The sequence below is a fragment of the Arthrobacter sp. RAF14 genome, from assembly GCF_052114185.1.
Lineage (GTDB): Bacteria > Actinomycetota > Actinomycetes > Actinomycetales > Micrococcaceae > Arthrobacter_E.
Genome location: NZ_JBFREG010000010.1, coordinates 57,672 through 113,751, shown reverse-complemented (window position 1 = coordinate 113,751; position 56,080 = coordinate 57,672). Strand labels below are relative to the sequence as shown.

Annotated in this window: 48 protein-coding genes and 1 pseudogene (1 of these 49 running past the window's edge); 23 read left to right on the top strand and 26 right to left on the bottom strand. The window is 69.3% G+C overall.

What is annotated here, in order from left to right:
* A protein-coding gene (locus tag AB4Y75_RS16085) for a MarR family winged helix-turn-helix transcriptional regulator (protein ID WP_441436886.1) crosses the window boundary here: on the bottom strand, positions 1 to 215 show its 5' portion. The gene continues 199 nt to the left of window position 1, outside the view; 215 of the gene's 414 nt are visible here — the first part of the coding sequence; its start codon is at positions 213 to 215; its stop codon lies beyond the left edge, outside the window.
* A 206-nt stretch (positions 216 to 421) separates the two neighbouring features.
* Between AB4Y75_RS16085 and AB4Y75_RS16080 the strand changes: the two genes are divergently transcribed.
* The gene (locus AB4Y75_RS16080; protein ID WP_441436885.1) at positions 422 to 2,326 is read left to right on the top strand and encodes an ABC transporter ATP-binding protein; all 1,905 of its coding nucleotides are present in this window, start codon (positions 422 to 424) and stop codon (positions 2,324 to 2,326) included.
* A gap of 124 nt (positions 2,327 to 2,450) precedes the next feature.
* On the opposite strand, the gene AB4Y75_RS16075 is transcribed toward AB4Y75_RS16080, so the two are convergent.
* Positions 2,451 to 3,854 (bottom strand): class II 3-deoxy-7-phosphoheptulonate synthase, encoded by a 1,404-nt coding sequence (locus AB4Y75_RS16075; protein WP_441436884.1) that lies wholly within the window; start codon positions 3,852 to 3,854, stop codon positions 2,451 to 2,453.
* A 75-nt stretch (positions 3,855 to 3,929) separates the two neighbouring features.
* Entirely contained in the window at positions 3,930 to 4,658 is a 729-nt protein-coding gene (locus AB4Y75_RS16070) for a lysophospholipid acyltransferase family protein (RefSeq protein ID WP_441436883.1), read from the bottom strand.
* 122 nt (positions 4,659 to 4,780) lie between these two features.
* Here AB4Y75_RS16070 and AB4Y75_RS16065 point away from each other — a divergent pair, with 122 nt between their 5' ends.
* Positions 4,781 to 5,563, top strand: a complete 783-nt coding sequence (locus AB4Y75_RS16065; RefSeq protein ID WP_441436882.1) for an alpha/beta hydrolase — start codon at positions 4,781 to 4,783, stop codon at positions 5,561 to 5,563.
* Positions 5,560 to 6,099 (top strand): hypothetical protein, encoded by a 540-nt coding sequence (locus tag AB4Y75_RS16060; protein WP_441436881.1) that lies wholly within the window; start codon positions 5,560 to 5,562, stop codon positions 6,097 to 6,099. Before AB4Y75_RS16065 ends, AB4Y75_RS16060 begins: the two co-directional genes overlap by 4 nt.
* Positions 6,100 to 6,108: 9 nt before the next feature.
* Here AB4Y75_RS16060 and AB4Y75_RS16055 read toward each other — a convergent pair whose 3' ends face one another.
* Complete coding sequence (locus AB4Y75_RS16055) at positions 6,109 to 7,173, bottom strand: ROK family glucokinase (RefSeq protein ID WP_441436880.1); 1,065 nt, start codon at positions 7,171 to 7,173, stop codon at positions 6,109 to 6,111.
* A gap of 177 nt (positions 7,174 to 7,350) precedes the next feature.
* On the opposite strand from AB4Y75_RS16055, the gene AB4Y75_RS16050 reads away from it, so the two are divergent.
* Positions 7,351 to 9,207: an AMP-dependent synthetase/ligase gene (locus AB4Y75_RS16050; protein ID WP_441436879.1), complete on the top strand. Its 1,857-nt coding sequence runs from the start codon at positions 7,351 to 7,353 to the stop codon at positions 9,205 to 9,207.
* On the opposite strand, the gene AB4Y75_RS16045 is transcribed toward AB4Y75_RS16050, so the two are convergent.
* Entirely contained in the window at positions 9,208 to 12,603 is a 3,396-nt protein-coding gene (locus AB4Y75_RS16045) for a pyruvate carboxylase (RefSeq protein WP_441436878.1), read from the bottom strand.
* Positions 12,604 to 13,020: 417 nt separating this feature from the next.
* On the opposite strand from AB4Y75_RS16045, the gene AB4Y75_RS16040 reads away from it, so the two are divergent.
* Entirely contained in the window at positions 13,021 to 13,791 is a 771-nt protein-coding gene (locus AB4Y75_RS16040; RefSeq protein ID WP_441436877.1) for a ParA family protein, read from the top strand.
* A 136-nt stretch (positions 13,792 to 13,927) separates the two neighbouring features.
* Here AB4Y75_RS16040 and AB4Y75_RS16035 read toward each other — a convergent pair whose 3' ends face one another.
* The 5 genes from AB4Y75_RS16035 to gcvH all read right to left on the bottom strand — a co-directional run bounded on the left by AB4Y75_RS16035 (position 13,928) and on the right by gcvH (position 17,064).
* Complete coding sequence (locus AB4Y75_RS16035) at positions 13,928 to 14,518, bottom strand: MerR family transcriptional regulator (protein ID WP_066215540.1); 591 nt, start codon at positions 14,516 to 14,518, stop codon at positions 13,928 to 13,930.
* A gap of 262 nt (positions 14,519 to 14,780) precedes the next feature.
* The gene (locus tag AB4Y75_RS16030) at positions 14,781 to 15,335 is read right to left on the bottom strand and encodes a bifunctional nuclease family protein (RefSeq protein WP_441436876.1); all 555 of its coding nucleotides are present in this window, start codon (positions 15,333 to 15,335) and stop codon (positions 14,781 to 14,783) included.
* A complete protein-coding gene (gene ftsR / locus AB4Y75_RS16025; protein WP_441436875.1) occupies positions 15,335 to 16,063 on the bottom strand; it encodes a transcriptional regulator FtsR in 729 nt (242 codons plus the stop codon). The genes AB4Y75_RS16030 and ftsR overlap by 1 nt, the downstream gene beginning before the upstream one ends.
* A gap of 13 nt (positions 16,064 to 16,076) precedes the next feature.
* The gene (locus AB4Y75_RS16020) at positions 16,077 to 16,556 is read right to left on the bottom strand and encodes an FHA domain-containing protein (protein ID WP_441436874.1); all 480 of its coding nucleotides are present in this window, start codon (positions 16,554 to 16,556) and stop codon (positions 16,077 to 16,079) included.
* Positions 16,557 to 16,677: 121 nt separating this feature from the next.
* Positions 16,678 to 17,064: a glycine cleavage system protein GcvH gene (gene gcvH, locus AB4Y75_RS16015; RefSeq protein WP_441436873.1), complete on the bottom strand. Its 387-nt coding sequence runs from the start codon at positions 17,062 to 17,064 to the stop codon at positions 16,678 to 16,680.
* Between the two features lie 108 nt (positions 17,065 to 17,172).
* On the opposite strand from gcvH, the gene AB4Y75_RS16010 reads away from it, so the two are divergent.
* Positions 17,173 to 17,838, top strand: coding sequence for a hypothetical protein (locus AB4Y75_RS16010; RefSeq protein WP_441436872.1), 666 nt, complete (start codon positions 17,173 to 17,175; stop codon positions 17,836 to 17,838).
* A gap of 104 nt (positions 17,839 to 17,942) precedes the next feature.
* On the opposite strand, the gene AB4Y75_RS16005 is transcribed toward AB4Y75_RS16010, so the two are convergent.
* The 4 genes from AB4Y75_RS16005 to AB4Y75_RS15990 form a co-directional block, all read right to left on the bottom strand.
* Complete coding sequence (locus AB4Y75_RS16005; RefSeq protein ID WP_441436871.1) at positions 17,943 to 19,169, bottom strand: amidohydrolase family protein; 1,227 nt, start codon at positions 19,167 to 19,169, stop codon at positions 17,943 to 17,945.
* A 120-nt stretch (positions 19,170 to 19,289) separates the two neighbouring features.
* Positions 19,290 to 19,949 carry a GntR family transcriptional regulator gene (locus AB4Y75_RS16000; RefSeq protein ID WP_441436870.1) on the bottom strand — a complete coding sequence of 220 codons (660 nt, stop codon included), beginning with the start codon at positions 19,947 to 19,949 and terminating at the stop codon, positions 19,290 to 19,292.
* Positions 19,950 to 20,007: 58 nt separating this feature from the next.
* The gene (locus tag AB4Y75_RS15995; RefSeq protein ID WP_441436869.1) at positions 20,008 to 21,177 is read right to left on the bottom strand and encodes a serine hydrolase domain-containing protein; all 1,170 of its coding nucleotides are present in this window, start codon (positions 21,175 to 21,177) and stop codon (positions 20,008 to 20,010) included.
* Positions 21,178 to 21,184: 7 nt separating this feature from the next.
* Positions 21,185 to 22,816, bottom strand: a complete 1,632-nt coding sequence (locus AB4Y75_RS15990) for an amidohydrolase (protein ID WP_441436868.1) — start codon at positions 22,814 to 22,816, stop codon at positions 21,185 to 21,187.
* Positions 22,817 to 23,069: 253 nt separating this feature from the next.
* On the opposite strand from AB4Y75_RS15990, the gene AB4Y75_RS15985 reads away from it, so the two are divergent.
* On the top strand, positions 23,070 to 23,702 hold the full coding sequence (locus AB4Y75_RS15985) for a TetR/AcrR family transcriptional regulator (protein ID WP_441436867.1): 633 nt from the start codon (positions 23,070 to 23,072) through the stop codon (positions 23,700 to 23,702).
* On the opposite strand, the gene AB4Y75_RS15980 is transcribed toward AB4Y75_RS15985, so the two are convergent.
* A complete protein-coding gene (locus tag AB4Y75_RS15980) occupies positions 23,684 to 24,307 on the bottom strand; it encodes an isochorismatase family protein (protein ID WP_441436866.1) in 624 nt (207 codons plus the stop codon). The genes AB4Y75_RS15985 and AB4Y75_RS15980 overlap by 19 nt on opposite strands.
* 131 nt (positions 24,308 to 24,438) lie before the next feature.
* Here AB4Y75_RS15980 and AB4Y75_RS15975 point away from each other — a divergent pair, with 131 nt between their 5' ends.
* Both AB4Y75_RS15975 and AB4Y75_RS15970 read left to right on the top strand, forming a co-directional pair.
* Entirely contained in the window at positions 24,439 to 25,413 is a 975-nt protein-coding gene (locus tag AB4Y75_RS15975; RefSeq protein WP_441436865.1) for a GlxA family transcriptional regulator, read from the top strand.
* 157 nt (positions 25,414 to 25,570) lie between these two features.
* Positions 25,571 to 27,040 carry an amino acid permease gene (locus tag AB4Y75_RS15970; protein ID WP_441436864.1) on the top strand — a complete coding sequence of 490 codons (1,470 nt, stop codon included), beginning with the start codon at positions 25,571 to 25,573 and terminating at the stop codon, positions 27,038 to 27,040.
* A 119-nt stretch (positions 27,041 to 27,159) separates the two neighbouring features.
* Here AB4Y75_RS15970 and AB4Y75_RS15965 read toward each other — a convergent pair whose 3' ends face one another.
* Complete coding sequence (locus AB4Y75_RS15965; RefSeq protein WP_441436863.1) at positions 27,160 to 28,272, bottom strand: PQQ-dependent sugar dehydrogenase; 1,113 nt, start codon at positions 28,270 to 28,272, stop codon at positions 27,160 to 27,162.
* 168 nt (positions 28,273 to 28,440) lie between these two features.
* Between AB4Y75_RS15965 and AB4Y75_RS15960 the strand changes: the two are divergent.
* Positions 28,441 to 31,008 (top strand): annotated as a pseudogene (locus AB4Y75_RS15960) (GNAT family N-acetyltransferase); the annotation flags it as partial.
* A gap of 144 nt (positions 31,009 to 31,152) precedes the next feature.
* Here AB4Y75_RS15960 and AB4Y75_RS15955 read toward each other — a convergent pair.
* From AB4Y75_RS15955 to fdhD, 4 genes are all read right to left on the bottom strand, one after another.
* Positions 31,153 to 33,453: an FdhF/YdeP family oxidoreductase gene (locus AB4Y75_RS15955; protein ID WP_441436862.1), complete on the bottom strand. Its 2,301-nt coding sequence runs from the start codon at positions 33,451 to 33,453 to the stop codon at positions 31,153 to 31,155.
* Between the two features lie 187 nt (positions 33,454 to 33,640).
* Positions 33,641 to 36,070: an FdhF/YdeP family oxidoreductase gene (locus tag AB4Y75_RS15950; protein ID WP_441436861.1), complete on the bottom strand. Its 2,430-nt coding sequence runs from the start codon at positions 36,068 to 36,070 to the stop codon at positions 33,641 to 33,643.
* Positions 36,071 to 36,165: 95 nt separating this feature from the next.
* Positions 36,166 to 37,671 (bottom strand): OFA family MFS transporter, encoded by a 1,506-nt coding sequence (locus AB4Y75_RS15945; RefSeq protein WP_441436860.1) that lies wholly within the window; start codon positions 37,669 to 37,671, stop codon positions 36,166 to 36,168.
* A 121-nt stretch (positions 37,672 to 37,792) separates the two neighbouring features.
* Positions 37,793 to 38,662: a formate dehydrogenase accessory sulfurtransferase FdhD gene (gene fdhD, locus AB4Y75_RS15940; protein WP_441436859.1), complete on the bottom strand. Its 870-nt coding sequence runs from the start codon at positions 38,660 to 38,662 to the stop codon at positions 37,793 to 37,795.
* A gap of 167 nt (positions 38,663 to 38,829) precedes the next feature.
* Here fdhD and AB4Y75_RS15935 point away from each other — a divergent pair, with 167 nt between their 5' ends.
* The 3 genes from AB4Y75_RS15935 (at position 38,830) to AB4Y75_RS15925 (ending at position 41,882) form a co-directional block, all read left to right on the top strand.
* On the top strand, positions 38,830 to 40,047 hold the full coding sequence (locus AB4Y75_RS15935) for a molybdopterin molybdotransferase MoeA (RefSeq protein WP_441436858.1): 1,218 nt from the start codon (positions 38,830 to 38,832) through the stop codon (positions 40,045 to 40,047).
* The gene (locus tag AB4Y75_RS15930) at positions 40,044 to 40,952 is read left to right on the top strand and encodes an NTP transferase domain-containing protein (protein WP_441436857.1); all 909 of its coding nucleotides are present in this window, start codon (positions 40,044 to 40,046) and stop codon (positions 40,950 to 40,952) included. Before AB4Y75_RS15935 ends, AB4Y75_RS15930 begins: the two co-directional genes overlap by 4 nt.
* Positions 40,953 to 41,051: 99 nt before the next feature.
* Positions 41,052 to 41,882 (top strand): class I SAM-dependent methyltransferase, encoded by an 831-nt coding sequence (locus tag AB4Y75_RS15925; protein ID WP_441436856.1) that lies wholly within the window; start codon positions 41,052 to 41,054, stop codon positions 41,880 to 41,882.
* Here AB4Y75_RS15925 and AB4Y75_RS15920 read toward each other — a convergent pair.
* From AB4Y75_RS15920 to AB4Y75_RS15910, 3 genes are read right to left on the bottom strand one after another with little or no spacing between them, the layout of a single operon-like run.
* Positions 41,854 to 43,446: an FAD-dependent monooxygenase gene (locus AB4Y75_RS15920; RefSeq protein ID WP_441436855.1), complete on the bottom strand. Its 1,593-nt coding sequence runs from the start codon at positions 43,444 to 43,446 to the stop codon at positions 41,854 to 41,856. The genes AB4Y75_RS15925 and AB4Y75_RS15920 overlap by 29 nt on opposite strands.
* A gap of 22 nt (positions 43,447 to 43,468) precedes the next feature.
* A complete protein-coding gene (locus AB4Y75_RS15915) occupies positions 43,469 to 44,077 on the bottom strand; it encodes a DUF1349 domain-containing protein (protein WP_441436854.1) in 609 nt (202 codons plus the stop codon).
* Positions 44,078 to 44,129: 52 nt separating this feature from the next.
* Positions 44,130 to 44,885: a class I SAM-dependent methyltransferase gene (locus AB4Y75_RS15910; RefSeq protein WP_441436853.1), complete on the bottom strand. Its 756-nt coding sequence runs from the start codon at positions 44,883 to 44,885 to the stop codon at positions 44,130 to 44,132.
* 147 nt (positions 44,886 to 45,032) lie between these two features.
* On the opposite strand from AB4Y75_RS15910, the gene AB4Y75_RS15905 reads away from it, so the two are divergent.
* The 5 genes from AB4Y75_RS15905 to AB4Y75_RS15885 all read left to right on the top strand — a co-directional run bounded on the left by AB4Y75_RS15905 (position 45,033) and on the right by AB4Y75_RS15885 (position 48,585).
* A complete protein-coding gene (locus AB4Y75_RS15905; protein ID WP_441436852.1) occupies positions 45,033 to 45,560 on the top strand; it encodes a hypothetical protein in 528 nt (175 codons plus the stop codon).
* Between the two features lie 19 nt (positions 45,561 to 45,579).
* On the top strand, positions 45,580 to 46,731 hold the full coding sequence (locus AB4Y75_RS15900) for a sensor histidine kinase (RefSeq protein ID WP_441436851.1): 1,152 nt from the start codon (positions 45,580 to 45,582) through the stop codon (positions 46,729 to 46,731).
* Positions 46,731 to 47,411 carry a response regulator gene (locus AB4Y75_RS15895; RefSeq protein WP_441436850.1) on the top strand — a complete coding sequence of 227 codons (681 nt, stop codon included), beginning with the start codon at positions 46,731 to 46,733 and terminating at the stop codon, positions 47,409 to 47,411. Before AB4Y75_RS15900 ends, AB4Y75_RS15895 begins: the two co-directional genes overlap by 1 nt.
* Before the next feature lie 48 nt (positions 47,412 to 47,459).
* The gene (locus tag AB4Y75_RS15890; protein WP_441436849.1) at positions 47,460 to 48,026 is read left to right on the top strand and encodes a GNAT family N-acetyltransferase; all 567 of its coding nucleotides are present in this window, start codon (positions 47,460 to 47,462) and stop codon (positions 48,024 to 48,026) included.
* Positions 48,027 to 48,135: 109 nt separating this feature from the next.
* On the top strand, positions 48,136 to 48,585 hold the full coding sequence (locus AB4Y75_RS15885) for an iron chaperone (RefSeq protein WP_441436848.1): 450 nt from the start codon (positions 48,136 to 48,138) through the stop codon (positions 48,583 to 48,585).
* Positions 48,586 to 48,725: 140 nt separating this feature from the next.
* Here the strand turns inward: AB4Y75_RS15885 and cspE are convergent, their stop codons facing one another.
* The gene (gene cspE, locus AB4Y75_RS15880) at positions 48,726 to 48,929 is read right to left on the bottom strand and encodes a transcription antiterminator/RNA stability regulator CspE (protein ID WP_441436847.1); all 204 of its coding nucleotides are present in this window, start codon (positions 48,927 to 48,929) and stop codon (positions 48,726 to 48,728) included.
* 138 nt (positions 48,930 to 49,067) lie between these two features.
* The gene (locus AB4Y75_RS15875) at positions 49,068 to 50,690 is read right to left on the bottom strand and encodes a PucR family transcriptional regulator (protein WP_441436846.1); all 1,623 of its coding nucleotides are present in this window, start codon (positions 50,688 to 50,690) and stop codon (positions 49,068 to 49,070) included.
* 101 nt (positions 50,691 to 50,791) lie between these two features.
* Between AB4Y75_RS15875 and AB4Y75_RS15870 the strand changes: the two genes are divergently transcribed.
* From AB4Y75_RS15870 to AB4Y75_RS15860, 3 genes are read left to right on the top strand one after another with little or no spacing between them, the layout of a single operon-like run.
* Positions 50,792 to 51,721 (top strand): GNAT family N-acetyltransferase, encoded by a 930-nt coding sequence (locus AB4Y75_RS15870; protein WP_441436845.1) that lies wholly within the window; start codon positions 50,792 to 50,794, stop codon positions 51,719 to 51,721.
* Positions 51,718 to 52,845: a mandelate racemase/muconate lactonizing enzyme family protein gene (locus AB4Y75_RS15865; RefSeq protein ID WP_441436844.1), complete on the top strand. Its 1,128-nt coding sequence runs from the start codon at positions 51,718 to 51,720 to the stop codon at positions 52,843 to 52,845. Before AB4Y75_RS15870 ends, AB4Y75_RS15865 begins: the two co-directional genes overlap by 4 nt.
* A gap of 28 nt (positions 52,846 to 52,873) precedes the next feature.
* On the top strand, positions 52,874 to 53,824 hold the full coding sequence (locus tag AB4Y75_RS15860; protein WP_441436843.1) for a diacylglycerol/lipid kinase family protein: 951 nt from the start codon (positions 52,874 to 52,876) through the stop codon (positions 53,822 to 53,824).
* Positions 53,825 to 53,892: 68 nt separating this feature from the next.
* Here AB4Y75_RS15860 and AB4Y75_RS15855 read toward each other — a convergent pair whose 3' ends face one another.
* Positions 53,893 to 54,132 (bottom strand): hypothetical protein, encoded by a 240-nt coding sequence (locus AB4Y75_RS15855; RefSeq protein ID WP_441436842.1) that lies wholly within the window; start codon positions 54,130 to 54,132, stop codon positions 53,893 to 53,895.
* A gap of 252 nt (positions 54,133 to 54,384) precedes the next feature.
* Here AB4Y75_RS15855 and AB4Y75_RS15850 point away from each other — a divergent pair, with 252 nt between their 5' ends.
* Positions 54,385 to 54,762, top strand: a complete 378-nt coding sequence (locus AB4Y75_RS15850) for a YciI family protein (RefSeq protein ID WP_441436841.1) — start codon at positions 54,385 to 54,387, stop codon at positions 54,760 to 54,762.
* On the top strand, positions 54,744 to 56,069 hold the full coding sequence (locus AB4Y75_RS15845; protein ID WP_441436840.1) for an RNA polymerase sigma factor: 1,326 nt from the start codon (positions 54,744 to 54,746) through the stop codon (positions 56,067 to 56,069). Before AB4Y75_RS15850 ends, AB4Y75_RS15845 begins: the two co-directional genes overlap by 19 nt.
* Positions 56,070 to 56,080: the final 11 nt, after the last annotated feature.

Here is a 56,080-nt window from a genome sequence, read left to right as displayed (position 1 = left end):
GACAGCAGCACGGCCCGCTTGTCGCTGGGGTCCGGCGTGCGTGCGATCAGGCCCTCCGTTTCGAGCTGGCTCAGCACCTCCGCTGCGGAACGGGGGGCGATCCGCAGCGCGGCCGCGACGTCGCGCTGACGCTGAGGCTCGCCGTCGTGCGACGCGATCACATGCAGCGCCCTCCACTGATGGGGCGAGAGCCCGAACGGGGACAGATCGGCCATCCAGCTCCTCCTCAGTCCGTGCGAGACGGAATGAACCAGGTCAGGGAGCTCCATGCGGTCGGGGGTCATGTTCACACTGTAGGCATTCGCGCGCCCGGAGGAAAGATGAGGAGGTTACCTCTTTACATTTCCAAACTACGGAGGTAACCTCCTTATCGAGGCGCGCGTCACCCGCCGCCTGCTCCCGAACCTTTAGGAGGCCTCGGATGACCCTTGGCACCGTTCCTCATACTCCCGCCCCTGGCGGCGGACGCCCGGGCGGCCCCGGGCGCGTCAGCAAGGCCGATCTCACACAGCTGGACCAGCATCCGGTCAGCAAACGGCGCATCGCAGCCCTCTTCTCCGGCTACCGCCGGCCACTGCTCCTGGTGGTCGTCCTGATCACCGGCAGCTCGATCGTCTCCCTCTTCCAGCCCTTCCTGGTGCGCAGCGTGATCGACGACGCACTGCCGCATGGGCGCACCGGCCTGCTCGGCGTCCTGGTGCTGTCCATGATCGGCGTCGCCGCCGTGACGGCTGTGATCGGCGTGTGGCAGACCTGGATCTCCACCCGCATCGGCCAGGGCGTCATGCACGATCTGCGGACCCGGCTGTTCAGCCATCTGCAGGCGCAGTCACTCGGCTTCTTCACCCGCACCCACGGTGGCGAGGTCCAGTCGCGCATGACCAACGACATCAACGGGATGCAGAACCTCGTCACCAACACGGCGACCGCGGTGGCCTCCAATGTCACCACCGCCATCGGCACGGTGATCGCCATGGTGGCCCTCTCCCCCTGGCTCAGCATCGTCTCGCTCATCGTCCTGCCGCCGTCCATCTGGGTGGCCCGCCGGGTCGCCCTGCAACGCCGGGACATCACCGTGAAGCAGCAGGCCAAGATGGCCCAGCTGCAGACCTATGTGGACGAAGGTCTCTCCGTCTCCGGCATCCGCCTCGCCAAGACCATCGGCTCCACCTCCCGCGATGCCGCACGTTTCAGCACGGCAAGCCGTGAACTGGCCGAACTGGAGATGCACTCCCAGCTGGCGGGGCGGTGGCGGATGGCCGCCATGCAGATCGTCTTCGCCGCCATCCCGGCCGTCATCTACCTCGCGGCCGGCCTCCCCGTGGGCGGCATGGACCTCTCCATCGGGACGATCGTGGCCTTCACAGCCTTGCAATCAGGGCTGTTCCGCCCGGTCATGGGCCTCATGAGCGTGGGTGTCCAGTGGGTGACCGCCATGGCGTTCTTCTCCCGCATCTTCGAATGGCTGGACCTGGTGCCGGAGATCCGCGAACCGGAGAACCCCGTGGACATCGACCCGGCCACCGTGCGCGGGGAGGTCCGCTTCGAGCACGTCGATTTCGCCTACCCGGGCAGCGGGAGAAACGTCCTGAGCGATGTGGACCTCACCATTCCCGCGGGGACGACGGCGGCCGTCGTCGGTCCGACGGGTTCCGGGAAGTCGACCCTGGCGTCGCTGCTCCCCCGCCTCAATGAGCCGGGCGCCGGACGCGTGACGATCGACGGCATCGACGTGCGCGACCTCCGCTTCCGGGACCTGTCCGCGATCGTGGGCGTGGTCTCCCAGGAGACCTATCTGGCGCACGCGAGCGTCCGTGACAATCTGAGGATCGCCGCACCCGAGGCCACGGACGATGTCCTGTGGGAGGCGCTCGAGGCGGCCCATGTCGCCGAGTTGATCCGCAGCCTGCCCGCTGGTCTCGACACCATGGTCGGAGCCCGAGGCCACCGCTTCTCCGGCGGAGAACAGCAGCGGCTGGCGATCGCACGGACCCTGCTGCGCAATCCCCGCGTCCTGGTGCTGGACGAGGCCACGAGCGCGCTGGACAACACCACGGAGGCCCAGGTCCAGGCGGCCCTGGATCACCTGGCCTCCACCCGTACGACCCTGACGATCGCCCACCGGCTCTCCACGGTGGAGGACGCGGAGCAGATCGTGGTGCTCGACGGCGGCCACGTGGTGGAGCACGGCACGGCGCCGGAGCTGCGTGCCGCAGGCGGCGCCTTCGCAGAGCTTTCGGCGCGCCAGCTCAGTGAAATCGATCCTGATCCCGAGGAACGCGATCCCAGCGATCCCGCAGTCCGGGCCGAGGAGCCCGTCGGCTGACCTTCTCCGGAAGACGCCTGAGGCCGGTCCGTGCATCACGGACCGGCCTCAGTGCTGTCGCGGGGACCCCTGGGTCCCCGGGACGCAGGGTCAGCGCCTGGACATGCTCAGCGCTTGGAAAGAGTCAGCGCTTGGAAAGCGCGCCGGCCACCAGGAACGCGAGTTCCAGGGACTGCATGTGGTTCAGGCGGGGGTCGCAGACCGACTCGTAGCGATCCTCGAAAGCCGCCTCGTCGATGGGGTCCGCGCCGCCGAGGCACTCCGCGACGTCGTCGCCCGTCATCTCGACGTGCAGACCGCCCGGGAAGGTGCCCAGAGCCTCGTGCACCTCGAAGAAGCCGCGCACCTCGTCCATGACGTCGTCGAAGCGCCGGGTCTTGTAGCCGTTCTTGCTGGTCACGGTGTTCCCGTGCATGGGGTCGGTCACCCAGAGCACCTGCGCCCCGGAGGCGGTGACCTTCTCCACGATGGGCGGGAGGTTCTCGCGGATCTTCCCTGCGCCCATGCGGGTGATGAAGGTGAGGCGGCCGGGCTCGCGGTTCGGGTCCAGCTTGTCGATGAGCCGCAGCGCGTCGTCGCCCGTGGTGGTCGGGCCGAGCTTGACGCCGATGGGGTTGCGGACGCGGGAGAGGAAATCGACGTGTGCGTGGTCCAGCTCGCGGGTGCGCTCCCCGATCCACAGGAAGTGGGAGGACGTGTCGTACGGGAATCCGGTCCGGGAGTCGATGCGGGTCAGCGCACGCTCGTAGTCCAGCAGCAGCGCCTCGTGGCTGGCGAAGAACTCCACCCGCTTGAGGGCTTCGAAGTCAGCGCCGCAGGACTGCATGAAGGTGATGGCGCGGTCGATGTCCTTGGCGAGGGACTCGTAACGGGCATGAGCGGGGTTGGCCGTGAAGCCCTTGTTCCACTGGTGCACCAGGCGGAGATCCGCGAAACCACCGGTGGTGAAGGCGCGGATGAGGTTCAGCGTGGAGGCCGAGGTGTGGTAAGCCCGCAGCATCCGGTTGGCATCGTGGGCGCGGGATTCGGGGGTGAACTCGTACCCGTTGACGATGTCGCCGCGGTAAGCCGGAAGGGTCACGCCGTCCCGGGTCTCGTCATTGGACGAGCGCGGCTTGGCGAACTGACCGGCCATGCGTCCCATCTTGATGACGGGGAGCGAGGCGCCGTAGGTGAGGACGACGGCCATCTGGAGGATCGTCTTGACCCGCGAGGAGATCCGGTCGGCCGTGGCCGCTTCGAAGGTCTCCGCGCAGTCGCCGCCCTGCAGGAGGAAGGCGCGGCCCTGGGCCGCGGCGGCGAGACGCTCGCGCAGGACATCCACTTCGCCGGCGAAGACCAGCGGCGGGAGAATGGACAGTTCCTTGACCGAGGCCTGGAAGACGTCGGGATCAGACCAGGTGGGCTGCTGGTTGATCGGCAGCGAACGCCACTCGTCAAGACCCGGATAGTCGGCCGCTCCGCTCTGGGATGCGGCCGCGAAGGCGGCGGAGGAGTGGGGGGCCGCTGTGGTGGAAAGCTCAGTCACGCCTTAGATTCTAGACGCCCCGGACGGGATCGCCGCTTCGGGTCCATAGGACGGACGCTCCGGGGTCCGGGAACGTCAGGAGGCGGCCTCGCCGTCCTGGTCGTCCGGCCTGATCCCGGCGGCGGCAGCGGCCGCTTCGGCCTTGACGGTCGCGGCGTATTTGTCCACGTATTCCTGGCCGGAGAGCCGCATGAGCCGCTCCATCACGGCGTCGACCACCTGACGCTGAACCTCATACTCGTCGGCGCGGTCGGCCAGATGGCTGAAGTCCAGGGGCTCACCGAAGATGACCCCGATCCTCCGGATGGTCGGGACCTTGCGGCCGATGGGCTGCACCTTGTCCGTGCCGATCATGGCCACGGGGATGATCGGGACCCGACACTCCAGGGCCAGGCGTGCCACACCCACTTTGCCGCGGTACAGGCGGCCGTCCGGGCTTCGAGTGCCTTCGGGGTAGATGCCGAGGAGTTCCCCGTTCCTGAGGACGTCCGCACCTGCGCCGAGCGAGAGACTGGAGGCGCTCCCGCCCGAACGGTCCATGGGGAGCTGATTGGTCATCCGGAAGAAGGCCGCCGTGAGCCGGCCCTTCAGCCCCCGCCCCGTGAAGTACTCGCTCTTGGCGAGGAACACCACGGGTCGCGGCACCTCGAGCGGCATGAAGACGGAGTCGGAGAAGGAGAGGTGGTTCGACGCCAGGATCGCGCCACCCTCCTGAGGAATGTTGTCCAGACCCTTGACCCAGGGGCGGAAGACCAGCTTGACCAGTGGCCCGATGATGACGTTCTTCATCAGCCAGTAGAACATGGCCGTCCTCCTTGGAAGTGGCGTTGTCAGGTGGGCCCTGACGGTGCCCGGAACCTGCGCCCAGACTACATGGACCGGGTGGCCGGGTCCCATGTCGCGCCACTTTGGGGAATGATGGAGTCATGAGCAATGAGGCACTGCGACCTGAGCAATCGGCCATCTCTCACGAGCCCTTCAGCAGCGACGGGCACGGCCCGCGGGCACGGGTGGGCGTGGTCATGTCCCACGGCTTCACGGGAAGCCCCCACGGGCTGCGCGACTGGGCCACGCACCTGGCGGAGGCCGGCTTCACCGTCCGGATGCCTCTGCTCCCCGGGCATGGCACCACCTGGCAGGACATGGCCTCCCGGAGCTGGCAGGAGTGGTACCAGGCCTACGAGCGCAGCTACCAGGACCTGGTGCCGCTGTGCGACACGATCGTCACGGCCGGCCTGTCCATGGGTGGCTGTCTCGCCCTGCGGCTCGCGGCGCTCAAACCGGTGGCGGGAACCGTGGTGGTCAATCCGGGCCTGGTCATCGACGACTGGCGCGCGCCCCTCTCCGGGCTGCTCAAGCATCTGGTGAAGTCCACGCCGTCCATTGCGAACGACATCCTCAAGCCCGGCGTCGACGAGGGCGCCTACACGAGGACACCGACCGCTTCGGTGCATGAACTGCACAAGCTGTTCGCCAACACCCGGGAACTGCTCCCCCGCATCAGCACCCCGGTGCAGCTGTTCCGGTCCCGCACGGACCACATCGTGGGTGATTCGAGTGTGCGGGCCCTGCAGAACGGGCTGCGGGAAGGCCTGCTGGACATCGAATGGCTGGAGAACAGCCTGCACGTGGCCACCGTGGACAACGACGCCCCGCTCATCTTCGACGGGAGCGTGCGCTTCATCGACTCCCTGGTGGCCAGGCCATGACCCCCGGCGAGGACAACGTGCCGGGCAGCCGCTCCTCCGAGGATCAGCCGCCGGAGGAACCGCAGGACGCGGACGCGTCGGGACAGGATGACGACGCCGTCTGGGAGGACCTCGTGGCGCGTCTCAAGGCCACGGACAGCGGGGACGCCTCGCCCGGCGCCGGCGCGGGCAGTCCTGGCTCAGGGTCCGGGTTCTCCGCCTTCGATCCACTCGGGCTCAGCAGCCCGGCCGCGCCGCCCCCGGTGGGCAGCGGCCCGCGGGACTACGAGACCGATCCCGAGGTCGAAGAGGAACTCGACAGCTTCGTGCCGGAGGACCCGGGTCCCCTGAGCGAAGCGGACCCCCGGTTCGCCCTCGCCTGGGCGGGCGCGGCCGGTTCGCCCTTGCTGATCGTGCTGCTCCTGATCTTCTGGCGCTCCGCACCCCAGCCCGCGTGGTGGGTCCTCATCGCGGGCTTCGCGGCCGGCGTCGGCTATCTCCTGTGGCAGCTCCCGCAGCGCGGCGATGACGACCACGACGACGGCGCGCGCCTCTAGCCGCCGCGCCTAGGCGCCGGGACGCGGCCTCAGCCCGTCGCCCCGCCCGCGGACGGCGCCCCTGAGCGGCAGCGCACCGCGCAAGGGCGCACGCCGGGCCGCGTTCCGCGCGAGGTCCGCGGCACCCACGAGTCCGGCGTCGGGACCGAGCTTCGCCATGGCGACCCGCGCCACCGGGCGGAAGCCGCGGCCCGTCAGATTCCGGTGGAAGGTCCGCTCCGCGGGGTCGAGCAGCAGGTTCCCCGCCGTGGACAGTCCCCCACCGATCACGAAGGTCCCGGGATCCAGTGCGGCGGCGAGATTCGCGAGCCCCAGTCCCAGCCACTCCCCCACGTCAGCCACGAGTTCCCGGCTCTGCGCCTCGCCTTCCAGGGCCAGCCGCGTGATGAGCGCCCCGGTGATCCGCTGCGGATCACCGCCCGCCGCGGCCAGGATCTCCTGGGCCATGGGCGAGTTGGCCGCCGCGAGCTCCCGGGCGTCCCGTCCCAGCGCGTTCCCGGACGCGTACTGCTCCCAGCAGCCGCGATTGCCGCATTCGCAGCGGTGCCCGCCCGGCACCATGATCGCGTGCCCGAACTCCCCCGCCACGCCGTGGCGTCCACGTTCCAGGCGCCCGTCGTTCACCATGGCGCCGCCGATCCCGGTGCCGAGGGTGATGCAGACCAGCCGCGACTCCCCCTGGCCCGCGCCGAAGCGCCACTCGGCCCAGGCCGCGGCGTCGGCGTCGTTGACCACGTGCACCCGGCGGCGGAGCTTCTCCTCCAGCCGCGCACGCAGGGGTTCGTTGCGCCAGGCGAGATGCGGGCTGAACAGGACCGTGCCGCCGTCGAGGTCCATCCAGCCGGCGGCTCCGATGCCCACCGGGGCGCCACGGCGTCCTCCGCTGAGCTCTTCGACGAGTTCGGCGATGACCTCCTCCACCCGGGCGGCGTCCTGCCCCGGGGTGTCCCGTCGCTCCGAGCGGAGAATCCTGCCCTGATGATCCACCAGACCGGCTGCCACCTTGGTGCCGCCGATGTCGATGCCGATGGCCGGCGACGACCTGCGGCCGGAGGGTGGGATGGTGTGCTGCATGTGCCCATCTTAGGGAGCCGGACGCTAAGTTACTGGCGAGTAGATATAATGTGGATCACATCCCCCGTGCGCGGCCGCCCGCGTGGGACCCGGACTTCGCGGCCCTCGGCACGGGGAACGCCCGGGTACTAGGCTTGGTGCAAGCCCTCAGGGGGAAGGGATATCGAAGGAGCTATCGTGCGAGAATTCAGCATGCCTGCCAAGGTTCACCTGGACCCTGCCAGCAACATCACCGATCTCCTGCTGCGGCACGCCCGTGGCGGCAAGGATCCGGCACTCTTCGCCACCCGGGACGCGTCAGGGACCTGGCAGGACATCTCGGCCACGGAGTTCCTCGCCGACGTCTCGGCACTCGCCAAGGGCTTGATCGCCTCGGGCGTGCAGCTGGGCGACCGGGTCGGCATCATGTCCCGCACCCGTTATGAATGGACCCTGGTGGACTTCGCCATCTGGTTCGCCGGCGCAATCTCCGTCCCGATCTACGAGACCTCCTCCCCCAGCCAGGTCGCCTGGAACCTCGGGGACTCGGGCGCCGTGGCGGCCTTCGCGGAGCAGGCCCATCATGAGCACGCCATCCGCGCAGCCGTCCGTGCCGAGAACCTGGACGCGATGCGGAACGTCTGGCAGATCGAGTCCGGCGGGCTCGACGAGCTCCGCGACGCCGGCTCCGGGGTCAGCGACGCCGAACTGGAGGAGCGGCGCCGCAGCGCCGGTCTCGGCAGCATCGCCACCATCATCTACACCTCCGGCACCACCGGACGCCCCAAGGGCTGCGAACTCACGCACGGGAACTTCGCGGAGCTCTCCGACAACGCCCTCGCCCAGCTGGGCGTGATCGTGAACCAGGGCGCCTCCACCATCATGTTCCTGCCGCTGGCCCACGTGTTCGCCCGGTTCATCTCGGTGCTCGCCGTGGCCGCCGGGTCCCGGGTCGGCCACACCCCGGATGTGAAGAACCTCCTGCCGGATCTGCAGAGCTTCCAGCCGACCTTCATCCTGGCCGTGCCCCGCGTCTTCGAGAAGGTCTACAACTCCGCGCTCTCCAAGGCCGAGGACGGCGGCAAGGGCGGGATCTTCCACAAGGCCGCGGAGACCGCGATCGCCTACTCCCGTGCGCGCCAGGACGGCAAGGTGGGGCTGGGTCTGAAGCTCAAGCACACCCTGTTCGACGCGCTCGTCTACAAGAAGCTCCGCGAGGCCATGGGCGGCCGGGTCAGCCACGCGGTCTCCGGTGGTGGTCCCCTCGGCGAACGCCTGGGCCACTTCTTCAACGGCATCGGACTGCTGGTGCTCGAAGGCTACGGCCTGACCGAGACCACCGCGCCCATCACGGTCAACACCCTGGATCTCAACCGCATCGGCACGGTCGGCCCGCCGCTGCCCGGCAACGCCGTCCGGATCGCGGAGGACGGTGAGATCCTGGCCAAGGGCGTCTGCGTCATGCGTGGCTACTACCACCGCCCGGAGCTCCAGGAGGAGGCCTTCACCGACGGCTGGTTCCACACCGGGGACATCGGCGAACTGGACGCGCAGGGCTTCCTGCGGATCACGGGCCGCAAGAAGGAGATCATCGTCACCGCGGGCGGCAAGAACGTGGTGCCGGCCCTGCTGGAGGACCAGATCCGCGCCGACGCATTGGTGTCCCAGGTCCTGGTGGTCGGCGACAACCGGCCGTTCATCGGGGCGCTCGTCACGCTGGACGAGGAGGCCCTGCCGGGCTGGCTCGAACGCCACGGCCTCTCCTCCAAGCTGACCCTGGCTGACGCCGCCCGTGAGGACAAGGTGAAGGAGGCGGTCCAGCGGCTCATCTCCAAGGCCAACGAATCCGTCTCCCACGCCGAAGCCATCAAGTCGTTCCGGATCGTCACCGAGGACTTCACGGAGGCCTCCGGCCACCTGACCCCGTCCCTGAAGGTCAAGCGCGCCCAGGTGGTCAAGGACTACTCGGACGTCATCGAGGAGATGCCCGGCACCTTGAAGGTGCCGGGCCGCCGTCGTCGTGGGTGCCCGGGACAGCCCGGGCACCCACGGTGATCAGCCGATCACGAGCAGCAGATCGCCGCCCTGGACCTGCTCGATGGCGGAGATCGCCAGCCGCTGCACGGTCCCGGCCACGGGAGAGGTGATGGAGGCCTCCATCTTCATGGCCTCGATGGTGGCCACGACGTCGCCCGCGGCGATGGTGTCCCCCACCGCCGCCTTCAGGGAGACCGCACCCGCGAACGGGGCGGCCACCTGACCCGGCACGGCCGGATCGGCCTTCTCCGCGGCCTTCACATTGCTCGTCACGGAGTGGTCCCGCACCACGACCGGGCGCGACTGCCCGTTGAGCTTGCAGAGCACGGTGCGCATGCCCTTCTCATCCGGCTCGGAGATGGCTTCCAGGCTCGCGATCAGACGGACGCCGCGCTCCAGCTCGATCACGTGCTCCTCGCCTCGCTGGAGGCCATAGAGGTAGTCGCGGGTGTCGAGCACCGAGAGGTTGCCGTAGCTCTCCTGGCTCCGCAGGTAGTCCTTGGTGGGGCCGGCGAAGAGCAGACGGTTGAGGGTGTCCCGGCGGGTCTGCGAGTCGGCCTGGAGGGCCGCCGAGTCCTCGGCGCTCAGTTCCAGGTCACGGGGCTTCACGGCCCGGCCCTGGAGCGCCTTGGTGCGGAACGGCTCGGGCCAGCCACCGGGCGGGTTGCCCAGTTCACCGTTGAGGAACCCGATCACGGAGTCTGGGATGTCGAAGTTCTGGGGGTTCTCCCGGAACTCCTCCGGATCCGCTCCGAGGCCCACGAGGTGCAGCGCCAGATCGCCCACCACCTTGGAGGACGGCGTGACCTTGACCAGGCGGCCGAGGATGCGGTCCGCGGCCATGTACATGTCCTCGATGGCCTCGAAGCGCTCACCGAGCCCCAGCGCGATGGCCTGCTGCCGGAGGTTGGAGAGCTGGCCCCCGGGGATCTCGTGCTGGTACACGCGGCCCGTGGGAGCCGCGAGTCCCGATTCGAATGGTGCGTAGACCCGCCGGACGGCCTCCCAGTAAGGCTCCAGGGCATCGACGGACGACAGATCCAGGGCCGTCTCCCGCGGCGTGTGCGCCAGGGCCGCGACGAGGGCGGACATGGCCGGCTGGCTGGTGGTCCCGGCCAGAGCCGCGGAGGCGACGTCCACGGCGTCCACCCCGGCGTCGACGGCGGAGAGCAGCGTGGCCAGCTGACCGCCGGCCGTGTCATGGGTGTGGAGGTGGACCGGCAGATCGAAGCGTTCCCGGAGCGCCTTGACCAGCACGGCCGCGGCAGCCGGACGCAGCAGACCCGCCATGTCCTTGATCGCCAGGATGTGCGCCCCGGCGTCCACGATCCGCTGTGCCAGGTCCAGGTAGTAGTCGAGGGTGTAAAGGTCCTCGTCCGGGTTGAGAAGATCGCCCGTGTAACAGAGGACCACCTCCGCCACGGCGGTGCCGGTCTCCCGGACCGCGCGGATCGCGGGCTCCATCTGGTCCACGTCGTTGAGCGCGTCGAAGATCCGGAAGATGTCGATGCCGGTCGCCGCGGCCTCATGCACGAACGCCCGGGTCACCTCCTCCGGGTACGGTGTGTACCCGACCGTGTTGCGGCCGCGCAGCAGCATCTGCAGGCAGATGTTCGGGATGGCCTCGCGCAGGGCTGCCAGACGCTGCCAGGGATCCTCGCCCAGGAAGCGGAGCGCGACGTCGTACGTCGCACCGCCCCACGCCTCCACGGAGAACAGGCAGGGCAGCAGGCGGGACACCGCCGGCCCGGCGGCCACCAGATCACGGGTGCGCACGCGAGTGGCGAGCAGGGACTGGTGCGCGTCGCGGAACGTGGTGTCCGTGACGGCGACGGCGGTCTGCTCCCGGAGCGCACGGGCGAACCCTTCCGGGCCCAGCTCGAGCAGCTGCTGGCGGGAACCCGCGGGAGCCTCACCTTCCGGGAGGACCGGGAGCTTCACGCCCGGTCCGGTGCTGACGCGCGGCTCGCCGTGCGGCTTGTTGACCGTGGTCTCGGCGAGCCAGGTCAGCAGCTTGGTGCCGCGGTCGGCCGACGTGCGGGCCTTGAGCAGCTCCGGGCGCTCCTCGATGAACGACGTGGCGACTTTGCCGGCCACGAAGTCCGGGTCGTCCAGGACGGCCTGCAGGAAGGGGATGTTGGTGGAGACGCCGCGGATGCGGAATTCGGCCAGCGCACGCCGTGCCCGGGCGACCGCCGCAGGGTAGTCGCGGCCGCGGCAGGTGAGCTTGACGAGCATCGAGTCGAAGTGCGGGCTGATCTCGGCGCCCGAGTACACGGTGCCGCCGTCGAGGCGCACGCCCGCACCACCGGCGGAGCGGTAGCCGGTGATCTTCCCGACGTCCGGCCGGAACCCGTTGGCGGGATCCTCGGTGGTGATGCGGCACTGGAGGGCGGCGCCCTTGAGCGTCACGGTCTCCTGGGACAGTCCCAGATCGGCCAGCGTGGCCCCGGCGGCGATGAGCATCTGGGCCTGGACCAGGTCCACATCCGTGACCTCCTCGGTCACCGTGTGCTCCACCTGGATCCGGGGGTTCATCTCGATGAAGACGTGCTGCCCGGCGCGTTCGCCCGCGGTGTCCACCAGGAACTCCACGGTACCGGCGTTGACGTACCCCAGAGCCTTGGCGAAGGCGACGGCGTCGCGGTAGAGCGCCTGGCGGATCCCCTCGTCCAGGTCGGGGGCCGGGGCGATCTCGATGACCTTCTGGTGACGGCGCTGCAGCGAGCAGTCACGTTCGAAGAGGTGCATGACGTTGCCCTCGGCGTCGGCCAGGATCTGCACTTCGATGTGGCGGGGCCGCAGGACGGCCTGCTCCAGGAACATGGTGGGGTCGCCGAACGCGGCGTCGGCCTCGCGCATGGCCGCTTCCAGCGCTTCGCGGAGGTCCTCGGGCTTCTCCACGCGGCGCATGCCACGGCCACCGCCGCCGGCCACGGCCTTGGCGAAGATGGGGAACCCGATCTCCTCCGCCGCGGCCAGGAGCTCTTCGATGTCGCGGGACGGCTCCGAGGACTTCAGCACCGGCACTCCGGCCTTGCGGGCCGCGGCCAGAGCCGCCACCTTGTTGCCGGCCAGCTCCAGCACCTCGGCCGGCGGTCCGACGAACGTGATCCCGGCTTCGGCGGCCGCACGGGCCAGTCCGGGGTTCTCGGAGAGGAATCCGTAGCCGGGGTAGATCGCGTCCGCGCCGGACTCCTTCGCGACCCGGACGATCTCCTCGACGTCGAGATACGCCCGGACGGGATGGCCTTCCTCTCCGATGAGGTACGCCTCGTCCGCCTTCTGGCGATGGATGGAGTTCCGGTCCTCCTGAGGGAAGACCGCGACTGTCTTGGCGCCCAGCTCATAGCCGGCGCGGAAGGCCCTGATCGCGATTTCGCCGCGGTTGGCCACCAGTATCTTGGAAAACATGCTTCTCCGTACGTCACAAGCCGGGTTGTTCCCGTGCCCCAAGTCTGACCATGTGTCACTCACCACACAAGGAGTGGTGACAGCTATCACAGTAGCGGCCCTGGGCTGACCTTCCCGCGTCCGCGGACCGTCTGTGACACGGGAAGTCCGAGCCTCCGCGGTCCCGCGCCCGGGCGGTCGGGGACGCCGCGGCGGCGCGTCTCGACAGCTGACGCCGCGGCGCCCGGGAAGTGTGCACGGATGCCGCGCCGCGGGCCGGCCACGACACACGGGCCCGGCCCGGACGTCGCAATCCGACGGAGCCGGCCATGCCCGCCCCTATGATGGAAGGTGATGCCACCCGGTGAAGACGGTCCGCAAACCGCGGGGTCAGGCAGAGAACACCAGGTGTCGAGCTACAGGGGTGTGGATTCAGAAGTGCGAGTCGTAAGCGTCAGCAGTCTCAAGGGTGGAGTGGGCAAGACCTCTGTCACCACGGGATTGGCATCCGCTGCACTGGCCGCAGGTGTCCCCACCCTCGTGGTGGATCTCGATCCCCATGCCGATGCCTCCACCGCCCTGGGAACCAGCGCGGGTCGCGTGACGGACATCGGCAGGCTCCTGAAGACCGCGCGCCGCGCGCGCCTGGCGGACCACCTCACCCCGAGCTCCTGGGCCGGCGACGGCGGCACTCTGGACGTGGCGATCGGCTCCGCGTATTCGGGGATCTACGACCGTCCGGATCTGGGACGCCGTGACCTCCGACGCCTCCGGCAGCTGCTGGAACCCGTCACCGGTTACGATCTGGTGCTGATCGACTGCCCGCCGTCCCTCAACGGCCTCACCCGGATGGCCTGGAACGCGAGTGACGACGTCGTCCTGGTGGCCGAGCCCGGACTGTTCTCGGTGGCCGGCACGGAGCGCACCCTGCGCGCCATCGACATGTTCCGCCGGGAGTTCTCCCCCCGCCTCAATCCCGCCGGCATCGTGGCCAACCGCGTCCGCCTGGGATCGAGCGAACACATGTACCGTCTCGACGAGATGCGCTCGATGTTCGGCCCGCTGCTCCTGGAGCCCGTGGTGCCGGAACTGGCGAACTGGCAGCAGATCCAGGGCGCTGCGCATGCCGTGCACCAGTGGCCCGGCGACTCGGCGAAGGGAGTGTCCGCGGTCTACGATCAGCTCCTCGCCGCGATCCGCAAGGCCTGAACAAGACCTTCCGGCGCCGGAGGTCAGCCAACGACGACGAAGGCCGGTCCGTCTGAGACGGACCGGCCTTTCGCGTGCGTGATGGGTGTCAGCTGATCTTCTTCTGCGCTGACTCTCTTCTCAGCTGATCTTCTTCTCAGCTGATCTTCTTCTGGGCCCGGCGACGGCTGAGCTCGTCCTCCGGGAAGTCCTGCGAAAGGGCGTGTTCGCTCGGAAGCTCCGCCAGGGTGCCTTCCACTTCGCGCCAGACACGGCCCACGGCGATGCCGAACACTCCCTGGCCGCCCTGGACCAGGTCGATGACCTCATCCGCGGAGGTGCACTCGTAGACGCTCGCGCCGTCGCTCATGAGGGTGATCTGGGCGAGGTCCTCCACGCCGCGTTCGCGCAGGTGTTCCACGGCGGAACGGATCTGCTGCAGGGAGACGCCGGTGTCCAGGAGCCGCTTGACCACCTTGAGCACCAGGATGTCCCGGAAGCTGTAGAGACGCTGGGATCCGGAGCCTGCCGCGCCTCGCACGGTGGGCTCCACGAGACCGGTCCTGGCCCAGTAGTCCAGCTGACGGTAGGTGATGCCTGCCGCCTTGCAGGCGGTGGGGCCGCGGTAGCCGGCGTCCTCGTCCAGAAGCGGCAGGTCCTCGCTGAACAGCAGCCCCTGGGCGCCCGCAGCGGGGGCAATGGGTGCGCCTGCGTGCTGGCGCTTGCCCGCGTCGCCTTTCGGACTCACGTCTTCCTCCTCTTCAAGGGTTCCCTGGGGTGCGAAACGCCAGACCGGCGGCCCTGCTCACACGGGAAGTCACACCGCCCTGAGGCGGCCCCTGCTTCCAGTGTGAACGGCTCGATGCCGGGTGGCAATGGGAACCTGATACTTCGACGTTAGGGCCGCAAGGCCCCCAGGTCAAAGACGTTCGGCGCTTTTTCGTGCCGTGTCGAAACTTTAACGCTGAACTTGAAGCTTAAGGCCTGGCCGGGAGGGCCCGACGACGCTCTCAGGGTTCGAAATCCTCGGGTTCCACACCATTGAGGAATTCGCGGAACTGCCGGAGTTCCTGTTCCTGCTCGGCCGTGGCCGGCGCGGCTGCGGCGCCTTCCTCCGGCTCTTCGGCTCCGGGCCCGGAAACCGGCCGCGCCACCTCGGCATCCTCGTCCTGGATCTCGATGAGCACGCCGGCGTCGTCCATGACCTGCTCGGCGCACCAGATGCGGCAGTGGCTGCGGAGCGCCAGCGCCAACGCGTCGGAGGCCCGCGAGCTGACGCTCGTGCCGTCGTCGAACTGCAACTGGGCGTAGAAGACCGAATCCTCCACGCTCACGATGGTGACGGACACGAGAGAGCGGCCCAGCGCGTGGATGACATCCAGCATGAGGTCATGGGTGAGGGGACGAGGCGGAACCACTCCCTGCTGGGCCAGCGCGATGGCGCTCGCTTCGGGAGGGCCGATCCAGATGGGGACGTGCCGCTCGCCCTGGGTCTCCTTGAGGAGCACCAGAGGCTGGTTGCCCGGAAGTTCGATCCGGACCCCGACGACCTCGACCTCGATCATCACTTCTCCAATCGGGAGATCTGGCCCTGGATGACCGCCTGGTGAAGGTCCTGGAGAAGTCCGCTCAATTCACGGGCGGCGTCGGCCGTGCGGGCGCGCGAGCCCGAGTCCTTGCGGGAGGCCAGCGGCGCGACCGCACGCTCGATCAGGGCGAACTCGCGCTCCGCGGCCGCCAGCACGGGCCGCAGGTGCCGCGGCTCCAGTCCCTGGGCCTCCAGGCGGACACAGCTCGCCGTGACCTGGAGGGCGTATTCGTCGAACTGCCCGCCCTCGTGCTTGATGATGCCGTAGTCCAGAAGCTCCTTGACCAGACGCACGCCTGCGCCCGACTCGGCGCGCAGCTGGGACTCGCTCAGCAGGCGGGACCGTCCGCGCAGCGCCTCCGCAGGGTCCTCGGACACCAGCTTGGGCGAGAGTTTCATGCCGCCCGGCAGATTGTCCGGACGCTCTCCGCGGTCGATCGCGTCGAGGTAGTCGCGGATGACCTTGAGCGGCAGGTACTGATCACGCTGGAGCGCCAAGACGAAGCGCAGGCGCTCCACGTCCGCCTCACTGTACTGGCGGTAGCCCGCAGGGGTCCGCTGGGGCGTGATGAGCCCCTTCTCCTCCAGAAAACGGATTTTGGAGGCGGAAATACCGGGAAAGTCCTCGTTCAGCTGAGCGAGGACTTCTCCGATGTTCAGGACGACGGCGGCGCCTTGGCGCCGGCCGGACTGTGCAAGAGCCACGTTGCGGGGCGCCTCAGCCCTGGCTTGCCGGGCGTACCGGGCTCGGGTAGTAGTTCAGCCGGAACTTGCCGATCTGCACTTCCGCGCCACTCTTGAGCAGCACCCGGTCCACGCGGTCGTGGTTCACGTAGCTGCCGTTCAGGCTGCCGGTGTCCACCAGCTCGTAGCCCGCGGGCGTGCGCACGAACTCGGCGTGCTTGCGGGAGACGGTGACGTCATCCAGGAAGATCTCGGCGTCGGGGTGGCGTCCGACCGTGACGCGGTCCGTGTCCAGCAGGAAGCGGGCACCGGCGTTCGGGCCGTGGTGCGCGATCAGCAGGGCGGATCCGTTCGGCAGTGCGGCGATGGACGCGATGTCCTCCGGGCCGAGTTTCGGGTCGGCCGGCACCACGTCGGAAAGGACCGGAAGGTACACCGAGGTGGTGTCCGTGGACTCGCCCTCAAATGCGGCATCGTCTGCGGGTTCGACGGGGACCGATGGTTGTTCAGACATCGGGCGGCTCCTCACTCTTCTCGCCTCGGCGGGGTTCTTTCCCTGGTCCTCCGGTGCTGGACCCGGGAACGGGTCGTGCTGTCCGGGACGATTCGTCCCGGACAGCACGGGCAACTGCTTTCTAGCCTACCTGCTGACCGTACGCTTCGGCGCTGAGCAGGCCGGACAGTTCGTCCGCACCGGCGAGACGGACCTCGAAAAGCCAGCCGGCGCCATACGGATCGGAGTTGATGAGGGCCGGGTCGGAGTCGAGGGCCTCGTTGCGGGCCACGATCTCGCCCGTCACCGGGGCGTAGATGTCGCTGACGCTCTTGGTGGACTCCACTTCGCCGACGACGTCGTTGGCGGTCACGGACGTTCCGGCTTCGGGGACCTGCGCGTACACGACATCGCCGAGCGCGTCCTGGGCGAAATCGGTGATGCCCACTCGCACCACACCGTCCTGCTCCGTGCTCGCAACCCATTCGTGTTCGGCGGTGTAGGACAGCTCTGCGGGGATGTTGCTCATCGCCTGGCCTTTCGTCTGATCTGGTGGTCGCCTGGATCACGGCAACCGACGCTGAAAGTATAGGCACATTACAAGCCGGAGTGGCCTGCCACGTGCCATGATGATTCCATGAGTGAACAGAGCGGCTCCATCATGCCTCCGCCCACGTCAGGGCAGGGACAGGCACCCCAGTCCTCATCCGGGCGGAAATCCAGGACCCTCACCTGGATCATCCTCGGCGCCATCCTCCTGGCGGTGGCGGTGATCGCGTACTTCATCGCGGCCGCCGTCGTGCCGGTCGAATGGGCCAAGAACATCAACGGACAGGCAGGCCCGGGATCCGGCGGTGTCTTCCTCGGCCTGGGGTATGGCCTGATCCTGACCTTCGTCTCCCTGTGGATCGCCTGGCAGGCCACCCACAAGAAGATCACCTGGGCCTGGAAGGCGGTCATCCTGGTGATCGCCGTGGCCGTGTCCACCCCGAACCTCCTGACCGCCGGGATCGCGTGGGGCACGTCGAACGCGGCGCACAACGCGCAGCGCATCATCGGCACCGGGCCGACCTGGTTCCCGCTGTGGACCGGGATCGGCGCGATCATCGGCGCCGTGCTCTTCATCGTGGCTCTCGTGCTGTGGAAGCTCTGGCGGCGCCGGGGCAAGCAGGCCAAGCTCTACAAGGCGGTGGAGAAGCAGCGGCTGCTCGAGGAGAAGGAAGCGGCCCGTGCGGCCGCCCGCGCTCAGCAGGACCAGCAACGGCAGCAGGACAAACAGCTTCAGGCCGACGACGGCCTCTGACCGTGGCGAAGGCCCCCGGCACCTGAGGTGCCGGGGGCCTTTTCGCTGGGCTGTCGACGTCGGGCCGTCGTCGTCAGGCCGCGGCCATCCGCCATCCTGAGGGGTCAGTACCCGCTGCCGCCCTCCACGCGGTACTGATCGGCGACCACCCGGCCGCGATGCAGCACGGTGCGGTCCTGTCCACGGTCCATCACGGCGCTCGTGACCGTTTCGCCATCCACCAGGACCACATCGGCCCGGTCACCCACGGCCAGTCCTGGACGGTCGTCGACGCCCGCCACACGGGCCAGCGAGTGGTCCATGATGCTCGCGCCGCCCCTCGTGGCGACCGCCACCGCGTGCTCCACCAGACGATCGGCCCGGAACCCGCGGGTGAAGGCCAGCTGCCAGGTGCGGTCGAGCATGTCGCAATTGCCGTAGGGGCTCCAGTAGTCCCGCTGGCCGTCCTCCCCCAGCCCGACCCGTACGCCGGCGGCCGTCAGGTCCTGCAGGGGAAGCTGCCCCGGCGCGGCGGGCGCCACCGTCGTGAGGGAGATGTCCAGCTCCGCCATCCGCTCGATGAGGGACCGGCTCGCGGCCTCCGACGACCCGCCCAGCGTGTAGGCGTGTGACAGATTGACCTTGCCCTGCATGCCCAGGGCCTTCGTCCGCTCCATGATCAATTCAGTGCTGAAGATGGCCAGGTCCGTGGGCTCGTGAAGGTGCACGTCCACCTCCACCTGATACTTCTCCGCCAGACCGAAGACGACGTCAAGGTGCCGCACCGGGTCACGGTCCAGCTGGCAGGGATCGATCCCGCCCATGACGTCGGCGCCCTGCCGGAGCGCTTCCTCGAGCAGTTCGGGGGTGCCGTCCTCCAGGAGGATGCCCGCCTGCGGGAAGACCATGATCTGGACCTCCGCCTGGTCCGCGAACTTCTCCTTCGCGGCCACCACTGCTTGGTACTTCTCCAGGCCGGTGTCCACGTCCACCTGGGCGAAGGACCGGACACGGGTGGTCCCGCGGGCGATCATGCGCTCCAGCGTGCCCGCCACGCGCTCGGTCAGCGGGATCTCCGCGTTCCGCCAGTTCTCCCGGTCGTTGCTCATCATGCCCCACACCCCCGGCCGTCCGGTGTGCTCCCGGAACGGCAGGCCGATCCGCGTCGAGTCGAGGTGGACGTGGACGTCGCTGAACGCGGGCAGTAGGAGCCGCCCCCGACCGTCGACGACGCCCTGCCCGGTGTCCGTGGCCTCCTCCGGGTCGTGAGGCCGGACGGCGGCGATCAGCTCGCCGTCGAGCTGCACATCGGACGGGGCGCCGCCCCAGGGACGGACGTTACGGAGCAGCATCGAGCGCCTTTCGGAGGGGGTGGTGGGGTGGTTCCGGGGGGGGCTGACCGGTCACGGAGCACCGGGACCGCGTGGACCGCGTCAGAAGCCTCAGGTCAGAAGCCTCAGTCGTGGACAGCCTCAGGCGTGGGCGTCGGCGGAGGAAGCCTGCTTCGCGATGGCGTGGCTGCGGCTGCTGACCATGTGCTGACCGATCAGGACCTGGGTGCGGGCGACATCACGGTCCGCGATGGCCTCGTAGAGCGCCGCGTGCTCCTCGGCCACACGGATGAGGTCGTCGTGCTGGCCCATGAGCCAGCGGATCCTGCTGCTCAGGATCCCCTGGAGCTCGTTGAGCAGTTCATTCCCCGCCAGGGAGGTGACGATCTCATGGAAGTCGGCCCCGTAGCGGCGCGCCCGGACGGCGTCGCCGGACTCGGCGGCCCGGAACTCGAGGTCCAGCGCGTCCTTGAGCCGCGTGAGGCCTTCCCTGTTGTGCCGCTGAGCGGCCAGGGTGAAGGTCAGGGACTCGAAGGCGGCCTGCACCTCGTTGAGATCCACGACGTCGGACGCGGAGAACTCCCGGACCACGGCCCAGGTGCGGGGCCGCGGTGTCACGAGCCCTTCGGACACCAGCGTCCTCAGCGCCTCCCGGACCGGCAGACGACTGACGCCCAGTTCCTGGGCGAGGTCACGCTCCACGAGCTTACTGCCGGGCAGGCGCACGCCGTCCAGAATCTGGTCGCGGATCTGGCGGGTCACGCGGAGGGACTCCGGCTCGAAAATCTCCGTGTTGGACATTCCTCCATTATCACACCACCAACGTCCGTTTTTGGAATACCAAAGGGGGATGTCGTGGTCAGGAGGTCAGGTGACGGCTGATCGCGTCGAACATCGCCGCGGCAGCAGGCCCCTTCACGGGATCCACGGGCAGCGCGGAGCTGGAGAACTTCACGCCCACCACCCCTGAACCGGCGTTGATGTAGACCATCTGACCATGGATTCCCAGACAGAACGCCACATCCGGGCGGCCATCCAAGAACCAGAACTGGCTCCGGTACCGGCCGCCGGGCATGTGCTCGGCCTCAGGTCCGGCCGCGAAAGCCTCCGTGGAGTCGGGGCCGCCCGCGAAGATGTCGGCCACCCAATCCGCAGGGAGGACCCGGTCCCCGGTCAGCGCGACGCCGCCGTCGCGGATCATCGCACCGAAGCAGGCGAGATCGCGCAGTGTGGCGCAGATCCCGCCGTCGAACATGCCGGTGCCTTCCGCGTCCACCGTGATGAACGCGGGGTCCGCGGTGCCCAGTCGGCTCCACAGCAGTTCCCCGGCCAGCTCGGCGAACGGCTTGCCTCCGGCCGCCTCGCACACCCAGCCCAGCACGTCCGTCTCGCAGCTGCGGTACTCGAAGTACCCGCCGTGCTCGCGATGCTGTTCCAGCGTGGCGAGGAACTCCTTGAGAGTGGGGGAACCGCCGGGCCCCGGCGGGGCCCATCCGACGGCTTCGTCCAGCCCTCGCACCTCGGAGGCCGGATCCAGGTACTCCTCGGAGAACCGGATTCCGCTGCGCATGTCCAGGATGTCCCGGATGCGCGCCTCACCGTAGCCTGTGCCCTGCAGTTCGGGGATGCACTCCTCCACGGTGGACTCGACGTCCAGGAGGCCCTGCGCCACGAGCGCTCCGGTCACCGAGGACACGAGGGACTTGCTGACCGACATGAGCAGGTGCCGGGTGCGCGGCGTCATGGTCCCGGAATACTGCTCGGCGACCACCGTACTGCCATGCAGCACCAGCCAGGCATCCGTGTCCGTGGACTCCAGGACGTCCGCCACGGTGCTTTCGGCGCCGTCCGGCAGCACCACGGGAACCCGGGAGAGGTCCTGCGGCCGCTCCTTCAGGTCCGCGGGCGTCCCGGGTTCGATGGACCGCGCGGGAAACAGCGTGTCCATGTGCTGGAAGGACCAGCGGAGGTTGGCGGGGTCCTGCCAATCCGCCACGGTCACGGCCGAATCCCGGATACCGTCACTCATCATCGGTTCACTCCCCTGCCGTGTGGACGGTGCGGCCGGCGACGACCGTCCGGACCACGCTGGTCTTGAGCAGGGACTCGTCGCCCTCGGCGAACGGGTTCACGTCCACCACGACGAAGTCCGCGGCGTAGCCCTCGGCCAAGCGGCCGTGGGTCGCCCCGTCCCCCACCGACGCCGCGGCGTCCCGGGTGGCATGCCCCAGCGCACGGGCCAGAGGCAGCGCGAGTTCGGGCTGCACGGCGTCATAGGACGAATCCAGGGCCGACTTGCGCGTGGTGGCGACATACAGATTCGGCCAGGCCCCGTAGGGCGCGGTGGGGGCATCGGTAGAGAACGCGAGCAGCGCGCCGGCCTCCTCGTACTCCGGCCAGGCGAAACCGCGGTTCACGCGGTCATCGCCGAGCATGGCGTCCCAGTTCGCGCGGACGGCGGCATCCGTGTGGACGGGCTGCATGGAGGCGATCACTCCGAGCTCGGCCATGCGCCGGGCGGTGCCGGGAGCCGCGTATTCCAGGTGCTCGATGCGGTGGCGGCGCGGGCGCTCCCCATTGACCGTGATGGCGTGCTCGATCGCATCCAGGGCGATGCCGCTGGCGGCGTCCCCGATCGCATGCAGGGCGGCCTGGAGCCCGGCCGCGTCCGCCGCCGCGAGCGCCGGCTTGAGCCGTTCGAGCGGCCAGATGGGCTCGGCATTGGAGTGGTCCGCATATGGCTTGTTCATCGTCGCGGTGCACGCGTCGATCACCCCGTCGATGATGAACTTCACCCCCACCACCCGCAGGGAAGGGTCGGTCAGCCGCGCCGCGAGGTCGGCCGCACGCTGCACCTGAGCGATGTTCTGCGCGTCGTCCCCGGTGTTGTCGATGAACCAGTGCGCGGCGACACGCAACGGCAGGCTGCCCCCGTGGCGTTCGACGGCGCGTTCCAGGGTGGCGAGGGACACCTCGTCGAGAGCCATGTCCACCGCCCCCGTCACGCCCGTGCCGAGATAGGCCTCGAAGGTGCGGTCGATCGCGGCGTCGCGCTCCGCGTCACTCGTGACCGAGGCGAGGTGCGTCCAGACGAAGTGCTGGGCGGCCGTCTCGTACAGCATGCCCGTGGCCTCGCCCTGGGCGTCACGCTCGATCCGGCCCCCGATGGGGTCGGGCGTCTCCCGTGTGATCCCCAGTTCGGCGAGCGCCTCGGAGTTGACCCAGCAGGAGTGGTAGTCGTTGGCGTCCAGGTAGACGGGCACTTCCGCGACGGCGGCGTCGATCATGGCCGCGGTCGGTTCACCTCCCGGCACCGAGTCGAAGAGCCAGCCCCTCCCCAGGACCCGCTCCGCGCCCGGGTCCGTGTCCCGCGCGGCGCGCAGCCGTCGCTGGATCTCCTCGAGGCTGCGCGCGTCGGTGAGCTCCACCTTGCCCAGGGCTTCCCCGGTCATGAGGAGGTGCGTGTGGGCGTCCACGAAGCCGGGCACCACGAGCCGGCCGCCGAGATCCACGTGCTCCGCATCCTCAGGGGCGGCGGCGCGGGCGTCCTCCTCCGTGCCGACGGCCACGATCCGCGCGTCGTCGACGAGCAGGGCCTGTGCCCATTCCTCCCCTGCGTCACCGTTCGCGGTGAAGATCAGGGCGTTGCGGTAGAGCGTGTGTGCCACTCTCAGGCCTCCTGTGGTTCGGCGTGGGCGAGGGATTTCTTGGCCCTCAGCAATAAACGAATAGCATTCGTTTATGAGTATGACCCATGTCACGGCCGATGGGAAGTCGTCTCGGGCCGGGAGTGGTTCACCCTCCTCCGCGTCGGCTGGAACGCCGGCCCCGGCGAAGCCGCGTCGCGCTAGGCTGTGCAGAGCGCGACGGCGGCGGAGGCCGACGTCGCGCATCACCCCGTCCGCCACACGAAAGCAGCCCATGGCACGTCCCCGGACCCCCGTCCTCACGGCGGCTCGCATCGCCGACGCCGCCATGGAGCTCATCGACTCGGGGAAGCCGTTCGGGGTGAACGCCCTGGCACGGGCCCTCGGCGTCCAGCCGTCCTCGCTCTACAACCACCTGGATGGACGCCGGGCGATCATCGAGCTCGTGCGCGGCCGTCTCGTGGAGCGGTATCTGGCCGCCATTCCGGACGAGCTGCCCTGGGATGAAGCCGTGGAACTCGTGGTCCGCTCCGAGCGGCGGATGTACACGGAACACCCTCACATCGTGCCGCTGATCGCCACCGAGACGGTGACCGACGCCGCGGCGATCGCCTCGTATGACCAGATGGCGGCGATCCTCCTCCGCGGCGGTTTCCCGGAGCACGAGGTGCTGGTGCTCATCCAGCTCCTCGACGCCTTCGCCCTCGGTTCCGGACTCGACTACGCCGCGCCCGAGGACGTCTGGGAACCCGCCACCCCCACGCTGCACCTGACCCGCCTGCTCTCCTATCAGCCGAGCGGCAAGGTCAGGAGCGACCAGGCCTTCGAGATCGGGCTGGACATGCTCCTGACCTCACTGCGAGCGCGGCTGGCGGCACATCGCCACACTCAGGCCGACGGCTCCTGACCGAGGGATTCCTCGCCACTCAGATCGGACACCCGGTCCACGACCACGCCGTACACGTCACCGATCGTGGCGAGCGCCGCGCGGTGCAGCTCCTCCGAGGCGACCGGTCCGGCCACTGACGGCAGTGAACGGGTGGCGCAGGCGCGTGCCACCACGGTGGGCGCATTGCCGCGCAGCAAGGCGCCCTCCGCGGTGAAGGTCACGCACATGTGGGTCATGAAACCCGCGATCACCACCTCCGTGTTTCCGGCCGCGTCCACGAGGTCCCCGAGGCGGGTGCCCACGAACGCGTTCGGCGCGGTCTTGACCACCACGTCCTCACCGTCCACCGGCGCCACGGCCGGGTGGATGCGCCCCACCTCCTGGTCCAGGTCGTACGGGCTGCCCGGGCCGCCGTCGTGCACCACGTGGATGACGGTGGAGCCGGCGGTGCGGGCGCGCTCCAGGAGTGCGGACGCCTCCGCAAGGGCGGCTTCCCAGCCGTCGAGCTCCATCACTCCCTGCGTATAGGTGTTCTGGTAATCCACCAGGATGACAGTGGCGCGGCCCAGCGCAGCGGGAGTGGTGGATTCCTGGCCGAGTTCGCGCAGGGTGGTGCTGGTCATGATGATCTCTCCTTGATTCCGGCTGATGATGAGTACCATGTTTCCTGAGCCGATCCAGCGCCAACAGTGTGGATCGGGTCAGGATTCGTCGATTCGGGGGCGTCTGGCGGCTCCCGGGACAGGAAGGCGCCATGAGCAACCTCGCAGCCGTGCCGAGAGTCGCCGTCCTGGCGTTCGACGGGATCAATCCCTTCCACCTCTCCGTCCCCTCACTCGTCTGGGGTTCCGAGTCGCCGCGCGGCGCCATGGAACCGTGGGACATCACGGTGGTCGGGCCACAGCCCGGCCCGCTGCGCACCAGTGCCGGGTACTCACTCCTCGTGGATCACGGACTGGAGGCGTTCGACGACGCCGACCTCATCGTGGTGCCGTGGTGGTCCGATCCCACGGTGGCCGCACCCGGACACGTCGTCGACGCGCTGCGCCGGGCGCACGCACGGGGCGCCGTCGTGGTGGGCCTGTGCCTCGGCGTCTTCGTGGTGGCCGACAGTGGCCTGCTGGACGGCAGGGAGGCCACCACGCACTGGACCTGGACGGAGACCTTCCGGAGACGCTTCCCCTCGGTGCGACTCAGCCCCGAACGCCTCTACGTCGATGAGGGAAGCCTCGTGACCGGGGCCGGTGCGACCGCCGGGATCGACACGTGCCTGCACCTGCTCGCGCGCCATCGCGGTCAGGCCACCGCCAATCGGGTGGCACGCAGGATCGTCGCCGCTCCGCACCGGCCCGGCGGTCAGGCGCAGTTCATCGAGGCACCCGTCCCCCAGGAGGAGGCGGATCCCGTGACCTCCGCCATGGCCTGGGCCCGGGACCGGTTGCAGGATCCCCTCAGCATCGACGCCCTCGCCGCACGGGCCCACCTGAGCCGCAGCAGCTTCACCCGGGCTTTCCGCTCCCGGACCGGCACCACCGTTCACCACTGGCTGGTGACCCAGAGGCTGGCCCTGGCCCGGGAACTGCTGGAGAGTTCCGCATTGGACATCGAATCCGTCGCCCGGCGCGCCGGGTTCGGCACGTCGGCACGGCTGCGGGAGCATTTCGCCCGCCATCTGGACACGACGCCGAGCCGCTACCGCGAGGAGTTCGCCACCCCGTCCCCGGGCTGACCACGCCGCATGCCGCTCCGCACTGCGGAGCGGCATGCCAGCCATGGCACGCAGGCACAGGCTTGTGGGCACCGGCTTGGGACGCCGGCTTTTGGGCAATGACGGACGCCTGTGGAAAAGTTCTGCGGGTAAACCACTCCTCCCCGGAACGTGAGTCATGAATCAATCACCTCAAGCCCCAGGACCCTCGACGGCACAGCGCAGTGTCCGCACGTCCTTCCCCGCGCCGGACTCCCCCGGCCCGGCGGCGGATCTGCAGCGCCGGCTCTCCACGCGGCACATCCGCTTCATCGCCCTCGGCTCCGCCATCGGCACCGGTCTCTTCTACGGTTCCTCGGAGACCATCAAGGCGGCCGGTCCGGCCGTGCTCCTGGCCTACATCGTGGCCGGGGCGATGGTCTTCATCGTCATGCGCGCACTCGGCGAGATGGCCGTCCGCCATCCGGTGGCCGGCTCCTTCGCGCAGTACGCGGACCGCTACATCTCGCCACTGGCCGGCTTCCTGACCGGCTGGGTGTTCGCCTTCGAGATGCTGATGGTGGCCATCGCGGACATGGTGGCCGCCGGGAAGTACATGGGCCTGTGGTTCCCGAACACCCCGGGCTGGGTCTGGATGCTGGCGGCCATGCTCATCATCTGCGGGCTGAACCTGCTCCAGGTGAGCGTGTTCGGCGAGCTTGAATTCTGGTTCTCCCTCATCAAGGTGGTCACCATCATCGCGATGATCGTCGGCGGCATCGGCCTGATCGTCTTCGGCGTCTCGACGGGCGGGGTCCAGCCCGGCCTCCATCATCTGGTGGACCACGACGGATTCGCGCCGTTCGGCGTGTGGGGCATCGTCATGAGCCTCGCGATCGTGGTCTTCAGCTTCGGCGGCGTGGAGACCCTCGGCATGACCGCGGGCGAGACCGGCGACCCCGGCACGGCGATCCCCAAGGCCGTGAACTCCGTGCCGTTCCGCATCCTGATCTTCTACATCCTCTCGCTCGGCGTCATGTTCTGCCTGATCCCCTGGAAGGAGATCGGCACGCAGGGCAGCCCCTTCGTGCAGGTGTTCACCGGACTGAAGATCCCCGCAGCCGAGCACATCATCAACGGCGTGGTCCTCACGGCGGCGCTGTCCGCCATGAACGCCATCACCTATACGCTGATCCGCACCCTGTACGGACTGGCCCAGCAAGGACAGGCGCCGCGCAGCTTCCTGAAGCTGAGCAGGACCGGTGTGCCGCTCGTGCCCGTCACGATGGTGTTCAGTGGCCTGATCCTGGGCCTGTTCGCGTTCCTGCTGATCCCGGACACGCTGTTCCTCCTGGTGGCCTCCATCGCGTCCTTCGCCACGGTGTTCACCTGGGTGATGATCCTGGTGTCCCATTACCGCATGCGCCGCGAACTGCGAGGCGCACGCGTGGGCAGCGGCGCCTACCGGATGCCGGCCTGGCCCGTCCTGAGCTGGATCGCGCTGGCGTTCATGGCCTTCGTCCTGGTGATCCTGGCGTTCACGGACACGGGCCGGGTGGCGCTGCTGGTGGGCGTGGGTCTGGCCGCGGCCCTGAGCATCGTCTACGTCGTCGCCATCAAGCCACGGCACACCGGACGGATCGAGCTCGAGGTGGCCGAGGACGCCTGACGGGATCCGCCGGCGGTCACCGACGGCGGCCTCTCCACGCGCACGACGACGGCGCCGCTCACCGGGTGGGCGGCGCCGTCGTCGTGCGGGGGGCGGGATGGCCGTGGCGGCTCCGGCGGTCAGCCCGGCGTGATCCGGACGACCCGGTCATCACCCGGCCTCGGCGTCCCCCGGCCATCGGTGTTGTTGGTCAGGACCCAGAGGGAGCCGTCGGGCGCCGGGACGGCTGTCCGCAGCCTCCCCACTGCGCCTCGGAGCAGCAGCTCCGAGTGGGCTGTGTCGGACAGCGGGACCCGGCGCAACGACCGGCCCTTGAGATTCGCCAGGTACAGCGCATCGTCCAGCACGGCGAGGCCGCTCGGACTCGCCTCGGACGGCGCCCACTGCTGGAGGGGATCCCGCAGCCCGGTCCGGCGCGCCGTCCCTTCCGCGAGGGGCCAGCCGTAATTGCCCCCGGCCACGATCTCATTGAGCTCGTCCCAGGTGTTCTGCCCGAACTCGCTCGCGAAGAGCCGTCCGTCCGCCGACCAGGCGAGACCCTGGACATTGCGGTGGCCGTAGCTGTACACGGGCGATCCGGGGAACGGATTGTCGTCGGGCACCGCGCCGTCCGGTGTGAGGCGGAGGATCTTGCCCTGCACGGATGTGGTGTCCTGGGCTTTGGCCGGTTCCTGAGCATCCCCGACTCCGGCGTAGAGCATCCCGTCCGGGCCGAACGCGATGCGCCCGCCGTGGTGGAACCGCGCCGCGGGGATGCCGCTCAGGATGGTCTCGGCGGGTCCCAGGCCCAGGGAGCCTGACCCGCCGGTGAGTGAAAAACGCTGGATCCGGTTGCCGCCCTCGCCTGTGGAGAAGGCGTACAGACTGCGCTCCGGACCGACGGCCAGGCCCAGCAGGCCGCCTTCGCCTCCGCGTTTCACCCCGGGGACCACGCCGGCCACCCGGGTGCGGACGGTTCCCCCGCTCCCGGTCACGATCTCGAGGATCCGGCCACTGTCCCGTTCGCTCAGCAGCGCCGAGCCGTCGAGGAACACCAGATCCCACGGGGCGCTCAACCCGGTGACGATGTCCTCGTGAGCCGGGCCGCCCGTCGGTGACCCACCGGACGGCGCGACGTCGGGGCTCGCCGCGCTGCGGCCACCCTCGGGTCCGGACGTGCACGACGTGAGAAGCCCGGCCGTCAGTGCGACGCCTGCCGCCAAGGCGCCACGGCGGGTCGGTTGCTCCCTCATCTCGCCTCCCTCGCGCAGCCCCGTGACTGTTGGCCACCAGACTAGCCCCGGCGCCCCGGCCGCGCGAGGCCCCCTGCACCCGGCCCTCACCTCGATTTGCTCCGTTCTTACCCTCCAGGCTACCTTCTGTTCTTAAGTAAGCCTTACCTAATTTCGAAAGCGTGACCGATGACCGCCCCACCCTCCGGGCCCTCCCCTGCCGTCTACCGTGATCCGTGGGGAATCCCCCATCTGCGGGCGGATTCAGCAGATGACCTCGCTTTCCTCCAGGGCTGGAACGCGGCATGCGACCGGTCATGGCAGCTCGAAATGGACCGCTGGCATGCGGAGGGCCGGGTGGCGGAGATGACCGGGCCGGACGCCGTGGCGTGGGACCGCTTCGCACGGCAGGCGATGCTGACGGACACCGCCCGGGCGTGTTTCGAGGCCCTCGACACCGTGACGCGCCGCTGGTGCACCCGGTACGTCGACGGCGTCAATCAGGCCCTGGCTGAGGGCCGGCGGGGCGGCGCCGAGTTCACCGAGAGCGGCACCGAACCGGGACCCTGGTCGCCGTGGATGCCCCTCGCCGTCTTCCTGGTCAATCACATCCTGTTCTCCACCTTCCCCCATAAGCTCTTCCGCGAGCACGTCTCGGACGTCCTGGGACCGGAAGCGGTCGCGCTGTTCTCCCAGGAGGCCCCGGTGCTCTCCGGCAGCAATGCCTGGGCCGTGCACGGTTCCCGGACCGTTGGCGGCGCACCGCTCCTCGCCGGCGACCCGCATCGTCTCCTCGAAATACCGGGCGTCTATCAGCAGGTCCGGCTCTCCTGCCCGGAGTTCGACGTCGTCGGCCTCGCCTTCCCCGGCGTTCCGGGACTGCCACACTTCGGCCACGCCGGTGGCGTCGCCTGGGCGATCACGAACTCCATGGCCGATTACCAGGATCTGTTCCGTGAGAAACTCCGCCGCTCCGGGCCGACGGGGCTCGAGGCCTTCGGTCCCGGCGGCTGGGAGGCGGTCACCACGCGGACCGAGGAGCTGCTCGTCCGGGGCGAGGACACCGTGACGGTGGAGATCGCCGAGACTCCGCGCGGGCCGGTCATCGCGGGACTTCCCGGGCCGGGCGAGGGTGATCTTTCCGCAGGACTGAGCCTGCGGACACCCGCCCGGGTGACCTCCCGACTGGGATTCGAAGCACTCCTGCCCCTGCTCCGCAGCACCCGGGCCTCCGACGTCGAGCAGGCTCTGGACACCTGGGTGGAGCCCGTCAACAGCGTGCTGGTGGCGGACACGCGGGGCGATGTACGGCACTTCCTCGCCGGAAAGGTCCCGCTGCGCTCGCCTGAGAATCGCGTCATGCCGGTACCGGCATGGTCGGCCGCCCATCGCTGGGAAGGCACGTTCCTGCCGCTGCCGTCGCGGGCGGTGGACACCGTGGCGGTCAGCGCCAATGACCGGGCCGCTGCGCTCGAAGCCGACATCGCTCTCGAGTTCGCCCCCGCCCACCGCGCGCTGCGCATCGCCGAGCTCCTCCATGCGAACGACGACGGCGGCCCGCACCCACTGCTGTGCCCCGAGGACATGGGACGCATCCACACGGACACCCGGCTCGGGTCGCTGTCCTCCTTCCGCCCGCTGCTCGCGGGCCTGGCTCGGGATTCCCTGTCCGACGCAGCCCGCCGGACTCTGGACGAACTGCTCGCGTGGGACGGCCACATGGACATGGACAGTGAGCCGGCGGCGGTCTTTGCCCTCTGGCGCGATGCCCTGGTCCACCGGCTGGCCGCCCATCCGGTGTTCGAGCCCCTCCGGGCGCCCACCGGCCATGCCCCCGTGTTCGCGCCGTGGCTGGCGCTCACCGGACGGCTCGGGCTCGCCCTCGAAACGCTCGTCGCCGGCCCGGTCCCGGACGGCCTGGACCTGCCCCGGGAAGCGGCCGCCGCCCTCGAAGCGGTGCTGCCCGTGTCCCTGGCCGACGGCGCCGGGGCTCCTTCCTGGGGCGAACTGCATCGGCTCCACCCCCTGCACCGCCTTCCCGCCGCCGCAGCCGCCTCCCTGCCATCGACTCCCCTGGCCGGCGACAGCTCGTGCGTGCTGGCGACCGACAGTGTGCCGGGCGGTGGCCACCTTTGTTTCAGGGGGTCAGCCGCACGCTACGTCTGGGACCTCTCCGACCGGCGGAACAGCCGGTGGATCGTTCCCTTCGGAGCCGCTGGAAGCCCCGCCAGCCCACACTTCCTCGACCAGCTGCCGCTCTGGGCAGCCGGAGAACTCCTCCCCGTCATCACCGACTGGGACCGACTCACCCTTGGAGACCTGATGCCCGGCACCACGATTCACCAGACGCCCGAACCGTCGGCACCGACCAGCGCCGCCGCCGACCGGTCACCGGGACGCCTCCGCATCCTGCCGGTGCGGCCCGAGGAGGACGGGGACCTGATCCATTCGTGGGTCAGCCAGGAGCGCGCCCGGTTCTGGGGCATGACGGAGTACACCCGGGATGAGGTCGTGGAGGTGTACCGCTTCCTGGACTCATTGCCGACGCATCACGCGTTCCTGCTCACCCTGGAGGAGGAGCCGGTTGCGCTGTTCCAGAGCTACGACCCGTTCCACGACCCGGTCGGCGAGGCCTACGAACCCCAGAACGGAGACCTCGGGATTCACCTGTTCATGGCTCCGGCGCGGCAACCTCGGCCGGGACTCACCCCGCGGCTGGTCCTGCACTTCATAGGACATCTCTTCGCGACGACGGGTGCGCGCCGGATCGTCGTCGAGCCTGACGTCCGCAACGCCAAGGCGCTCGCCCGGCTGGCCGGCAGCTCCGAAGAGGACGCCGGCACCGTCATGTCGGCCGCAGGTCACCTGCAGATCAGCTGCAGGTCAGCCCCGGCGATGCCGTCAGGCCGACGGCGTCACCCGGACCTTGACGTTCTTCATGAGAGGCTGATCGCTCTGAGTGCTGTAATCGGCCAGCCCGATCAGAACGTTCATCTCCGGCATGTACCCGGCGGCGCTGCCCTGGGGCAGGTCGTACCGGAGGGCCCGGTACTGGCGGATCGAGCGTTCGGAACCGTCCTTGGAGGTGGCCACGATGTCCACCATGGAACCCTCCTCGATCCCCCGGGACCGCATGTCCTCCTCGTTCAGGAAGATGAGTTCCCGCAGGTTCTTCACGCCGCGGTAACGGTCGTCGTTCGAGTAGATCGTGGTGTTCCACTGATCGTGGGAACGCATGGTCTGCAGGACCAGCACGTCCTCCGATTCCGGGATCACGTCCGGCAGCGGTGCCAGCGAGAACTGGGCCCGTCCGGACGGAGTCAGGAAGACCCGTTCCCGGGCCGGCTGGGGAATCCTGAAGCCGAGAGGCTGCTGGATCAACTCGTTGAAGCCCTCGAAGCCGGGCAGCGCCCGGGCCATGACGTCGCGGATCCGGTCGTAGTCCTCGATGTACCACTCCCACGGAGTGGCGCTGTCCGGAAGTGCCGCCCGGGCCATACCGGCGATGATCGCGGGCTCGGAGAGCAGGTGGGTCGAGGCCGGCTGCTTGCGTCCGATGGAGAGGTGCACCATGCTCATGGCGTCCTCCACCGTGACCCCCTGGAGCCCGGTGGCCTGCTGGTCCCGCTCGGTGCGGCCCAGGCACGGAAGGATGAGGGCCTTGCGGCCGTGCACCAGGTGACTCCGGTTGAGTTTGGTGCTGACCTGGACGGTCAGCTCGCAGTTCCGCAGGCCTTCCGCGGTCCGGGCGGTATCCGGCGCGGCCAGCACGAAGTTGCCGCCCATGCCGACGAACACCTTGACCGTGCCGTCCAGCATCGCCTGGATGGTGCGGACGGTGTCCAGACCATGGTGCCGGGGCGGGGTGATTCCGCAGGCCTCCGCCAGACGGTCCAGGAACGCCTCCGACGGGCGGTGGTCGATGCCGCAGGTCCTGTTGCCCTGCACGTTGCTGTGACCGCGGACCGGGGACGGACCCGTGCCTTCGCGGCCGATGTTGCCCTTGAGGAGCAGCAGATTGACGATCTCGCGGGCGGTGTCCACGCCGTGCTCGTGCTGGGTGACACCCAGGCACCAGCTGATGATGGACCGTTCGGACGTGACGTAGATGTCCGCGGCCTTGCGGAGATCTGCTTCGCTGAGTCCCGCCTGCAGGGCCAGATCCTGCCAGGAGGTCTGAGCGAGCAGTTCCCGGTACTCGTCGAAGCCATCGGTCAGACCTGCCAGGAACTCACTGTCCAGAACCGCCGGGTCCTGCTCCGCGGCCTCGAGAGTGGCCTTCGCCATGGCGCGGATCAGCGCCAGGTCGCCACCCGGGCGCACTTGCAGATTGAGCGTGCTCGTCGGGCGCGTCTTGAACGTGGCCATGTCCATGATGTCGTGCGGCACGATCGTCCGGGTGGCGCCCGCTTCGATGAGCGGATTGATGTGCACCACCTGGGCGCCGCGCTTCACGGCCTCCGACAGCGCGGTCAGCATGCGCGGTGCGTTGGAGGCGGCGTTCACGCCCAGGATGAAGAGAGCGTCGCAGGTCTCCCAGTCATCCAGGTCCGCCGTCCCCTTGCCGGTTCCGAGCGATGCGGTGAGAGCCCGGCCGGACGCCTCGTGGCACATGTTGGAGCAATCCGGCAGGTTGTTGGTGCCGAGCTCGCGGGCCATCAGCTGGTAGAGGAAGGTCGCTTCATTGCTGAGACGGCCCGAAGTGTAATAGGCGGCCTCATCAGCGCTGTCCAGGCCGCGCAGTTCGTCACCCACCAGGGCGAAAGCCTCCTGCCACGTGATCGGCACGTAACGGTCCGACGCCGGGTCGTACACCATCGGCTCGGTGAGGCGGCCCTGGTTCTCCAGATCGAAGTCCGTCCAGTCGGCCAGCTCGGACACGGTGTGCGCGGCGAAGAACTCGCGGCCCACCCGTTTGTGGGTCATCTCCCACGTGACGTGCTTGATGCCGTTCTCACAGATGTCGAGCTTCAGGCCCTTGTTGTCATCCGGCCAGGCACACCCGGGGCAGTCAAAGCCCTTGATCGGGTGGTTCATGCTGAACATGGCCTTGGAGCCCGCCAGCAGCTCCTTCTCCCGGAAGAGCACCTTCATGACCGAGGTGGCGGCTCCCCACGCAGCGGCCGGGTGATGATACGGATGCTGGGACGGCGCGCCCTTGGCCTTGGGGCCGTATCCACCTTGCCGCGGCTCGTCCGGCATCAAGCCATCGGATGCGGCCCGTCCAGCCGTCGATTCATCAAGACTTCCCACTGCAGGCTCCTTCAATCCCGTGATCCGGTCACTTCACCTTCTCACCTGGCACAGCGCTATTCAACGTCCGACGCCGTGCCGGGCCACCTTCACCGGCACAGGCCGTCACCCCTGCGAGATCATCAGGCCGTACCGTTCAGAAACCGAGCTCGGCCAGGGGTTCCAGTGGTTTCTGGACAGGACTCGGCTCCAGCCGGACCACCACCGACTTCGAGGCGGGAGTCCCCGAACCCACTGCCTGGGAGTCGAGCGGAACCAGGACGTTCGTCTCGGGATAGTACGCCGCGGCGGCACCCTTGACGGTGTCGTACTCGACGACCCGGAACCGCGGAGCCCGACGTTCCACACCGTCGCTCCACACGGACACCAGGTCCACGAACTGACCGTTGTGCACGCCAAGGTCCCGGCAGTCGGCCTCATTGAGGAAGACCACGCGGCGCCCACCGTGGATGCCGCGGTAGCGGTCGTCCTGGCTGTACACGGTGGTGTTGTACTGGTCGTGGGAGCGGAGCGTCTGCAGGACCAGGCAGCCGTCCGGCACCGCGATCCAGTCGAGCTCCGAGGCCGTGAAGTGGGCCTTTGCATCCGTGGTGGTGAACGTCCGCGAATCCTGTGGGCCGTGGGGCAGCTTGAAGCCGCCGGGCACGTCGATGCGCTCCTCGAAATTCCCGAAACCGGGCAGGACCGCCTCGATGTGCCCACGGATGGTCCGGTAGTCGTCCATGGCGGTCCGCCAGTCGATCTGCGGAGTGCCGGGCTTCGCCCGGCCGTCCGGGCCGCACAGCACCGCGAGCGCGAGCCTCGCCACGATCGCGACTTCGGACAGCAGCTCCGACGACGGCGGCTCCAGGCGGCCCTGGGACGCGTGCACCATGCTCATGGAGTCCTCCACCGTCACCCTCTGCGGACCGGTCGCCTGCAGATCGCGGTCGGTCCGGCCGAGGGTCGGGAGGATCAAGCCCCTCCTGCCCGTGAGGAAGTGGGAGTGATTGAGCTTGGTGGAGACCTGCACGGTCAGCTCACAGGACGCGAGCGCGGCCTCGGTCACGGCGCTGTCCGGCGCGGCCTTCACGAAGTTCCCGCCCATACCCATGAAGAACCGGATCCGGCCATCGCGCATCCCGCGGATCGAGTCGACCACGTCGTGGCCGTGCCGCCGCGGGCTCTGGAATCCGAAGCGGGAGTCCAGCGCGTCGTGGAACCACTCCGGCATGCGTTCGAAGATGCCCATGGTCCGGTCACCCTGGACGTTCGAGTGCCCGCGGACCGGCAGGAGCCCGGCCCCCGTCCGTCCGATGTTCCCCTGGGCGAGGATGACGTTGACCACCTCCCGGATGGTCTGGACCGAATGCCGGTGCTGTGTGAGCCCCATGGCCCACGAGACCACGGTCCGGTCGGAGGTGAGCAGCAGTCCGCCGATCTCCCGGATCCGGGCCTCCGGGATCCCGGTGGCCTCCTCGATGTCGGACCAGCCCGTTTCCTCCAACCGGGCGATCCAGTCCTCGAAACCGGTGGTGTGCGCCGCGATGAAATCGTGATCGAAGACGGTCTTCAGACCGGGCGACCGCTCCCCTGCACGTTCGGCTTCCAGGAGTACCTTGCCGAAGCCGCGGAACAGGGCCTGGTCTCCACCGAGCCGGATCTGGAGGTGGTGGTCCGCCAGGGCCGTGCCCGACCCGAGCACGCCGCGCACCTTCTGAGGATTGCGGTATCTGATGAGCCCAGCCTCCGGTAGAGGGTTGACGGCCACGATCGTGCCACCGGCCCGCTTGACCTTCTCCAGCGCGGTGAGCATCCGGGGATGGTTGGTTCCCGGGTTCTGGCCCACCACCAGCACCAGGGACGCCTGTTCCAGGTCCTCCAGGGACACCGAGCCCTTGCCGATGCCGATCGTCTCGGTGAGTGCCGTGCCCGAGGACTCGTGGCACATGTTGGAGCAGTCGGGCAGATTGTTGGTGCCGAAGCCGCGGACGAACAGCTGGTAGAGGAACGCCGCCTCATTGCTCGTGCGGCCGGAGGTGTAGAAGGTCGCCTGGTCCGGGCTGTCCAGCGCCGCGAGCTGGTCCGAGATGATCGAGAAGGCCTCGTCCCAGCCGATCGGCACATAGTGCTCGGAGTCGACGTCCTTGAACAGCGGCTGGGTCAGACGTCCCTGGCCGCTGAGCCAGTGGTCGTCATGCCGGGCCAGCTCCGCGACGGTGTGCTGCTGGAAGAGTTCGGGGCGCACCCGCTTGCGCGTGGCCTCGGCGGCGACGGCCTTGGCTCCGTTCTCGCAGAACTCGAAGTGGCTGCGCTCCCCCGGCGCCGGGTCGGCCCACGCGCAGCTCATGCAGTCGAAACCCTCGGGCTGGTTGATCCCGAGCAGGGTCTGCACCGTGCGCACGGGACCCATCTGGCTCAGGCTGTGCTCCATGGCGTGCGTGATGGCGGGGACCCCCACGGCGGACCGCTCTCGCGGCTCCACGACGAGGGACGCCTCATCGATGTCCTTCGCCTCGTGTCGGGCTGCGGCGCCCGGGAGAAGGGCACTCGCGAGGGACTTCACATCATCGAATCTGTCCGGCATGCTCTGAGGCTACCCCTCGGAGCATGCCGGTTCCATGAGGGCCGCGTCATGATCGATCACGTCGGCGTTCCCGACCCACGTGGCGGGTGGGCGGCTCAGGAGAACAGGGCGAGCGCCTTGAGGGTCACCTGCGTCAGCCCGTAGCCGAGGGCGAGGATCACGACGGCGCTCAGCACCGTGGCGACGACCGTGTGCACCCCGCCTGCCTGCCCGGCCGACCGGCCACGCGCCGTCGTCGTGCCGTTCTCTGTGGTGTCCTTAGCGGACGCCGCGGGGACCGGCTCCGCGAACCGGGCCGCGACCGGTTTGATCAGCAGGTTCGCGACGAATCCCACGGCCAGGACGCCCACCATGATGAGCAAGGAGGTCGTGTAGACCTCGGGGCCGTGAGCCCCCTCGGCGGTGCGATGCTCCACCACCGCGTTGACGATCACCGGGCCGGCCACGCCCGCCGCGGACCACGCCGTGAGCAGGCGGCCATGGATGGCGCCCACCTGGAACACCCCGAAGAGATCCCGCAGATACGCCGGCGCCGTCGCGAACCCACCACCGTAGAACGACAGGATGACCAGGGTGGCGAGGACGAACACGACGAGGCTGCCGCCGCCGAACGCCGCGATGACCGCGTACATCACGAGGCCGACGCCGAGGTAGGCCATGTACATCCGTTTGCGTCCCAGGTAGTCCGAGACGCTGGACCAGACGAACCGGCCCGCCATGTTCGCCAGGGACAGCAGACCGACGAATCCCGCGGCCGATGCGACGTCGATCTGCGGGAAGTAGTCGCGGATCATCGGCGAGGCGTTCTCCAGGATGCCGATGCCGGCCGTCACATTGCAGAACAGCACGGTCCAGAGCAGCCAGAATTGGGGGGTCTTCACCGCGTTCGCCGCCGAGACACCCGCCGGCGCGGCGACCATGGTGCGACGCGGGGCTCCGGCCGGTCCCCCGGGCGGCGTCCAGCCCGGATGCGGGAGGCGGATCACGAAGGCGCCCATCGCGATGACCACCGCGTAGACGGCGGCCAGTGTCAGGAAGGTCGGCGCGAGCCCCTGGACGAGGTTCGCGGGGCCGGAGCCGCCGCCGTAGGCGCTCAGCAGCCCCGCCGAGACCGGGCTGGCGATCAGGGCGCCACCGCCGAAGCCCATGATCGCCAGGCCTGTGGCGAGTCCGGGACGGTCCGGGAACCACTTCATGAGGGTCGACACCGGGGAGATGTACCCGAGACCGAGGCCGATGCCGCCGATCACGCCATAGCCGAGGTAGAGGAGCCACAGCTGCCCGGTGACGATGCCGAGACTCGCTACGCAGAAGCCCGACACCCAGAAGGTCCCGGCCACCACCATCGCCTTGCGCGGACCCGCCTTCTCGACCCAGGTCCCGCCCACCGCGGCGGACAGGCCGAGCACGACGATCGCCAGGGAGAACACCCATCCGACGGCGAGGTCCCCGGCGCCGAATCGCTGCATGAAGGGCGTCTTGAAGACGCTCAAGGCGTAGACCTGCCCGATGCACAGGTGAATCGCCAAGGCGGCGGCCGGCATGAGCCAGCGGTTGAAAGTGGGTGGTGCGATCGTGGCTTCACGGTCGAGCACGCTCATCTGAACTCCTGCCACCCGGAACGTCCGGCCCGGGGATACGTTCCGCTTGCGGTCAGTTTCTATGACGTGAATAACAGTTCAGATGTCAGCGATTGTCAATGCGAATGTTCGGCCTGACCGTTCAGGAACCGGCGTGCACGGCGGCAGCCTCCACCGAGCCGGTCAGGATCCGTTCCGCCCCCGCATAGACGTTCATGGAGGCGCCCCGCAGGAAGCCTACGAGCGTCAGCCCCATCGACTCGGCCAGCTCGGCGGCCAGCGACGACGGCGCGGACACCGCCGCCAGGACCGGGATGCCGGCCATGACCGCCTTCTGGACCAGTTCGAAACTGGCGCGCCCCGAAACCTGGAGCACGGTGCCCGTGAGAGGCAGACGGCCGTTCTGGGCGGCCCAGCCCACCACCTTGTCCACGGCGTTGTGCCGGCCCACATCCTCCCGGACCACCAGCAGCTCCCCGGTGGCGGCGTCGAACAGCGCCGCGGCGTGCAACCCGCCGGTCTTCTCGAACGCGGCCTGCCGTTCGCGCAAGCGGTCCGGGAACGTGGCCAGCAGTGCGGCTTCCACGGTGACGGGGTCGACGGAGACGTCGTGCTGGGAGACGGTCTCCACCGCCTCGATGCTCGCCTTGCCGCACACTCCGCAGGAGCTCGTGGTGTAGAAGTTCCTCGCCGCATCCGGGCTGGGCGGGGCCACATGAGGGGCCAGCGCGATGTCCAGCACGTTGTACGTGTTCTCCTCGCCGCCCGTCCCGGGTCCCCCGCAGTGGATGGCGGTCCGGATGTCCCCGCCGTCGGCGATGATGCCCTCGGAGACGAGGAAACCGGTGGCGAGTTCGACGTCGTGGCCGGGAGTGCGCATGGTGACAGCCAGGGGCGACGAAGCGACCCTGATCTCCAGCGGCTCCTCCACCGCAAGGGTGTCGATCCTGCGGCGGGGTTCCTCGCCCAGGACGATTTTCAACAGCGGACGGCGTCTCGTGATCTGACCCACGGAGCCAAGGCTACACTCCCCGATCCGGGCGGCGGACCACCCTCCGGCTCGCGTTAGCATGGTCGCATGCCACGCCCCCACCCCTCCGAATCCCGTCCTGCCCAGCGTCTCCCCCGCGGCCGGACACGCGACCGGCGGCTCCGCGCCGCGGTGCGGGCGGAACGCCCGTGATCACTGTGGAAGAGCACCGTTCCAGGGTTCTCGCCAGCGCCGGGGCACTGCCTCCCGTCCGTGTTCCGCTGGCCGCGGCGCGCGGCCTGGTGCTGGCCGAAAACGTGCTCAATCGCTGGCCTATCCCCCTCTTCGACAACTCCGCGATGGACGGTTATGCCGTACGGCTGTTCGATGCCACCGAAGGATCACGGCTCCGCGTCGTCACGGACCTGCCAGCGGGAACCGAACTGGACCCACCCTTGGGGCCGGGGGAAGCCGCGCGCATCATGACCGGGGCTCCAGTCCCCGGCGACGCCGACGCCGTCGTGCCTCTGGAACAGACCGATCTCGGCACGGCGGTGGGCCCGACGCCGCCCGAGTGGATCACCGTGCTCCAGCAGGCGGCGCCCGGAGCCCACATCCGCCGGGCCGGTGAGGAGTCGGAAGCCGGAAGCGTCGCCGTGCCGTCCGGCACGGTGCTCGGCCCGTTGCAGCTGTCCGCCCTCGCATCGGCCGGCGCCGCGACCGTCCTGGTCCATCCTCGTCCCCGGGTGACGGTGATCTCCACGGGATCGGAACTCATCCCGCCGGAGGCCACTCCGCGCCGGGGCCAGATCCCGGAGTCCAACTCGGTCTACCTGGCCGCGGCCCTCCAGGACGCCGGCGCGGAACTCGCCTCGGTCCTCACCGTGCACGACGACGTGGAGACCCTGCGCCGGGCTCTCGACTCCGTGGACAGCGACGTGGTCATCCTGTCCGGGGGCGCGAGTGTCGGCGCGTTCGACGTCGTCAAAGCACTCCTCAACGGCATGGGCCAGATCCGTTTCGGCCCCGTGGCGATGCAGCCCGGCAAGCCGCAGGGCTTCGGAACGCTCGACGACGGCACGCTGGTCTTCTGCCTGCCCGGCACCCCGGTGGGCGTGACGGTCTCCTTCGAGCTGTTCGTGCGGCCCGCTCTCCGCGCCCTGGCCGGACACCGGGAGCTGGATCGCCCCCGCCTGGTGCGCCCGGCGGCGATCGGCTGGCACAGCCCCCGCCACAAGACCCAGGTCCTCCCGGCCGTCCTCGACGGCGACCAGGTGCTTCCCTCCCTCCGGCGGCGCGACGCATCGTCGCACCCGCGGATCGCGCCCGCCGCGGTGGACGCCCTCGTGGTGATCCCCGACGGCGTGGAGGAGATCCGCGCAGGAGACCCGGTGTCGGTGCTGGCCGTCGGGCCGGGGCGCCCATGACGGTGCGCGCCGCGATCATCCTGGCCGGCGGCCGTGGCTCGCGGCTCGGCGGCGCCGACAAGGCCTCCGTGGAAGTCGACGGCCGACGGCTGGTCGATCACGTCTACGCCGCCGTCACGGACTGTGAACCCGTGATCGCGGTCGGTCCCGACAGCCTCGCGCGGCCCGGCGTGACTGTGGTGCGCGAAGAGCCCGCGTTCGGTGGCCCCGTGGCCGCCCTCGCCGCCGCACTCCGGGCGCTGGCGGATCTGCCTGCGGGCTCGCCCCCGCTCGCCCCGGACTCCGAGGCATGGGTGCTGGCGTGCGATCTGCCCCGCGCCGGACGGATCGTGGCAGCTCTGGACGACGTCCCGATCCCCGAGGGAGCGGATGCCGTGGTCCTGGCCGACGCGGACGGACGCGCTCAGTGGCTGGCCGGCCGCTACCGGATCGCCGCCTTGGTCCAGGCCGTGGAATCCCTCGGTCACGTCGAACACGCCGCCCTGCGCCAGTTGCTCGCCCCGCTCACCTTGCGGACCATTCCGGACATGGCCGATGCCTCACTGGACCTGGACACCTGGGCCGCAGTGGAGCAGTATCGCGAACAGCACGCATCGACCGGCACCGTGAAAGCCGGCGCCGTGGAGATCAGTACAGCCGAAACCACCGAAAGGACACCTGACATGAGTTCCACCCCCGCCGACCTGGACGCCTGGGTCACCGATCTGAGCGCCGCCCTGGACCTGGGAGACCTTCAGGTCCCCACGGGTCTCCTCCTGGACCTGACCCGCGACGCCGCACATGGCGTCACCCGCCCGGCCGGTCCGCTCACGACGTACCTGGTGGGGATCGCCGTCGCCCGCGGAGCATCGCCCGAGCAGGCCGCGGAGACCGTGCGCGAACTCATCAGCAAACACCAGGGCTGAGGCCGGCTCCGCACACTTTTCTTCCACACACTTCTTCCACACACTGTTTTCGGGCCGCCGTGCTCTGGTCCCGCCGCCTCAGCGGCGGGACAATGGATCATGAATGCCAAGGACAAGGAATTCGTGGGTTCGATCCCCACCGTCTATGACGAGATCCTGGTGCCGTTGATGTTCCAGGACTACGCGCGCGATCTCGCGTCCGCAGTGGCGGCCTCAGCGCCCGCCAGAGTCCTGGAAACCGCGGCGGGAACCGGCGTCGTCACCCGTGAACTGGCCTCAGCGCTTCCCCAGGCTCACCTGACCGCCACCGACCTCAACCCCGCGATGCTCGCGCGCGCGGAATCCGTGCAGCCGGCCTCCTCGACGCTGGAATGGCGCCAGGCCGATGCGCTCAACCTGCCCTTCCCCGACCGATCCTTCGACGCCCTGGCCTGCGCCTTCGGAGTGATGTTCTTCCCCGACCGGAAGCAGGCCTATCTCGATGCCGCCCGGGTCCTCGAACCCGGAGGACTTCTCGCGTTCACCGTCTGGGACAGCCTCGATCACAACCCCGTGCCCCGCTCGATCGTGAGTGCGCTTCAGGAACTCGGACAGAACCAGGCCGCGTCGTTCCTGGAACGCGTGCCGTTCTCTCTGGCCGATCCTCCGCTCCTGACCAGGGAGCTGGAGGAGACGGGCTACTCGTCGGTCCAGGTCCGGACCATCGGCCACCTCAGCGGCGTCACGACGGCGAGCGCCATCGCACGGTCCCACCTGTTCGGGACGCCGACGAACAACTACCTCGAGGTCGACGGCCCCGAGGAGGCGGACCGCTTGTTCGATGCGGTCACCGCGCAGCTGACGGAGCGCTTCGGGTCCGGGGAACTCCGCCTGCCCATCAGTGCTCTCCTGGTGACGGCGATCAGTCCCTCGGAGGTGGAGGCTCACTGACATCGCGGCCCCGTGGCGCGTGGACGGCCCAGTCGGCGACACTGGCGGGCAGCCTCCGCGCGTCCAGGACGAACCCGTCGGGCCGCACGAGCACCGCGAGTCCTCCGGCGAGTCTCGGATTCCGCACCGTGCCGAACTGATGCACCGGCATGCGGCTCTCCCGGCGCATGCGATCGAGTGACTGCTCGTCGGAGTCACCATAGACGTGCACCTGCCAGTCCATGCTGCGGAGCACTGCGAAATTGTCCTCGTTCCAGGCCAGGCGCCGCCCGATCAGCCGGCCCCGGCGGCCCCCGGCCCGCCGTCGCGCGTCCGGCGTCATCCAGTAGTGGATCCTGATCTGCGAGACATACTCGAACAGCCTCGCCCGGCGGGCAACGCGCGGAAGCACTCTGCCCAGGATCGGCGCCAGGAGCGGCAGGACCCGGGGCAGGACCGCGGCGCGGAGGGTGCGGGCGAAGGACGAGTCCGCCGTGACGGCGCTGAAGAGCCGGTCGGTCGTCCGGACCAGCCGGAGTGCCACCGGCCGCCGCTCGGCCTCGTAACGGTCGAGCCTCTCATCGCCGGAGCCTCCGAGGAGCACCTCGGCGAGCGCGCACGCCAGATGGTGTGCGTCCTGGATCCCGGTGTTCATGCCCTGGGCGCCGACCGGTGAGTGCACGTGAGCGGCGTCCCCGGCGAGGAACACGGCGCCGGAGCGGAAGCGGCCGGCCACCCGGTGATGGACCCGGTAGGTGGAGAACCAGGTGGAGTCCCCGTAGGCGACGCCGAACTCCCTGGACAGCGTGCTCCGCGTCGCCTCCTCGGTCACCCCCTCACCCTCCGGTGTGCGGACGACGCCGATCAGCCGGTGATGCCCCACCGCCCCCTGAGGGAACGTCAGCAGGAAGTCGTCGGCGCTGAAGCGCAGGTTGACCGCGTCGTCCACGAGTCCCGTGACGGCCCGCGCGTCCGCGACGTAGAAGGTGTCCGGATTCGTCACGCCGTCGAACGGGATGCCACTGAGCTCCCGGACCGCGGAGGACGCACCGTCGGCGCCGATCAGGAAGCGGGCGTCCACTCGCCGCACCACACGGTCGTCCGTTTCCAGGTGTGCGGTGACCCCACGATCATGCTGTTCCAGACCGCGCAGCCCGTGACCCCGGAGAACGGAGTCACCTCGCTCCTCCAGTGCGGCGACCAGGAGCCGTTCATTGCGGCTCTGCTCCAGGATGTGGATGCCCGGGAACGGGGTGACGCCTTTGCCCAGCGAGCCGAAACTCACGGTGGCCAACGGGGTGTCCCGGAAGCCCGGGGCGATCGCCGGGGCCAGGGCCGCCTGGGCCAGGACACGCTGCACGAGCCCGAGCTGATCGTAGATCTCCAAGCTGCGTGCCTGCAGTGCCAGCGCCCGCGATTCACGGGTGGGTCCGTGCTTCCGGTCCGCCAGCAGAAACCGAACCCCGAGCCGTTGGAGACAGACGGCCAGCATGAGGCCGGTGGGCCCGGCGCCGATGATCAGGACATCGGTGGTGAGCGGCTCCTGCGTCCCCGGGCCGGTCTCCTGAGTTTCGTGCTGCGTCATCGTCGCTCCTCCTGGGCCCGGCCTATTCGCCGGACCGGACCTCCGTGATGCCCGAGGCCCGGAGCGTGACGTCGCGGAAGATGGCCGTAGTACCCGTTCCGCGGGGTGACTGCACCGCCAGTCCGGCTCTCAGTCCGCCCTCCGCGCCGCTGAGGGGGAACCCGAAGTACCGTGCCAGCTCCCAGCGGTCCTCCGCCCGGTGATGCAGGCTGATCATCGTGCCCACCCGGGACATCCGCAGGCGCACAGGCCCAGCGGGAAGGTGGATGCCGGTCGCGTCGTCCGACCGGTCCCGGGTCACCACGGACATGATCCGCGGACGGCCCAGTTCGTCGAGCTCGGCACAGAGCTTGAACCAGTGCAGGCCATCGAGATATCCCACCAGCACCGCGGAGTCGAAACACTCCCGGAAGTCCACCTCCACCTCGGCTTCCAGGGTGAAGTCGCCTTCCACCGGGAGCGCGAAGACCGTGGCGCTGTGCACCACCGACTCCGTGCCGGGCCTGTTGAAGAGATCGTCTCCCGCGTCCGCGCGGAGGGTGACGGCGCCGTCGTCGAGCTCCACGTCGCGGTCCACCGGACGAAGGGACCGGAATTCATCGGGCACGCCCGGGAGGCGGAAAGACGTCATGAACAGCATTCTGCCCGGCGCGGCCTCATCCCGCACCCCGTGCCGGGCGATGTCAGGCTTTGCGGGCCTCGATCAGGTGCCGTGTGGAGTGGGCGACGAACGGCCCCTCGGCCTGGATGAGTTCGTGGAGGTCCCGCAAGCGGTCCCGGTACTTCTCCACGGTGAACCCTGGGACCCACCAAATGACCTTGCGCAGCAGATACACGACGGCGGCCACATCCCGGATCTCGATGCGCAGCCGGGCGGTGCGCAGATCGGCGATCTCGAGCCCGGCGGCCCTGGCACCGGCGGTTTCACGCTCCGGATCGCGTCCCCGACGAGCCTCCGGCTGTGGCCCGAGGAAGAACTCGATCAGTTCGAAGACGCTGGCCGGTCCGACGTGCTGGGCGAAGTAGACGCCACCGGGACGGAGCACCCGGGCGATCTCCTCCCAGTGGATGGAGGCCGGGTGGCGGCTGGTGACCAGGTCGAAGGCTCCGTCCGCGAAAGGCAGTGGTGGTTCATCCTGGTCGGCCACCACCGCCACGCCGCGTGGATGCAGCAACGCGGTGGCCTTGGCGACATTGGGTGGCCAGGACTCCGTGGCGACCGCGACCGGCGGGAAGGTGTGAGCCTGCGCCAGCACCTCTCCCCCTCCCGTCTGGATGTCCAGGGATGCCGAGGCCGTGGCCAGCCGCTCGGCCAGCAGGCCCGCGTACCCCCAGGCGGGCCGTTCCTCGGTGGCCCGGCCGTCCAGCCAGGCGAAGTCCCAGCCGCTGACGTCGGCGGTCCCGCCCAGCTCGATCAGTTCTTCGAAAGTCTCAGCCATAAGACCATCCTCGCAGTCGAGCACGTCCGCCTCCACCTCGGATCTCCACCCACCGTTCCACCCTGGGATGGTCCCGTCCGGGCCCCGGAAACGAAAGGCTTGAATCACCGGCAAGAGCTGCCGGCACAGAACCCGAAAGGCACGGCCATGTCCCTGCAGATGCTCGGCAACGCTCTCCTCGCCCTCGCGCTGATCGGCTGGATCGGCTACCGGCAGACGACCTGGCGGCCCCTCGCGATCGCCACCCTGTGGCGGACCCCGTTGATCATGGGGGTGATCGGCATCGCCCTGCTGGCGAGGACCACCTCCCCCGCCGCGCTCACGCCCCTGGATCTCGGAGTGCTCGTGTGCGAGCTCACCATCTCTCTGGGTATCGGGGCGTGGATGGGCCGTCTGGCGCATTTCCGTCCGCTCGCGACGCCACGGCCTGTCGGCCGCGATGGCAAGACGATCGCCACCTTCGAGTCCCGCACCGGCGCCTGGGGCCTGGTCCTCTGGTTCGTGGTCCTGGGGGTGCGGGTCGGAATCGATGCTCTCGCGTCATGGGGCGGGTCCCATGTGGCGATGTCCACAGGAGTCATCCTGCTGATGCTCGCCGCGAACCGGGCCGCGCGGACCTTCGTCTTCGCGCAGCGGATCGCCGCGCTCCCCGCCACGGTCACCGCCGCACGCTGAGCTGGAGCATGATGGTGTCATGATGACCACCAGCCGGCCCGGAGGGACCTTCGCGGTGCTGAACCTCCTGGGGGCCGTCTCCGTCGGGTACGCGCTGTGGTCCGGAGGAGATCCGGCGCGACCGCTGTGGGCCGCCGTTCTGGCGGCGGTCGCGGTGGTGAGCTGGGCCTTGCGGGGCTTCGTCGCGCTGTTCCCGCGCGGCGAACGGCTCGCCGCCGCGCTGGGAGCGCTGGCCGCTCTCAGCGGTGGACTCGCGGCCGGCGCGACGCACGGACTCACGGTGGTGCCTGCGGCGATCGGCACCCTCGCGGTGCTGGGAACGGTCGGTGTGCCACTCGGCTACGGCACCGCCGTCGCGGTCCTCAGCGGCGGAGCGATCGCCCTGGGCGCGGTCGCATACCCCACGGAGGTCCCCGACACCCTGACCATGATGGGCGGCGTGCTGCTTGCGGCGGTCGGCGGATACAGCCGCCGGCAGTTCCGTACAGCGGAAGTTCAGGCCGCCCTGCTGCGGGAACGCGAATCAGCGATGCGCCAGGAAGCGGAGCGGGTGGCGATCGCCCGCGATCTGCACGATGTGCTGGCGCACAGCCTCGGCGGCCTGGTCATCCAGCTCGACGCTGCGGAGGCGCTTCTGGAGTCCGGCGACCGGACGGCGGCCGCGGAGCGGGTGGCGGCGGCGCGGCGTCTGGCGGCGGACGGATTGGGCGAGGCCCGCCGCGCCGTCGCGACGCTGCGTGACCCCGCCCGGGCCGATCCTGCCGCCCGACCGGGACCCGGAGAGTCCTTCACCCATGGCGTGGAGCGTCTCCTCCAGGCCCATCGTTCCCTCGGCGGAGTGGTGGACTTCTCCGTTTGCGGCGCCGAGCGTCCGCTCCGCGCCGATGCCGCCGACGCGGTGCTCCGAGCGCTCCAGGAGGCACTCAGCAACGTCCGCAAACACGCCCCCGGCCAGCCCGTCCGGGCCGGCCTCGACTGGCAGGATGACACCGTGATTCTGACCGTTTCCAACCCGCTCGCCGACACCGGGCCGCTGTCGGAAGATCCCGCGCAGCGAGGCTACGGGCTGATCGGGATGCGGGAACGTTTCGACGCTCTGGGGCGGGGCTCCGCCGCGCGGGCCGGAGTGCGGGGCGACCGCTTCGTCGTGACCGCCGAGGCGGTGCTGTGATGGACGAACCCGTGATCCGCATCCTGGTGGCGGACGACCAGGCGATCGTCCGGGACGGCCTGGTCACCGTCCTGCGCCTGGTCCCCGGACTTGAAGTGGCGGGCGAGGCCTCGAACGGCTCCGAGGCCGTGGCCCTGACCGCTGAACTGCGCCCCGAGGTGGTCCTGATGGATCTCCGGATGCCGGGTGTGGACGGTGTGGAGGCCACGCGGAGGATCGCGGCGGAGTCCCCGGATACCGCGGTCCTGGTGCTCACCACCTTCGCCGATGACGAGTCGATCCTCCGGGCTCTCACGGCGGGCGCCCGCGGCTACCTCACCAAGGACGCCGGCCGGGCGGAGCTCGCCGCCGCCGTCCGCGCCGTCGCGCGCGGGCAGTCGACCTTCGCGCCGGAAGTGAGCGCCGTGCTGCTCGGCGCGCTCACTCACGGGACGCCGACCGCCTCACCGGCGGATCCTCCCCGGACGACCGACGACGCCGGCGCCCTCCAGACACGGTTCCCTCAGCTCACGCGGCGGGAGGCGGAGGTCCTGGCACTCGTGGCGGAAGGGTTCAGCAACGGTGAGATCGCCGCAGCGCTCTTCCTGGGGGTTTCGACGGTCAAGACCCACATCAATTCCCTCTTCGCCAAGCTCGCCGTGCGAGACCGCGCCCAGGCGATCACGCTCGTGAGGTCGTGACCTCCGCCTTCCGGGCCGGGTCTCTGTCCGGGGCCTAGCATGGTGCTTGTGCTGAGCCCCGAATACCCCCTCCACACGGACCGTCTCCTGCTGCGGCCCATGACCACCGACGACATCGACGCCATGTTGCTCTACAAGTCCCGGCCGGAGGTGGTGCGCTTCGTCCCCTACGGCCCGCTGAGCCGCGCGGACATCACGGACCGGATCGCCGGACGGTGGGGCCGGACCGAGCTCACCGAACCCGGGCAGTCCCTCACCCTGGCGCTCGAGGAACGCGGCACAGGGCGGCTGGTCGGGGACGCCGTGCTCTTCTGGCACAGCGCGGAGCATCGCTCGGGCGAGGTGGGATACATCCTCTCCCCCGAGGCGACCGGTCTGGGCTACGCCACGGAGGCCGCGGCCGCTTTGCTGCGGCTCGGGTTCGAGGATCTGGGGCTGCACCGCATCGTGGCACGCCTGGATGAGAGGAACACAGCCTCCGCCCGGGTGGTCGAGCGGCTCGGGATGCGGCTCGAGGCGAGGCTGGTGCAGAACGAGTGGTTCAAGGGCGAATGGTCCACCGAGCTGGTGTACGCGATGCTGGAGGACGAATGGCGGGAGTCGGCGCAGGGCTGACTCTCCGCGGAAAGCGCGCCTCCGGCGTCGTACTCCCCGTTCCCGGCCCGTTCCCCGGCGTCGAGCCGTCGCCTAGGCTGGACGTGCACCACCCGAGAGAGGATGCAGCATGGCAGAGAAGGACAGCGGCCCCGCCTTCAGCGAAGAGGAACGCGCCGCGATGAAGGAACGGTCCCGTGAGGTCAAGGCCACACGGGGCAAGGGAAAGGCCACTCCGGAGGAACTCGCCGCCGAGGTCCAGGCGAAGATCGCCTCCATGGACGAACCGGACCGGGTTCTCGCCGAGACGATCCACCGGATCGTCCAGGAGCACGCCCCTCAGCTCAGCCCGAAGCTCTGGTACGGGATGCAGAGCTATGCGGACAAGTCCGGGAAGTCGGTGGTTTTCTTCCAGGACGCGAAGAAGTTCAAGGCCCGGTACGCGACGCTCGGTTTCCAGGAGGTCGCCACTCTGGACGACGGCGAGATGTGGCCCACGTCGTACGCCCTCACGAAGCTCACGCCCGAGGTGGAGGCCAGGATCATCGAGCTGATCAAGCGGGCCACGGCGCACGAGTGAGCCGTTGGTGGTCCGGGCTCAGCGGACTGGATTCAGCAGTCCGGGTGCACCAGTCCGGCTCCGGCCAGGACACGGATCACCCGGAGCTTAAAACACCGCAGGGCCGGTGAAAACCGGCCCTGCGATGGAAACTGAAAGTCTCAGATAGCCTGGATGTCGGCTGCCTGCGGACCCTTGGGGCCCTGCTGAACCTCGAAGGAGACCTTCTGGTTCTCTTCGAGGGAGCGGTAACCCGAGGAGTTGATCGCGGAGAAGTGCGCGAACACGTCCTGGCTTCCGTCATCGGGAGAGATGAAGCCGAAGCCCTTTTCGGCGTTGAACCACTTAACTGTACCTGTAGCCATAATTCAGTCCTCACTGAAGGGGAGGTTGATCCCGACGTTCGGGCCTCCGGTGTGGGGTGTTCTCCACCGATGCTTCAGAAAGGAACGATCCGAGGATCGAAATTACTGAAATACGAAATGCCAAACACAACAACATGACTAGTCTACAGGAGTTCTGGACAAAAGCATCCCCCTGAGACAAATCCACATCATCAGGACGTCGTCCGCCTGGCTGAGATCCACCCCGAAGAGCTCCCGGATCCGCTTCAATCGGTACCGCAGCGTGTTCTGGTGCAGCGACAGAGAGGCTGCTGTGAGGGCCGAATCACGGCCCGATTCGAGGTAGGCGAGCAGCGTCCGGGCGTAGTCGCTGCCGTGCCGGGCATCGTAGGAATCCATCGCCCGGGCCGCCGGCGAGAAAAGATCCTCCTTCGTCTGGATGAACGCCGCGATCTCCAGGAGGCCGAGTCTGCTGTGCAGATCGGCGGCGCTCACGTACGGTTCCCCGCTGGGTTCCAGGAGCAGCAGCGCCTGGTCGGCGGAGCGCCGCGAGCCGGCGATCCCGCCAGCGGAGTCGGTGGCCTTGCCGAGGGCCGCACGGAGATTCACTCCGAGCGCCCGGGCTGCTCGGTCCCGGACGGCGAGCGCCAGCCTCCGCAGCATCGGCCCTTCGTCGACGCCGACGCCGCCGAGCACCGCGTAGACGGCGCCGCCGTCCGCGACACAGAACGTGTCCCGGCGCTGCGATTCGCTGAGGGTGCTCACGAGATCGGTCAGGCGGGTCAGCGTCACCGCCTCGGCGCCCGGGGCGAGGTCGGGCTCGAAGGCGAGCACGGCGAAGGGCGGGTTCAGCCCGGCGTCCAGGTGGCGCGCGACCAGCGTCGCGTCGTCGTCGCCGTCGATCAGCCTCCGGAGACCCTCGGAGCGGCGCTGCCGGGCGAGGTCGCTCCCACTGCGCGCCCTCAGCAGGTGAAGCGCCGCGATGTCGGCGGCACGCTCCAGAGCCGTGGCGGCCTCCGCAGGGAGGTCGTCCTGCGGGTCGACCACCCAGATCGACCCGAGGGGCTCATTCCCGGCCCGTACCGCCACCGCCAGACGCCCCCAGGACTCCCCCGTCCCCGGGATCCGCACTGCGCTCCGGGACCGGAAGACGGCGGCGTATTGCCCGGCGTTCTCCGGAAGATGAGGCACCTGGCGTCCCAGGATGCCCTGCTGCCGGTCCAGGTCGATGGGCTGGCCGGGCAAGGTCGAGTAGGCGAGGACTTCCTCCTGCAGGTTCTCGATCGTGGTGGCGCCACCCACCATGGCGGCGATCGCGTTGGCGAGTGCGAACAGGTCTCCGGCTCCCAAGGCCGTCGGGGCGCCACCGTTCTCCGCCACCGCACCGAGCGCCGACTCCAGCAGGGTGTCGAGCTGCCGCCAGGACAGCTCGCCCTCCACCAGGAGCACGGCCATGCCGGCGGAGAGGGCCGCAGTGTGCAGTGTGCTCATCTCTTCGGGCGGCGGAACGGGCGATTTCGCCCCTCGAAGCACGACGGCGGCGTATCCCGCCTGGGCGGCCGCCTGAAGTGTCGGCTCGGGGTCCTCGGTCGTCACCCCGACGCCCAGAAGCAGCGCGCCCGGCGCGGACGGCAGGCGTTCCAGAGGGTCCAGGATGACGGGGCTGGTGAGGGAGAGCGGACGGTCCGGACCGAGGTGCGCCACCGTCAGACCCGAGGAATCCAGCATCGCGGCCAGGTCCCGCACGGTTCGTCCAGGGGTCCCGTGATCGTTCGGTTCCATGACTCTCCCGTCGCCACTATTGTGTCTGAGCACTAAGAATTCCATCATCTTAGTGGCCTGCACTGAAGCGCTGGCGAACTACCGTCCGCCAGAGTGGAAGCATGTCTCCGAAAATCTCTCCCCATCCGGCCGCCGCCCAGGCCCACCGTGCGGCCGGGCTCGCCGCCGAAGCCGCCGGAGTGACCCTCCGCGACGAACACGAGCTGGAACGGCAGCGCGAGATCGAAGCCCTCCTGGTGTCCATCTGGGGCATGTCCCCGCAGGGCGCACCCATCCCCTTCGACGTGCTGCGCGGCATCTCCCACGCGGGCTGCAACATCTCCGCCGCCTACCTTCCGGACGGGCGCGTCTGCGGGGCCGCGGTCGCCCTCGTCACGCCGGAGCACGGGAGCTACTCGCTGATCGCCGGGGTCGCTCCCGGCATCGGGGACAAGGGCGTCGGGTTCGCCCTGAAGCAGCACCAGCGGGCATGGTGCCTGGAACGCGGCATCGAGACCATGAGCTGGACCTTCGACCCGCTGGTGAGCCGCAACGCCCGGTTCAACCTGGCCAAACTCGGCGCTCACGTCACCGAGTACACCCGGAACTTCTACGGGATCATGGACGACGAGATCAACGCCCAGGACGAGAGCGACCGCCTGGTCGCCGTGTGGCCGCTCGCGAGCGCGGACTCCATCGCGTGCAGCGAGGGGCGGCCGCGCGACGTCGAACTCCCCCGCGACGGCGACCTGACCGTCCTGGGCGCCGGACCCGACGGCGAAGCGCACCTGCTCCAGTCCGGTGACACTCTGTGGGCGAGGGCGCCGCGGGACATCGTGTCCCTGCGTGCACAGGACCCCCTCCAGGCCGCGGCGTGGCGCCGGGAACTGCGGGAAGTGTTCGAACCCGCCTTCGCCACGGGCCGGGTGGCCGACGGGGTGACCCGCGAGGGCTGGTACCGGCTCTCCCCCGCGATGTCGCCTCTGGACGTGGCATCCGGCGGCGCTGCGCCCGAAGGAACGGCGTTCGAAGTTCATGAGAGCGCACGATGAAGATCATCCGGGCCTCCATCGCCTTGCTCGAGGTTCCCCTGAAGGAACCGTTCGTCGTGGCGTACGACAGCTACGCGACCATGCCGAGCATCGTGCTCACGCTGGAGACCGACGACGGCCTGGTCGGCTTCGGCGAAAGCGTTCCGGACGCGCACGTCACCGGTGAGACGCCGGGGGGCGCGGTGGAAGCGCTGCGCACCGTGCTCCTGCCCGCCGTGCTGGGCCTCGACCCGAGGGACATCACCGCGGTCCACGCAAGGATGGACGCCGCGTTGAAGGGCAACGGCTCGGCCAAGGCGGCCGTGGACATCGCCTGCTGGGACCTCGCGGGCAAGGCCGCGGGGCGCCCCGTGTACGGTCTCCTGGGCGGGCGGAAGCCGGAGAATCCCACGATCGCGCGGGTCATGAGCATCCTTGCCCCGGACGTGCTGGCCGCCCAGGCGGTGGAGGCCCGGGCCGAGGGATTCCGGCACCTGAAGATGAAGCTCGGCGGCCGCGACGGGCTCGACGTCGAACGGGTCCGGGCTGTGCGCGCGGCGGTCGGCCACGACCTCGCCATCCGCGTGGACGCCAATCAGGGCTGGGGTGACCCCGCCACGGCCATCGCCATGATCCGGGCGCTGGAGCCGTTCTCGATCGACTGGGTGGAACAGCCCATCCGAGCGGACGATGTGGACGGTTTCGAGGTGATCCGCGCACAGGTGGGTGTGCGTCTGATGGCGGACGAGGCGGTGGTGTCGCAGGCCGATCTGGCGCGCTTCGTCAAAGCCCGCAGCGTGGACATGGTCAATCTCAAGCTCCAGAAGAGCGGGGGGATCACCCCCTGCCACCGGTTGGCCACGCAGGCCGAACTCGGCGGATTCTCCGTCCAGGTGGGTTCGATGCTGGAGACCAGCATCGCCTCCGCGGCGGGTTACCACCTGGCGCTGGCGCACCCGGCGATCGTGTCGACAGAGCTCTCCGGACCGGTGAAGTTCACGCGCGAACCAGGAAACCTGGAATTCCGCATCCCGGAGGTGCTGGTCACCGACCGCCCGGGTCTCGGCGTGGACGTGGACCTTGACGTGCTGGAGGATCTGACCGTGGACCGCTGGGAGACCACCGCTTCGATCGCCCTCCGTTGACCTGCTCCGCCCGGCCTATGCTCGAAGCATGAGCCGTCCGCATGCCGCCATCATCTACAACCCGGTCAAGGCGCCCCTTGACCGGGTGCGGCGCGCCGCCGAACAGGAGGAACGGCTGGCCGGCTGGAATCCATCGCGCTGGTACCCGACCGACCGCGACGACGGAGGCCGCCGGGCCGCGCAGCGCGCTCTGGCGGCCGCTCCGGACGTGGTGATCGTCGCGGGCGGGGACGGAACCATTCGGGTGCTCGCCGAAGAGATCCGCGGAACCGGCATCCCGGTGGCAGTGCTCCCGTCCGGGACCGGGAATCTCCTGGCCCGGAATCTCGGGCTGCCGCTGAATGCGCTGGAAGAGTCTCTGCACACGGCGTTCACGGGTGGCACCCGCACCATCGACGTGGCAGTCGCCGAGCTCGAGGCGCCCGGCGGAGAGCGCACCGCGCACGTGTTCGTGGTCATGGCAGGCATCGGGCTGGACTCGGAGATGGCCGGGACGGGCGCGGAATCCAAGAAACGGCTGGGCTGGGTGGCCTACGTTCCGCGCATTGCGCAGTCCGTCCTCAGAAACCGCCGGTTCCATCTGGAGTACCGGATCGACGACCGCCCCGCCCGCTCCACCCGCGCGCACACCATCATCGTCGGCAATTGCGGCACGCTCACCGGGAACATGCTTCTGATCCCGGAGGCCGAGCCGGACGACGGCCGGCTCGACGTGGTGATGCTCCGCCCGGCAGGACCGTTCGGCTGGGCGCGGATCGGGACGCGGCTCACCGTCCAGGGCCTCGCACACCGTTCCAGCCTGGGCAAACGCATGCTCCGGCTCGCGCCGGCCTTTCGTGCCCTCGTCTACGAACAGGGTTCGCGGTTCGACATCCGTTTCGATGTTCCCCATCGGGTGGAGCTGGACGGGGACGTGTTCGGGCCGGTGGTCGCAGCAAGGGTCACGGTGCACCCCGGGCAACTCGACGTGCGGGTCTGAGCTTCGGTGGAACCGCGTGGCGTTCCGTGTCCCTCAGGGCACGAACCCGCGACGCGACGGACGACGTGTCAGGGGCTCTCGCGGTACGCGTGGTGCAGATCGTTGGCGAGCCCGGGCTGCGCATGGGCCGCGGCCTCGGCTTCGCGCCGCCGGTCCCGCCAGAGCTGGATCTCATTCGCCACCACGGCGAACAGCGGGAACAGCACGGTGAGGAACCGTCCCCAGAACGACATGTCGTCCCGGAGCAGAGCGAACACCACTGCTGCGGCCAGGATCACGAAGTACAGAAGGCGGAAGAACAGCGTCATCGTGTTTCCTCCGGTCTGCCCTGAGGCCGGAGCGCCTCGCGTTCGCCTGCCGCGTGAAGTCTCACGGTTCCTCTTTCCCCTCACCTTGCTCGTTGGATGTTTCCCGTTCTCGACTGTATCCCGGTGTGAGGCTGAAGGCGCCTCTCCGAGAACTTCTGTGGAAATCCTCTCGCCCTGTCGATCCACAGGCACTTCGATCGTCTTGTAGCTGAGCCCGCCAGGGGCCACCATCGAATGAAGGAGGAGAGTGCCATGCGATACACGTTGATGCTGCATTACCAGGAGATGAGCCCCGAGGACCTGGGCCCGGAGGTTCTGGCCCAGGGACAAGAGGCGATGAGGTCCTACGCCGCAACCCTGCAACAGGCCGGCGTGCTGCTCGGAGCCGAGGTGCTGCAGCCGTCCTACGCGAGCACCACGGTGACGGTCCAGGACGGGAAGCTGCGGATTCAGGACGGACCGTTCGCGGACACGAAGGAACAGCTGGGCGGGTACTTCGTCGTGGACGTGCCGGACCTGGACGCGGCCATCCATTGGGCCGGCCAGGCTCCTGCGGCCCAGTGGGGCAGCGTGGAAGTCCGGCCGGGTGCCACGCACACGGTGGACGGCGCGTGGGTGCCGAACAGCTGACTCCGGAGAACCTGCCGGAGCACGACGCCGAGGCGCGGGCGGCCGCCGAACTGGCCGCCCGCGCGTCGTACGGCCGCCTGCTCGCCGTGCTGGCCACCGGCACCGGCGATGTGCTCCTCGCGGAGGACGCCCTGGCCGAAGCGTTCGAGCAGGCGCTGCGGCGCTGGCCCGCCGACGGTGTGCCCGCCAGTCCCGAAGGCTGGCTGCTGACCGTGGCACGCAACCGCCAGCGCGACGAATGGAAATCCGCGCGGCATCGCCTCTCCGCCACGCTCGAAGGAATCGAGGTGCCCGTCATGGACCCCGTGCAGTACGGCGGTTTTCCGGACAGACGGCTGGCGCTCCTGCTGACCTGCGCGCATCCGGCCATCGCGGAGGAGATCCGCACACCTCTCATGCTCCAGACCGTGCTCGGCTTCGATGCCGCACAGATCGGCGCGGCGTTCGCGGTTCCCGCCGCCACCATGGCACAACGCCTGGTCCGGGCGAAGCGCCGGATCAGGGATGCCCGGATCCCGTTCGAGCTGCCCGGCCCGGACGTCCTCCCTGCGAGGCTGCCCGCGGTCCTCGAAGCCGTGTACGGCTGCCTGTCCATTCCCTTCCCCGGCGAACCGACGCCGCTCGGAGATGCCGCCACTGGGGCCCCGGGTCCACCGGGCACCCGGCCTATGGTGGCCGAGGGCTTGTTCCTGGCCGAGGTGATCGCCGGCAGTCTGGAGAGCGACGCGGAGGCGTGGTCACTCGCGGCTCTGGCGGCGTTCATCCTCTCGCGCCCGGTGGGAGGCCCCTATGTGCCGCTGGACGAGCAGAACACGGCGATGTGGAACGCCGCGGTGATCGGCCGCGCCGAGGACCACCTGCGGAAAGCCTCGACCCTGACCGCGGGAACCGGGGCGCCGGGTACCGGGAACTCAGCCCCGCCCGGCCGTTTCCAGCTCGAGGCCGCGATCCAGGCGGTGCACGCGGACCGCGCCCGGACGGGGCATACCGAGTGGACGGATCTGTCCACGCTGTACGCCGCCTTGAACCGGGTGGCGCCGACGCTCGGCTCGTGGGTGGCGGAAGCCACGGTGATCCGGCGCACGGACGGCCCGCTCGCCGCGCTGCGCCGCCTCGACGGACTGGCGCGAGAGCATCCGGCGGAGTGCGAACATTTCCAGCCCTACGCCGTCGCCCGCGCCGATGCGCTCAAGGCCGCAGGACACCACACCGCTGCCGCGGAGTGCCTGGAGCAGGCGATCAAGCAGACACGGGAAGTGCCCGTCCGCGCCTATCTGCGCGCACAGCTGGGAACGCTGAGAGCGTGAGTGGGCCGGGT

What these genes read in the sequence shown, in the direction of transcription:
- AB4Y75_RS16000 (WP_441436870.1), bottom strand. Translation starts at nt 19,949, where the DNA reads ATGTCCAACACGGAGATTTTCGAGCCGGAGTCCCTCCGCGTGACCCGC.
- AB4Y75_RS15900 (WP_441436851.1), top strand. Translation starts at nt 45,580, where the DNA reads ATGATGACCACCAGCCGGCCCGGAGGGACCTTCGCGGTGCTGAACCTC.
- AB4Y75_RS15910 (WP_441436853.1), bottom strand. Translation starts at nt 44,885, where the DNA reads ATGGCTGAGACTTTCGAAGAACTGATCGAGCTGGGCGGGACCGCCGAC.
- AB4Y75_RS15885 (WP_441436848.1), top strand. Translation starts at nt 48,136, where the DNA reads ATGGCAGAGAAGGACAGCGGCCCCGCCTTCAGCGAAGAGGAACGCGCC.
- AB4Y75_RS16055 (WP_441436880.1), bottom strand. Translation starts at nt 7,173, where the DNA reads ATGCAGCACACCATCCCACCCTCCGGCCGCAGGTCGTCGCCGGCCATC.
- AB4Y75_RS15965 (WP_441436863.1), bottom strand. Translation starts at nt 28,272, where the DNA reads ATGAGGGAGCAACCGACCCGCCGTGGCGCCTTGGCGGCAGGCGTCGCA.
- AB4Y75_RS15925 (WP_441436856.1), top strand. Translation starts at nt 41,052, where the DNA reads ATGAATGCCAAGGACAAGGAATTCGTGGGTTCGATCCCCACCGTCTAT.
- AB4Y75_RS15855 (WP_441436842.1), bottom strand. Translation starts at nt 54,132, where the DNA reads ATGACGCTGTTCTTCCGCCTTCTGTACTTCGTGATCCTGGCCGCAGCA.
- AB4Y75_RS16080 (WP_441436885.1), top strand. Translation starts at nt 422, where the DNA reads ATGACCCTTGGCACCGTTCCTCATACTCCCGCCCCTGGCGGCGGACGC.
- AB4Y75_RS15870 (WP_441436845.1), top strand. Translation starts at nt 50,792, where the DNA reads ATGTCTCCGAAAATCTCTCCCCATCCGGCCGCCGCCCAGGCCCACCGT.
- cspE (WP_441436847.1), bottom strand. Translation starts at nt 48,929, where the DNA reads ATGGCTACAGGTACAGTTAAGTGGTTCAACGCCGAAAAGGGCTTCGGC.
- AB4Y75_RS16020 (WP_441436874.1), bottom strand. Translation starts at nt 16,556, where the DNA reads ATGTCTGAACAACCATCGGTCCCCGTCGAACCCGCAGACGATGCCGCA.
- AB4Y75_RS16065 (WP_441436882.1), top strand. Translation starts at nt 4,781, where the DNA reads ATGAGCAATGAGGCACTGCGACCTGAGCAATCGGCCATCTCTCACGAG.
- AB4Y75_RS15860 (WP_441436843.1), top strand. Translation starts at nt 52,874, where the DNA reads ATGAGCCGTCCGCATGCCGCCATCATCTACAACCCGGTCAAGGCGCCC.
- AB4Y75_RS15875 (WP_441436846.1), bottom strand. Translation starts at nt 50,690, where the DNA reads ATGGAACCGAACGATCACGGGACCCCTGGACGAACCGTGCGGGACCTG.
- AB4Y75_RS15980 (WP_441436866.1), bottom strand. Translation starts at nt 24,307, where the DNA reads ATGACCAGCACCACCCTGCGCGAACTCGGCCAGGAATCCACCACTCCC.
- AB4Y75_RS15850 (WP_441436841.1), top strand. Translation starts at nt 54,385, where the DNA reads ATGCGATACACGTTGATGCTGCATTACCAGGAGATGAGCCCCGAGGAC.
- AB4Y75_RS15865 (WP_441436844.1), top strand. Translation starts at nt 51,718, where the DNA reads ATGAAGATCATCCGGGCCTCCATCGCCTTGCTCGAGGTTCCCCTGAAG.
- AB4Y75_RS15920 (WP_441436855.1), bottom strand. Translation starts at nt 43,446, where the DNA reads ATGACGCAGCACGAAACTCAGGAGACCGGCCCGGGGACGCAGGAGCCG.
- AB4Y75_RS15905 (WP_441436852.1), top strand. Translation starts at nt 45,033, where the DNA reads ATGTCCCTGCAGATGCTCGGCAACGCTCTCCTCGCCCTCGCGCTGATC.
- AB4Y75_RS15975 (WP_441436865.1), top strand. Translation starts at nt 24,439, where the DNA reads ATGAGCAACCTCGCAGCCGTGCCGAGAGTCGCCGTCCTGGCGTTCGAC.
- AB4Y75_RS16005 (WP_441436871.1), bottom strand. Translation starts at nt 19,169, where the DNA reads ATGCTGCTCCGTAACGTCCGTCCCTGGGGCGGCGCCCCGTCCGATGTG.
- AB4Y75_RS15950 (WP_441436861.1), bottom strand. Translation starts at nt 36,070, where the DNA reads ATGCCGGACAGATTCGATGATGTGAAGTCCCTCGCGAGTGCCCTTCTC.
- AB4Y75_RS15915 (WP_441436854.1), bottom strand. Translation starts at nt 44,077, where the DNA reads ATGACGTCTTTCCGCCTCCCGGGCGTGCCCGATGAATTCCGGTCCCTT.
- AB4Y75_RS16070 (WP_441436883.1), bottom strand. Translation starts at nt 4,658, where the DNA reads ATGTTCTACTGGCTGATGAAGAACGTCATCATCGGGCCACTGGTCAAG.
- AB4Y75_RS15930 (WP_441436857.1), top strand. Translation starts at nt 40,044, where the DNA reads ATGACGGTGCGCGCCGCGATCATCCTGGCCGGCGGCCGTGGCTCGCGG.
- AB4Y75_RS16010 (WP_441436872.1), top strand. Translation starts at nt 17,173, where the DNA reads ATGAGTGAACAGAGCGGCTCCATCATGCCTCCGCCCACGTCAGGGCAG.
- AB4Y75_RS16030 (WP_441436876.1), bottom strand. Translation starts at nt 15,335, where the DNA reads ATGATCGAGGTCGAGGTCGTCGGGGTCCGGATCGAACTTCCGGGCAAC.
- AB4Y75_RS15955 (WP_441436862.1), bottom strand. Translation starts at nt 33,453, where the DNA reads ATGCCGGACGAGCCGCGGCAAGGTGGATACGGCCCCAAGGCCAAGGGC.
- AB4Y75_RS16045 (WP_441436878.1), bottom strand. Translation starts at nt 12,603, where the DNA reads ATGTTTTCCAAGATACTGGTGGCCAACCGCGGCGAAATCGCGATCAGG.
- gcvH (WP_441436873.1), bottom strand. Translation starts at nt 17,064, where the DNA reads ATGAGCAACATCCCCGCAGAGCTGTCCTACACCGCCGAACACGAATGG.
- AB4Y75_RS15985 (WP_441436867.1), top strand. Translation starts at nt 23,070, where the DNA reads ATGGCACGTCCCCGGACCCCCGTCCTCACGGCGGCTCGCATCGCCGAC.
- AB4Y75_RS15895 (WP_441436850.1), top strand. Translation starts at nt 46,731, where the DNA reads ATGGACGAACCCGTGATCCGCATCCTGGTGGCGGACGACCAGGCGATC.
- AB4Y75_RS15970 (WP_441436864.1), top strand. Translation starts at nt 25,571, where the DNA reads ATGAATCAATCACCTCAAGCCCCAGGACCCTCGACGGCACAGCGCAGT.
- AB4Y75_RS15995 (WP_441436869.1), bottom strand. Translation starts at nt 21,177, where the DNA reads ATGAGTGACGGTATCCGGGATTCGGCCGTGACCGTGGCGGATTGGCAG.
- AB4Y75_RS16060 (WP_441436881.1), top strand. Translation starts at nt 5,560, where the DNA reads ATGACCCCCGGCGAGGACAACGTGCCGGGCAGCCGCTCCTCCGAGGAT.
- AB4Y75_RS15945 (WP_441436860.1), bottom strand. Translation starts at nt 37,671, where the DNA reads ATGAGCGTGCTCGACCGTGAAGCCACGATCGCACCACCCACTTTCAAC.